The 57,671-nt window shown below is 28.5% G+C and carries 61 protein-coding genes and 1 pseudogene (1 of these 62 only partly in view); 47 read left to right on the top strand and 15 right to left on the bottom strand.

The genetic code is table 11. The features are described 5' to 3' along the window. A protein-coding gene (locus EIH23_RS05560) for an N-acetylmuramoyl-L-alanine amidase family protein (RefSeq protein ID WP_122639236.1) crosses the window boundary here: on the top strand, positions 1-604 show its 3' portion. The gene continues 233 nt to the left of window position 1, outside the view; the window shows 604 of its 837 coding nt (coding positions 234-837); the start codon falls outside the window, past its left edge; it ends in the stop codon at positions 602-604. Between the two features lie 15 nt (positions 605-619). Further along, positions 620-1,333: a zinc dependent phospholipase C family protein gene (locus EIH23_RS05555; RefSeq protein WP_122639235.1), complete on the top strand. Its 714-nt coding sequence runs from the start codon at positions 620-622 to the stop codon at positions 1,331-1,333. Between the two features lie 101 nt (positions 1,334-1,434). Here the strand turns inward: EIH23_RS05555 and EIH23_RS05550 are convergent, their stop codons facing one another. Next, positions 1,435-2,763 (bottom strand): FAD-dependent oxidoreductase, encoded by a 1,329-nt coding sequence (locus EIH23_RS05550; RefSeq protein WP_122639234.1) that lies wholly within the window; start codon positions 2,761-2,763, stop codon positions 1,435-1,437. A 282-nt stretch (positions 2,764-3,045) separates the two neighbouring features. Between EIH23_RS05550 and EIH23_RS05545 the strand changes: the two genes are divergently transcribed. Both EIH23_RS05545 and EIH23_RS05540 read left to right on the top strand, forming a co-directional pair. Continuing rightward, positions 3,046-4,596, top strand: a complete 1,551-nt coding sequence (locus EIH23_RS05545; protein ID WP_122639233.1) for an ABC-F family ATP-binding cassette domain-containing protein — start codon at positions 3,046-3,048, stop codon at positions 4,594-4,596. A 451-nt stretch (positions 4,597-5,047) separates the two neighbouring features. Next, positions 5,048-5,629, top strand: a complete 582-nt coding sequence (locus EIH23_RS05540) for a manganese efflux pump MntP (RefSeq protein ID WP_122639232.1) — start codon at positions 5,048-5,050, stop codon at positions 5,627-5,629. Positions 5,630-5,828: 199 nt separating this feature from the next. Here EIH23_RS05540 and rpsD read toward each other — a convergent pair whose 3' ends face one another. Next, a complete protein-coding gene (gene rpsD, locus EIH23_RS05535) occupies positions 5,829-6,425 on the bottom strand; it encodes a 30S ribosomal protein S4 (RefSeq protein ID WP_122639231.1) in 597 nt (198 codons plus the stop codon). A 506-nt stretch (positions 6,426-6,931) separates the two neighbouring features. Here rpsD and EIH23_RS05530 point away from each other — a divergent pair. Then, positions 6,932-7,570, top strand: a complete 639-nt coding sequence (locus EIH23_RS05530) for a TIGR01906 family membrane protein (RefSeq protein ID WP_122639230.1) — start codon at positions 6,932-6,934, stop codon at positions 7,568-7,570. Positions 7,571-7,677: 107 nt separating this feature from the next. On the opposite strand, the gene EIH23_RS05525 is transcribed toward EIH23_RS05530, so the two are convergent. Beyond that, positions 7,678-7,941 carry a cysteine-rich small domain-containing protein gene (locus tag EIH23_RS05525; RefSeq protein ID WP_122639229.1) on the bottom strand — a complete coding sequence of 88 codons (264 nt, stop codon included), beginning with the start codon at positions 7,939-7,941 and terminating at the stop codon, positions 7,678-7,680. 162 nt (positions 7,942-8,103) lie between these two features. On the opposite strand from EIH23_RS05525, the gene hflX reads away from it, so the two are divergent. The 12 genes from hflX (at position 8,104) to EIH23_RS05465 (ending at position 18,718) form a co-directional block, all read left to right on the top strand. Further along, positions 8,104-9,387 (top strand): GTPase HflX, encoded by a 1,284-nt coding sequence (gene hflX / locus EIH23_RS05520; RefSeq protein WP_122639228.1) that lies wholly within the window; start codon positions 8,104-8,106, stop codon positions 9,385-9,387. Between the two features lie 9 nt (positions 9,388-9,396). Beyond that, complete coding sequence (locus EIH23_RS05515; protein WP_122639227.1) at positions 9,397-10,056, top strand: HEAT repeat domain-containing protein; 660 nt, start codon at positions 9,397-9,399, stop codon at positions 10,054-10,056. Between the two features lie 60 nt (positions 10,057-10,116). Then, the gene (locus EIH23_RS05510; protein WP_122639226.1) at positions 10,117-10,566 is read left to right on the top strand and encodes an NUDIX hydrolase; all 450 of its coding nucleotides are present in this window, start codon (positions 10,117-10,119) and stop codon (positions 10,564-10,566) included. A 70-nt stretch (positions 10,567-10,636) separates the two neighbouring features. Further along, positions 10,637-11,281: a YigZ family protein gene (locus EIH23_RS05505; protein ID WP_122639225.1), complete on the top strand. Its 645-nt coding sequence runs from the start codon at positions 10,637-10,639 to the stop codon at positions 11,279-11,281. 206 nt (positions 11,282-11,487) lie between these two features. Next, a complete protein-coding gene (locus tag EIH23_RS05500) occupies positions 11,488-11,928 on the top strand; it encodes a LytTR family DNA-binding domain-containing protein (RefSeq protein WP_122639224.1) in 441 nt (146 codons plus the stop codon). An 11-nt stretch (positions 11,929-11,939) separates the two neighbouring features. Beyond that, a complete protein-coding gene (locus EIH23_RS05495) occupies positions 11,940-12,953 on the top strand; it encodes a DUF3021 domain-containing protein (protein ID WP_122639223.1) in 1,014 nt (337 codons plus the stop codon). 214 nt (positions 12,954-13,167) lie between these two features. Then, positions 13,168-13,878 (top strand): N-acetylmannosamine-6-phosphate 2-epimerase, encoded by a 711-nt coding sequence (locus EIH23_RS05490; protein WP_122639222.1) that lies wholly within the window; start codon positions 13,168-13,170, stop codon positions 13,876-13,878. Between the two features lie 47 nt (positions 13,879-13,925). Beyond that, entirely contained in the window at positions 13,926-14,831 is a 906-nt protein-coding gene (locus EIH23_RS05485; RefSeq protein WP_122639386.1) for an N-acetylneuraminate lyase, read from the top strand. A 99-nt stretch (positions 14,832-14,930) separates the two neighbouring features. Then, a complete protein-coding gene (locus tag EIH23_RS05480; RefSeq protein ID WP_122639221.1) occupies positions 14,931-16,427 on the top strand; it encodes a sodium:solute symporter in 1,497 nt (498 codons plus the stop codon). An 11-nt stretch (positions 16,428-16,438) separates the two neighbouring features. Next, positions 16,439-16,894: a YhcH/YjgK/YiaL family protein gene (locus EIH23_RS05475; RefSeq protein WP_122639220.1), complete on the top strand. Its 456-nt coding sequence runs from the start codon at positions 16,439-16,441 to the stop codon at positions 16,892-16,894. Between the two features lie 76 nt (positions 16,895-16,970). Continuing rightward, positions 16,971-17,885: an ROK family protein gene (locus EIH23_RS05470; RefSeq protein WP_122639219.1), complete on the top strand. Its 915-nt coding sequence runs from the start codon at positions 16,971-16,973 to the stop codon at positions 17,883-17,885. Positions 17,886-17,902: 17 nt separating this feature from the next. After that, on the top strand, positions 17,903-18,718 hold the full coding sequence (locus tag EIH23_RS05465; protein WP_122639218.1) for a MurR/RpiR family transcriptional regulator: 816 nt from the start codon (positions 17,903-17,905) through the stop codon (positions 18,716-18,718). Between the two features lie 575 nt (positions 18,719-19,293). On the opposite strand, the gene nagB is transcribed toward EIH23_RS05465, so the two are convergent. Genes nagB through EIH23_RS05450 form a run of 3 tightly spaced genes read right to left on the bottom strand, consistent with a single transcriptional unit; the run spans position 19,294 to position 21,998 of the window. Further along, positions 19,294-20,064, bottom strand: coding sequence for a glucosamine-6-phosphate deaminase (gene nagB, locus EIH23_RS05460; RefSeq protein ID WP_122639217.1), 771 nt, complete (start codon positions 20,062-20,064; stop codon positions 19,294-19,296). Between the two features lie 39 nt (positions 20,065-20,103). Continuing rightward, positions 20,104-21,243 carry an N-acetylglucosamine-6-phosphate deacetylase gene (gene nagA / locus EIH23_RS05455; RefSeq protein ID WP_122639216.1) on the bottom strand — a complete coding sequence of 380 codons (1,140 nt, stop codon included), beginning with the start codon at positions 21,241-21,243 and terminating at the stop codon, positions 20,104-20,106. A 17-nt stretch (positions 21,244-21,260) separates the two neighbouring features. Further along, positions 21,261-21,998 carry a GntR family transcriptional regulator gene (locus EIH23_RS05450; protein WP_122639215.1) on the bottom strand — a complete coding sequence of 246 codons (738 nt, stop codon included), beginning with the start codon at positions 21,996-21,998 and terminating at the stop codon, positions 21,261-21,263. Positions 21,999-22,241: 243 nt separating this feature from the next. Here EIH23_RS05450 and EIH23_RS05445 point away from each other — a divergent pair, with 243 nt between their 5' ends. From EIH23_RS05445 to EIH23_RS05435, 3 genes are read left to right on the top strand one after another with little or no spacing between them, the layout of a single operon-like run. After that, a complete protein-coding gene (locus tag EIH23_RS05445; protein WP_122639214.1) occupies positions 22,242-23,303 on the top strand; it encodes a helix-turn-helix domain-containing protein in 1,062 nt (353 codons plus the stop codon). A gap of 12 nt (positions 23,304-23,315) precedes the next feature. After that, positions 23,316-23,987, top strand: a complete 672-nt coding sequence (locus EIH23_RS05440; protein WP_122639213.1) for a hypothetical protein — start codon at positions 23,316-23,318, stop codon at positions 23,985-23,987. Beyond that, positions 23,984-24,994 (top strand): MutS-related protein, encoded by a 1,011-nt coding sequence (locus EIH23_RS05435; RefSeq protein ID WP_243113329.1) that lies wholly within the window; start codon positions 23,984-23,986, stop codon positions 24,992-24,994. Before EIH23_RS05440 ends, EIH23_RS05435 begins: the two co-directional genes overlap by 4 nt. Before the next feature lie 65 nt (positions 24,995-25,059). On the opposite strand, the gene EIH23_RS05430 is transcribed toward EIH23_RS05435, so the two are convergent. Beyond that, on the bottom strand, positions 25,060-25,434 hold the full coding sequence (locus EIH23_RS05430) for a sulfite exporter TauE/SafE family protein (protein ID WP_122639212.1): 375 nt from the start codon (positions 25,432-25,434) through the stop codon (positions 25,060-25,062). 1 nt (position 25,435) lies between these two features. Beyond that, positions 25,436-25,813, bottom strand: coding sequence for a sulfite exporter TauE/SafE family protein (locus EIH23_RS05425; protein ID WP_330566181.1), 378 nt, complete (start codon positions 25,811-25,813; stop codon positions 25,436-25,438). 170 nt (positions 25,814-25,983) lie between these two features. Between EIH23_RS05425 and nadE the strand changes: the two genes are divergently transcribed. Both nadE and EIH23_RS05415 read left to right on the top strand, forming a co-directional pair. After that, positions 25,984-26,754, top strand: coding sequence for an NAD(+) synthase (gene nadE, locus EIH23_RS05420; RefSeq protein ID WP_122639210.1), 771 nt, complete (start codon positions 25,984-25,986; stop codon positions 26,752-26,754). Between the two features lie 117 nt (positions 26,755-26,871). Continuing rightward, positions 26,872-27,594 carry a YebC/PmpR family DNA-binding transcriptional regulator gene (locus EIH23_RS05415; protein WP_122639209.1) on the top strand — a complete coding sequence of 241 codons (723 nt, stop codon included), beginning with the start codon at positions 26,872-26,874 and terminating at the stop codon, positions 27,592-27,594. Positions 27,595-28,028: 434 nt separating this feature from the next. On the opposite strand, the gene EIH23_RS05410 is transcribed toward EIH23_RS05415, so the two are convergent. After that, positions 28,029-28,265 (bottom strand): 4Fe-4S dicluster domain-containing protein, encoded by a 237-nt coding sequence (locus tag EIH23_RS05410; RefSeq protein WP_122639208.1) that lies wholly within the window; start codon positions 28,263-28,265, stop codon positions 28,029-28,031. A 420-nt stretch (positions 28,266-28,685) separates the two neighbouring features. Between EIH23_RS05410 and EIH23_RS16235 the strand changes: the two genes are divergently transcribed. Next, complete coding sequence (locus EIH23_RS16235) at positions 28,686-28,937, top strand: MarR family winged helix-turn-helix transcriptional regulator (RefSeq protein ID WP_164488995.1); 252 nt, start codon at positions 28,686-28,688, stop codon at positions 28,935-28,937. Here the strand turns inward: EIH23_RS16235 and EIH23_RS17085 are convergent. Together EIH23_RS17085 and EIH23_RS05400 are read right to left on the bottom strand one after the other, a co-directional pair. Next, positions 28,916-29,273, bottom strand: a pseudogene (locus EIH23_RS17085) (VOC family protein); the annotation flags it as partial. The gene EIH23_RS16235 and the pseudogene EIH23_RS17085 sit on opposite strands and share 22 nt — an antisense overlap. A gap of 87 nt (positions 29,274-29,360) precedes the next feature. Continuing rightward, positions 29,361-30,035, bottom strand: coding sequence for a transmembrane-type terpene cyclase (locus EIH23_RS05400; RefSeq protein ID WP_122639207.1), 675 nt, complete (start codon positions 30,033-30,035; stop codon positions 29,361-29,363). 125 nt (positions 30,036-30,160) lie between these two features. On the opposite strand from EIH23_RS05400, the gene EIH23_RS05395 reads away from it, so the two are divergent. Beyond that, positions 30,161-30,706, top strand: coding sequence for a TetR/AcrR family transcriptional regulator (locus EIH23_RS05395; protein ID WP_164488996.1), 546 nt, complete (start codon positions 30,161-30,163; stop codon positions 30,704-30,706). A gap of 311 nt (positions 30,707-31,017) precedes the next feature. Further along, positions 31,018-31,218, top strand: a complete 201-nt coding sequence (locus EIH23_RS05390) for a cold-shock protein (RefSeq protein WP_122639205.1) — start codon at positions 31,018-31,020, stop codon at positions 31,216-31,218. A 296-nt stretch (positions 31,219-31,514) separates the two neighbouring features. Here EIH23_RS05390 and EIH23_RS05385 read toward each other — a convergent pair whose 3' ends face one another. Together EIH23_RS05385 and EIH23_RS05380 are read right to left on the bottom strand one after the other, a co-directional pair. Further along, the gene (locus tag EIH23_RS05385) at positions 31,515-32,453 is read right to left on the bottom strand and encodes a polysaccharide deacetylase family protein (RefSeq protein WP_122639204.1); all 939 of its coding nucleotides are present in this window, start codon (positions 32,451-32,453) and stop codon (positions 31,515-31,517) included. 190 nt (positions 32,454-32,643) lie between these two features. After that, positions 32,644-33,300 (bottom strand): YczE/YyaS/YitT family protein, encoded by a 657-nt coding sequence (locus tag EIH23_RS05380; protein ID WP_122639203.1) that lies wholly within the window; start codon positions 33,298-33,300, stop codon positions 32,644-32,646. A 182-nt stretch (positions 33,301-33,482) separates the two neighbouring features. Between EIH23_RS05380 and EIH23_RS05375 the strand changes: the two genes are divergently transcribed. Next, positions 33,483-33,935, top strand: coding sequence for a hypothetical protein (locus EIH23_RS05375; protein ID WP_122639202.1), 453 nt, complete (start codon positions 33,483-33,485; stop codon positions 33,933-33,935). Positions 33,936-34,004: 69 nt separating this feature from the next. Here the strand turns inward: EIH23_RS05375 and EIH23_RS05370 are convergent, their stop codons facing one another. Continuing rightward, positions 34,005-34,328 carry a DUF1540 domain-containing protein gene (locus tag EIH23_RS05370; RefSeq protein WP_122639201.1) on the bottom strand — a complete coding sequence of 108 codons (324 nt, stop codon included), beginning with the start codon at positions 34,326-34,328 and terminating at the stop codon, positions 34,005-34,007. 160 nt (positions 34,329-34,488) lie between these two features. After that, a complete protein-coding gene (locus EIH23_RS05365; protein WP_122639200.1) occupies positions 34,489-34,812 on the bottom strand; it encodes a hypothetical protein in 324 nt (107 codons plus the stop codon). Positions 34,813-34,972: 160 nt separating this feature from the next. Between EIH23_RS05365 and EIH23_RS05360 the strand changes: the two genes are divergently transcribed. The 21 genes from EIH23_RS05360 to aspS all read left to right on the top strand — a co-directional run bounded on the left by EIH23_RS05360 (position 34,973) and on the right by aspS (position 57,586). Continuing rightward, positions 34,973-35,578, top strand: coding sequence for a BofC C-terminal domain-containing protein (locus EIH23_RS05360; RefSeq protein ID WP_122639199.1), 606 nt, complete (start codon positions 34,973-34,975; stop codon positions 35,576-35,578). A 123-nt stretch (positions 35,579-35,701) separates the two neighbouring features. Then, complete coding sequence (ruvC, locus tag EIH23_RS05355) at positions 35,702-36,211, top strand: crossover junction endodeoxyribonuclease RuvC (protein ID WP_122639198.1); 510 nt, start codon at positions 35,702-35,704, stop codon at positions 36,209-36,211. Beyond that, a complete protein-coding gene (ruvA, locus tag EIH23_RS05350) occupies positions 36,204-36,806 on the top strand; it encodes a Holliday junction branch migration protein RuvA (protein ID WP_122639197.1) in 603 nt (200 codons plus the stop codon). Before ruvC ends, ruvA begins: the two co-directional genes overlap by 8 nt. Before the next feature lie 386 nt (positions 36,807-37,192). Further along, positions 37,193-38,203, top strand: coding sequence for a Holliday junction branch migration DNA helicase RuvB (ruvB, locus tag EIH23_RS05345; RefSeq protein WP_122639196.1), 1,011 nt, complete (start codon positions 37,193-37,195; stop codon positions 38,201-38,203). A gap of 88 nt (positions 38,204-38,291) precedes the next feature. Further along, complete coding sequence (gene queA, locus EIH23_RS05340) at positions 38,292-39,317, top strand: tRNA preQ1(34) S-adenosylmethionine ribosyltransferase-isomerase QueA (RefSeq protein WP_122639195.1); 1,026 nt, start codon at positions 38,292-38,294, stop codon at positions 39,315-39,317. 9 nt (positions 39,318-39,326) lie between these two features. Then, the gene (locus EIH23_RS05335) at positions 39,327-39,785 is read left to right on the top strand and encodes a phosphate-starvation-inducible PsiE family protein (protein ID WP_122639194.1); all 459 of its coding nucleotides are present in this window, start codon (positions 39,327-39,329) and stop codon (positions 39,783-39,785) included. A 42-nt stretch (positions 39,786-39,827) separates the two neighbouring features. After that, positions 39,828-40,949 (top strand): tRNA guanosine(34) transglycosylase Tgt, encoded by a 1,122-nt coding sequence (tgt, locus tag EIH23_RS05330; protein ID WP_122639193.1) that lies wholly within the window; start codon positions 39,828-39,830, stop codon positions 40,947-40,949. A gap of 56 nt (positions 40,950-41,005) precedes the next feature. Then, positions 41,006-41,284 carry a preprotein translocase subunit YajC gene (gene yajC, locus EIH23_RS05325; protein WP_122639192.1) on the top strand — a complete coding sequence of 93 codons (279 nt, stop codon included), beginning with the start codon at positions 41,006-41,008 and terminating at the stop codon, positions 41,282-41,284. Between the two features lie 58 nt (positions 41,285-41,342). After that, a complete protein-coding gene (locus tag EIH23_RS05320; protein ID WP_122639191.1) occupies positions 41,343-41,705 on the top strand; it encodes a TIGR04086 family membrane protein in 363 nt (120 codons plus the stop codon). 66 nt (positions 41,706-41,771) lie between these two features. Further along, a complete protein-coding gene (scfA, locus tag EIH23_RS05315) occupies positions 41,772-41,915 on the top strand; it encodes a six-cysteine ranthipeptide SCIFF (protein ID WP_094368636.1) in 144 nt (47 codons plus the stop codon). 367 nt (positions 41,916-42,282) lie between these two features. Further along, positions 42,283-43,656, top strand: coding sequence for a thioether cross-link-forming SCIFF peptide maturase (scfB, locus tag EIH23_RS05310; protein WP_122639190.1), 1,374 nt, complete (start codon positions 42,283-42,285; stop codon positions 43,654-43,656). A 6-nt stretch (positions 43,657-43,662) separates the two neighbouring features. Then, complete coding sequence (locus EIH23_RS05305) at positions 43,663-44,163, top strand: gamma carbonic anhydrase family protein (RefSeq protein WP_122639189.1); 501 nt, start codon at positions 43,663-43,665, stop codon at positions 44,161-44,163. A 342-nt stretch (positions 44,164-44,505) separates the two neighbouring features. Beyond that, positions 44,506-46,170: an ABC1 kinase family protein gene (locus tag EIH23_RS05300; protein ID WP_122639188.1), complete on the top strand. Its 1,665-nt coding sequence runs from the start codon at positions 44,506-44,508 to the stop codon at positions 46,168-46,170. Positions 46,171-46,181: 11 nt separating this feature from the next. Continuing rightward, on the top strand, positions 46,182-48,662 hold the full coding sequence (recJ, locus tag EIH23_RS05295; protein WP_122639187.1) for a single-stranded-DNA-specific exonuclease RecJ: 2,481 nt from the start codon (positions 46,182-46,184) through the stop codon (positions 48,660-48,662). Between the two features lie 13 nt (positions 48,663-48,675). Continuing rightward, positions 48,676-49,188: an adenine phosphoribosyltransferase gene (locus tag EIH23_RS05290; RefSeq protein WP_122639186.1), complete on the top strand. Its 513-nt coding sequence runs from the start codon at positions 48,676-48,678 to the stop codon at positions 49,186-49,188. Between the two features lie 74 nt (positions 49,189-49,262). Further along, on the top strand, positions 49,263-51,476 hold the full coding sequence (locus EIH23_RS05285) for a RelA/SpoT family protein (RefSeq protein WP_122639185.1): 2,214 nt from the start codon (positions 49,263-49,265) through the stop codon (positions 51,474-51,476). Positions 51,477-51,487: 11 nt separating this feature from the next. After that, positions 51,488-51,937: a D-aminoacyl-tRNA deacylase gene (gene dtd, locus EIH23_RS05280; protein WP_122639184.1), complete on the top strand. Its 450-nt coding sequence runs from the start codon at positions 51,488-51,490 to the stop codon at positions 51,935-51,937. Positions 51,938-51,951: 14 nt separating this feature from the next. Continuing rightward, on the top strand, positions 51,952-52,569 hold the full coding sequence (locus EIH23_RS05275; protein ID WP_122639183.1) for an MBL fold metallo-hydrolase: 618 nt from the start codon (positions 51,952-51,954) through the stop codon (positions 52,567-52,569). 159 nt (positions 52,570-52,728) lie between these two features. Next, positions 52,729-54,201 (top strand): coproporphyrinogen dehydrogenase HemZ, encoded by a 1,473-nt coding sequence (gene hemZ / locus EIH23_RS05270; RefSeq protein WP_122639182.1) that lies wholly within the window; start codon positions 52,729-52,731, stop codon positions 54,199-54,201. Further along, the gene (hisS, locus tag EIH23_RS05265; protein WP_122639181.1) at positions 54,191-55,453 is read left to right on the top strand and encodes a histidine--tRNA ligase; all 1,263 of its coding nucleotides are present in this window, start codon (positions 54,191-54,193) and stop codon (positions 55,451-55,453) included. Before hemZ ends, hisS begins: the two co-directional genes overlap by 11 nt. A 348-nt stretch (positions 55,454-55,801) precedes the next feature. Continuing rightward, the gene (aspS, locus tag EIH23_RS05260) at positions 55,802-57,586 is read left to right on the top strand and encodes an aspartate--tRNA ligase (RefSeq protein WP_122639180.1); all 1,785 of its coding nucleotides are present in this window, start codon (positions 55,802-55,804) and stop codon (positions 57,584-57,586) included. Positions 57,587-57,671: the final 85 nt, after the last annotated feature.

Here is a 57,671-nt window from a genome sequence, read left to right as displayed (position 1 = left end):
CGGACATCAAGAAAAAGGTGATCCAAACTTAGAACCAGTAGGGCCAGGTTCAGGATATCAAAAAGCAAGAGTTTCATCTGGTACAGAAGGCGTAGCAACTAAAAAGCCAGAATATGTTCTAAATTTAGAAGCATCTACAGTTTTAAAACATATATTAGAAGGTAAAGGCTATAATATCATAATGACTAGAGAAAGCCATGATGTAAATATTAGTAATAGTGAGAGAGCAATTTTTGCAAATGATAAAAATGCAAATTTGGTAGTTAGAATTCATGCTGATAGTATAGACAATTCATCTAAAACAGGAGCATCAATATTAATTCCAGAGGAAGGTGGAAGATACACATCCTCTATATATGAAGAGAGTAATAAGTGTGCGGAATTAATTAGGAGCAGTATGAAAAATTCAGGAATACAAATAAATGGAGTTTTTCAACGTGGTGACTTAACTGGATTTAATTGGTCTAAAGTACCAGCAGTATTAGTTGAAATGGGCTTTATGAGTAATTATAATGAAGACAAAATGATGTCTAATCCTGACTATCAAAGAAAATTAATGCAAAGTATTGCAGATGGAGTAGATGAATATTTTAAGACTAAATGACGTTAGGTGATATAAATGAAGGATACTTTAGAAAGTGTATATGCAACTGCATTAACTAATACTTTTAAAGTTGTGGCTCCTATAAAAAGGACTATAATTAAAACAGATTGTGAAGTGCATATATTTATACAAAAGAATGCATTAAATATATTAAAAGTAAACGGATATGAAGAAGAATACGAATTTTTTAAAAAATATGAGGCACAAATAAATCAAGGATTAGTATGGGCAGATCAGGATTTTAAATGTTATCATCATTTTTATAATCCTAAATTACAAAAAGGAAAGTTTGGATATGATGATAATGCAATGTCAGTAACTTTAAGTTATTACAATAGAGCGTTAAAATATATAAGTTTAGGGAACTATGAAAGAGCTATGTTCTATCTTGGAGCGGCATGTCATATAGTACAAGATTTAACTATACCACAACATGCCAAGGGAAAGTTATTGGATAATCATAGACAATTTGAAGTATATGTAAAAGCGAACTACAAAAAAATGAGAAGATTTAGAACTGAGGATAAACCTATATTATTAAACTCAATAGAAGAATATGTGGATCATAATTCAAACTTAGGACTAGACCTAGATTATATGTATAGAGATATAAATGATTTAACAACAAAGTTTTATCTAATAGCAACAAAGGCGATTACAGTATCGCAAAGAAGTACAGCGGGATGCCTACTAATGTTTTATGATGATGTATTTTACTACTTAAATTAATGTAAAATAAAAAATCCTGATATATGCAACATTCTTGCAGTTGCATATCAGGATTTTTTTATTTATATACTAGCTAATAACAGATACTAGCTAACGATTTTTTATAAAGCCATAAGAGCAGCAGTATTTAATAAACTCCATGGTTTATTAAAATGAGGCTGGAAGAAGAAGTCAGTCATAGCTAGCTCTTCAACAGTCATTTCGTTTTGAATAACAACAGATAAAGTATTCATAAATTGAGTTAAATCTATCTTAGAAATAATTTGACCACCAACTACTTTTCTAGTGTCTTTATCGTATACTAATTTTAATTTAGCTTCTTCAAATGTAGGCATAAATTCAGGTCTGTAATTATCAACTGCAGTAACTGAAGCAACATTTAAAGATGTAGTGCTTTTAGCAACTTCTTCAGTAAGTCCAGTTGAAGCAATACATAAGTCATAAATTTTTATTCCAGAAGTACCCTGAGTACCCATGTATTTTAAAGTTGGTTTAACTAGATTTTTAGCAACTAAAGTACCCATTCTAACTGCATTAGTAGCTAAAGGTATATATCTATTTTCATTAGCTGGATTGTATCTAACAACACAGCAATCTCCTGCAGCAAACACATCTTCTTTGCTAGTTCTCATATATTCATCTATTATTATAGCTCCATTAGATAGTGTATCTAGTTTTCCTTTTACTAATTTAGTATTAGGTGCAAAACCTATACATAATACAACTAAATCAGCTTCAAATTCACCTTTATCTGTTACAACTTTAGAAACTTTATCAGTACCTTCAAATTTTTGAACTTTTTGTCCAAGAACTAAATTAACGCCTCTTTTAGTGAATTCTTCTTGAGCTATATCTGTAAATTCTTTATCTAGATATTTGGCCATTATTCTGTTTTCAGCATCTATAAGAGTAACATTTTTATTTCTCATTTCGAAGGCTTCAGCAAGTTCAACTCCTATATAACCAGCACCTATAACTACAACATTTTTAGCATTTTTAGATTTTTCTATTATAGTTTTAGCATGATCATAGTTTTTACAAAGAAGTATATTTTCTAAATTGCCACCCTCAAATTTAGGCACTATAGGCCAAGAACCTAAAGTTAGAACTAATTTATCATAACTATCTTCTATGATTTCATTAGTAACTAAATTTTTAACTGATAGTTTTTTATTATCAAAATCTATATCTAAAACTTCATGTTTCATATTTGTAACTATACCTTGAGAAGCTAAGTTATCTGGAGAGTTATAAAATAATTTTTCCGGTTCAGTAACAACATTTCCAACACTTAAAGCTATACCACAAGATAAGAATGATATATTATCATTTTTTTCATAAATAGTTATTTGACTATCTGGATAAAGTTCTTTCATATTTACAACAGCAGCAGTTCCTGCATGAGTACATCCTACAACTACAATTTTCATAATTACTACCTCCATATGGGTTTTAAAATTTATAAATAATTTGTTTAAAATCTAATTGATAAAATATTAACATTATATTTATACCACATTCGTTAAATTTAAAACAAAAAAATAGAAATTTAATTAATTATATTTTATATGACTAGTTTTTGTTAATTAATATCTCTTGATTCATTAAATTTTTATAAAATTACATATGGATATTTCATACACTTGATTTAAGATAAAAAAGAATATATTATAATATAGAATGAAAAATAACTATTAATGAAGAGGTGGACAATGCTAGTAGTAGAAAACGTAAGTCATGGTTTCGGAGCTAGAACTATACTAGAGAATGTTTCTTTCAGATTAAAAAAAGGTGAACATATTGCTTTAGTTGGGGCAAATGGAGAAGGGAAATCAAGCTTTTTAAATATAATAACAAAAAAATTAATGCCTGATGCAGGTAATATAAAGTGGTCTTCTAGAGCAACTGTTGGTTACTTAGATCAACATTCAGTTCTTGAAAAAGGTAACTCTATAAGAGATATACTAAGAAATGCTTTTAAGCCTATGTTTGATTTAGAACAAGAAATGATAGGTATGTATGATAAAATGGGAGAAGCTGATGAAGATCAAATGACTAAGCTTCTTGAAGATACAGCTGAAATACAAACAATACTTGAAAATAGTGGTTTCTATATGATAGACGCAAAAATCCAAGAAGTTGCAAATGGTTTAGGTCTTGGAGATATAGGATTAGATAGAGACGTAACAGATCTAAGTGGAGGTCAAAGAACAAAAGTACTTTTAACTAAGTTACTACTTGAAAATCCTACTATATTAATCCTAGACGAGCCTACTAACTATTTAGATGAAGAGCATATAGTATGGTTAACTAGATATTTACAAGAATACGAAAATAGTTTTATATTAGTATCTCATGATATACCATTTATAAATGATACATGTAATGTAATTTACCACTTAGAAAATGGGGAGTTAAATAGATACAAAGGTAACTATGATGAATTCGTAAGATTAAATGAAATAAAGAAACGTCAAGAAGAAAGTGCATACGAAAGACAAGTTGAAGAAAGAAAGAAACTTGAAGATTTCGTTGCTAGAAATAAAGCAAGAGTTGCTACTCGTGGTATGGCAAACAGTAGACAAAAGATTCTTGACAAGATGGAAATATTAGAAAGACCAAAAGAAAAAATAAAGCCTACATTCCAATTTAGAGAAGCTAGAGCGGCTAGTAGATATATATTCAAAACTAAAGACTTAGTATTAGGATATAATGAACCATTAACTAAGCCTCTTAATTTTGAACTAGAAAGAAATAAAAAAGTTGCATTAAAAGGTATGAATGGTATAGGTAAGTCTACATTATTAAAGACTTTACTTGGAATAATAAAGCCTTTTGATGGAGAAGTTGAATTAGGAGATTACTTAGAAGTAGGATACTTTGAACAAGAAAGTTCTAAGGATAACTACAATACTCCAATGGATGATGTTTGGGCAGAATTCCCAGGTCTTACAAACTTTGAAGTTAGACAAGCACTTTCTAAGTGTGGTTTATCAAATGAACATATAACAAGTCAAGTTAGAGTTTTAAGTGGGGGAGAAGCTGCTAAAGTTAGGTTATGTAAGATAATGTTAAAAGACATAAACTTATTAGTACTAGATGAACCTACAAATCACTTAGATGTTGAAGCTAAGGATGAGTTAAAGAAAGCTATAAGAGAATTTAAAGGAACTGTAGTACTTGTATCACATGAACCTGAATTCTATATGGATATAGTTGATAATGTATGGAATATAGAGGATTTTACTACTAAGATTGTTTAGTTAAGTGGCTTCGGGGCGGTGAGTATTGCATTTATAATCTATGAAAGACAAAAGGTATCTTGCGAATAGATTATAAATTGCAATATCTCATCGACCCTTCGCTGAGTTTTACTAAATGTACTTTGTATTAAAACTCTTTGGGTGGAAGTTAGAAATAAATAAAAACTAGATATAAATATTTATTTGTATGTTGCATTAAATTGTGGTTTAATATAATATAATATAGATAGATAAGGGAGTAGTTGGCACACTTTTATTATTTAGTGTGTAGTAAGGTCAACATACTGATGGTTTTACCATCTGGCTTTATTTTGAATAATGAGACTTATCTACAGATATGGGTTATACTATATCTGTAGATAAGTCTTTTTTTATGCTAGATAGGTTGGCATATTATATAAATGAATTTTGTATTATTACAATAGATATTATTTTTTAAGGAGAAAGATTTATGAGTTTAATTGAACTTTTTGTATTAGCGGTTGGGCTGTCGATGGATGCTTTTGCAGTTTCTGTTTGTAAGGGGCTTTCAATGAGAAGAATTACTTTAAAAAATTCGGGTATAGTAGGGCTTTATTTTGGAGGATTCCAGGCAGGAATGCCTTTAATAGGGTATTTCTTAGGATTACAATTTAAAGATTATATAATGAGCGTGGATCATTGGATTGCATTCATACTTTTAGGATACTTAGGTTTAAAAATGATACAAGAAGCTTTAAGTAAAGATGATGATGATATAGAAGCAGTTCAAAGTGAAAAAGAAATGTTAAGCTTTAAAAATATGAGTGTATTAGCAATAGCTACTAGTATAGATGCATTAGCAGTCGGTATAACACTTGCATTTTTACAAGTAGACATAGTACCAGCAGTAACATTTATAGGAATAGTAACATTTATACTATCAATGATAGGTGTAAAAATAGGAAATGTATTCGGAATAAAATATAAATCAAAAGCAGAATTAGCAGGTGGAATAATATTAATAGGTATGGGGGTGAAAATACTATTAGAACACATAGGAATAATAGGATAATCTTATATTTATTTTATTCTCAACCAAAAAAGTAGTGTGGTATTTTATAGTATACGAGTAAACCAGCGAGTATGTGGTAAATATAAATTTCATTCCATTTGCAAGACGTACTTTATCTTGCATGGAATGAAATTTATATTCCCACAATACTCGCCAGTTACACGAACATACTAAATTACCACACTTTTTTTAACTTTTTTTATAATTTTGAGTAGTATTCAACAACTAATATGTCATTGATCTCAATTGGTACTTCATTTCTTTCAGGTATTTTAACTAAAGTACCTGAGAATGAATCTACATCTTTACTTAAATAAGCATATTGGCTAAGGGCATTACTTAAGAAACTTTCCTTAAACATAACATTATTTTGAGACTTAGCTCTAAGTGATATAACTTGTCCTACAGAAACACCATAAGAAGGTATATCAACCTTTTTACCATCAACTAAAATATGTCCATGAACAACCATTTGACGAGCTTGTCTTATAGAACTAGCTAATCCTAATCTATAAACTAAGTTATCTAATCTACACTCAAGCATTTGAATAAGTGCTGTACCAGTAGATTCATTAGATTTAGTAGCTTTTTTTACATAGTTTGAAAATTGCTTTTCTAATACACCGTAATAAGCTTTTAATCTTTGTTTTTCTAATAACTGAGTTCCGTAAGGTGAAAGCTTTTTATCAGCTCTAGAAGTTCCTTTTGTAGCTCTATCCATTGCTTTTGGATGACCACATACATTTAGTCCTAATCTCCTACATTGTTTAAATCTAGGTCCCATCATTTTTGCCATAATTATCTCTCCTTAAAAATTAAAATTGCCGCGATAATTTTTAAAGCCAAGGTTATTATAACATAAATAAATATTTAATGCAAATGAAATTCATTATCAAAAAAGAGACCACGTAGTTAACATGGTCTCTTAAGAAGAAGTTAGTGTAATTTACACATAATAAATTAGTGTAAAGATTTTTATGGCTATATAAACAATTAATAACTTTAACAAAATAGAATATTAAAATTTGTGTAAGGGGATATGCTATATAAAATATAACAGAGAATATATTGGTTAAAATATATTATCGAACGTACACGTGTTAAAGATTATTTAATTGTTATTATCTCTCCAAATCCCTTGGTGATATATTGAGCCTGTAATTAATATAACATAAAAAAAGATATAATGCAAATGAAATTCATTATCAAAAATAAAAAAATTAAATTAATATAAAAAAGTAAAAATATGTATAAAAATCCATTACAATATAAATTAAGACTGATAATAAGGTAGGGTTAGTTATGAAAAAAGCAATGAATATAATATTTTGTATATTTTTTAGTTTATTGATAATAGGGTGTAGTATAAGAATAGTTGTTGCGTTTAAAGAATTATATTACTTTGATATAAACTATTTAAATATAGATGAAATGAATAATTTAACAAAAGAAGAGATAAAACTTAATTATGATTATATGATAGATTATAATTTAAATAAAATATCAGGTGATTTTGAGTTACCTACAATAAAATCTTCAAGGGAAGGAAAAATACACTTTGAAGAAGTGAAAGAAATATTTTTAAATGTAAATAAGTTATTAATACTTTCATTTATAATAACTTTAATAGGAATAGTTTATAATTTAAAAAATAAGAAAATAGACTTTTTAAATATAACATCCAAGTTAGTAATAATATTACCTATATTGGTTTCAATACCTATGTTAATAAATTTTGATAAAACATTTGTAATTTTTCATGAAATAATGTTTGATAATGATTACTGGATATTTGATCCTTTAAAAGATCCTGTTATAAACATTTTGCCACAAGAATTTTTTTATCATGCAGGATTAATGATAGTTGTATTTGTTATATTAAGTAGTATTGTATTACATCTTATATATAAGGCACTAAAGTCAAATATTAAGTATACATAATCAATAGAAACATATTACAAAAATAAAAGGAATATAAATAATTAATATAATATAATCAAAATGAAGTAGTTATGTGTTTTGAAATTAATTTCAAAACACATAATTTACTAATCTTTCTTAGCTGCAATTTTCATTATATCCTTATATCGACTCATTATATAGTCGTAGTTTTTAGGATTATGTGGCAATAAGCACTTAGAACAATCTTTAAATCCTTTTTCGTTATACCTAAAATTACCACCACAATCCTCACCTAAAGCATATAATGGGCAATAACAGAATAGGCAGTTAAACTCTTCTGGTTTATTTGTCTTATGACAAGGGAAAAACTCACAAGTGTTATGGTTAAAAAATTTATAATTTTCGTTCATAATATACCTCCAGATTTTAAATGTCTATATTCATACATAAATCATAAAATTTAATCGCAACATAATTATACTAAAGTTTTAGAATAATATACTAAAAAATAGCAACAATGGTATAATAATAAAGAAATTTAATTCATAATCACATATTAAAGAGGTGTTTACATGCAAGAAAAAAAAGAAAGAGCTTTACTTGTAGGACTTAATATAACGTCGACTGCAAGAAGAATAGATGATATAGACATAAACGAATCAATGGAAGAGTTAAAAGAGCTTACAAAAGCAGCTGGAGCTGAGGTTGTAGGAAGTATAACTCAAAATAGGCAATCAAGAGATGCAGCATACTATATAGGAAAAGGTAAAGTTGAAGAACTAAGAGCATATTGTGAATCTTTAGGAGCGACAATGGTAATTTTTAATGATGAATTATCAGGAGCTCATATAAGAAATATAGAAGAAATAGTTGGAATAAAGGTTATAGATAGAACAACATTAATATTAGATATATTTGCACAAAGAGCTTTAAGTAAAGAAGGTAAACTTCAAGTTGAGCTTGCTCAGTTAAAATATAGATTACCTAGACTTTATGGTATGGGTGGAGAAATGAGTAGAACTGGTGCAGGAATTGGAACTAGAGGACCAGGTGAACAAAAGCTAGAAGTTGATAAAAGACATATATTAAATAAGGCAGCAGATATAAGAAGAGAACTTAGAGAAGTTAAGAAAAATAGAGAAACTCAAAGAGTCCAACGTCTTAAGTCAAATATACCAATTGTTGCACTTGTTGGATATACCAACGCAGGTAAGTCAACTCTACTAAATGAATTAATAAAAACACATAAAGACTATGACATTGAAAAAGAAGTTATGGCAAAAGATATGCTATTCGCAACACTAGATGTTACATTAAGAAAAGCATTACTACCTAATAAAAAAGAGTTTTTAGTTGTAGATACTGTTGGATTTGTTAGTAAGCTTCCTCATGACTTAGTAGAGGCATTTAAAGCTACTTTAGAAGAAGTTCAATATGCAGATTTAATTTTACATGTAATAGATGCTACAAATAGTAGTTATGAACTTCAAAAGAAAACTACTGAATCAGTACTTAAAGAACTAGGGGCTGATGATAAGCATACTATACTTGTTTATAATAAAATAGATAGATTAGATTTAGATATTTATCCTAAAAACACAGATGATGTAATATATATATCTGCTAAAAAAGGAATAAATATGGAAAAATTATTATATATGATAGAAGATGCATTAATGAAAAATACTTATCCTGTAAGTCTTCTATTACCATATGATAAAGGACATATATTTAGTAAGATAAAGGATAAATATAATGTAGAAAACTTTGAATATGGGGAAACTGGGATAACACTTGATGTAAATTTAGAAGAAGAAGATTATAATATATATAAAGACTATATATTAGAGAAGTAGGTAATAATAATGAATATAAGTTGGGATAATATAGACCAATTGGAAGATTATTTTATAACCTATCTTCTTTATAAAGAATCTAAAACAGTATCTCAAATTAGTAAAATTAGAAGTATCTCAACAACTGAAGTCAATGATCATCTAATAAAGGCAAAGCTAGAAATTAAAGCTATGCTTAAAGATGAGCTAGAATCATCTAAAGATATTTTAGATAAGTTTCTAGAGTATAACAAAGAGAAAAGGCTTAGTTTTATGGAAAGCTTAAATGCAGAAAAGATGATAGACTTTAAGAGAAGACTTTATAAGAGGATACTTATAGAAAGAAATGCTGAAGATTTAATGATTCTTATTTGGGCAACAGGTGAATTAAAGGATGATAGATTTTTAAAATTACTACATCCATTAACAAGCCATAGGCATTCAGATGTAAGAAGAATAACTTATTCAGCACTTAGAAAAATTGAATCACCTAAAAGTAGAGAAGTTTTACAAAGAGGATTATATGATACAAATGCGCAGACTAGACAATATTGTGCAAAGGCACTATCAAAAATAGGAAATGAAACAAGTTTAAAAATGCTAAGACAGTTAAAAAACAAAAAACAATTTGAAAAAGACTATGTACTTAGGGCCTATGATGAAGCAATTGATACATTAGAAAATAGATAGTAATTTAATGTATCAAATTAGAACCAAAAAATAGTTAAAATAACTAGGAGGGGTTTAAAAATGATAGTAAGACGTTGTGCAGGTGGAGTTGTATTTTACGCTAATAAAGTCCTTTTATTAAAAAACGATAGAGATGAGTGGACATTACCAAAAGGTAAAATTCATGATGAAGAGCTAGCTTGGGAAAGTGCAGTTAATAGAGTAAAAGAAGAAACAGGAGTTGAAGCTACAACACTACAAGTTGCAGGTGATACTATGTATGAATTTTTCTCAAGAAGTAGACAAAAAGAAGTAACAAATGCAGTAACTTGGTATGTAATGGAAGCCCAAAATACTGATTATAAAATTGATGGTGAATTCAAGGATGGTGGATTTTATAAAGTAAAAGAAGCCTTAAATATGTTAACTCATAGCAAAGAAAGATCTTTAGTTGATATATCATACAAAAAATATAAAGAAATAAAGAAAAACAGTTGTGACGGAACTAATGTTGCCTTAAACTATAAATAAATATAAATAAAAAAGAAAGGGTTAATGCCCTTTCTTTTTTCAATAATTTAAATACACACAGGAGGATTTAATGAGTAGCTATAAGACATTACATGACTTTGGTAGTGATGAAATTATAATAGAAAAATCAACTTTTATAGGATATGCAAAGCCTGTAAAGACTGAAGAAGAAGCTATTGAATTTATAAATGAAATAAAGAAAAAACATAAAGATGCAAGACACAATGTATGGGCATATACAGTAGGTCCTACTATGAATATACAAAGATATAGTGATGATGGAGAACCACAAGGAACAGCTGGAATACCTACACTAGAAGTTATAAAAAAAGAAGATTTAAGAGATGTTGCAGTTGTTGTAACTAGATATTTTGGCGGTATAAAACTAGGTGCAGGCGGTCTTGTTAGAGCTTATACTAAAGGAGCTAAAATAGGTCTTGATGCAGCAAAGATAATAGAAAAGGTAATGTATAAAGAAGTTAAGATAAAGATTGATTATAATCAATTAGGTAAAATTCAAAATGAATTAATGAATCTTGGTTATTTTGTAAAAGATACTCTTTATACTGATGACGTTGAAATTATAGTTTATTCTAAGTTAGAAGCTGTTGAAAACTTAACTTCTAGAATTACAGATATAACTAGTGCCACAGCTAAAATAGAGTTAGGTGAAGAATTTTATTTATCTGAACAAGATGGTCAAATAATATTATAAATTTTTATATAATTGTATGTTAAAAAATGCTTAGTATTTTAGTACTGAGCATTTTTTATTTATTGAACATAAATTAGAGTTTAAGTACAAGAAATGATTTTATAATATGATTTATGCCACTTAAAAGCTAGAATTGACCACATATATAATAATTGTTGAAGCATAACTTAAATGAAGTTATATTATGGGAGGAGGTAAATAGTAAAATGAAAGTATATGTAGAAATAGATGAAAAATATGAAGAAACAGAAGTAATTATTAAGTCAAATCAAATGACAGATGAAATTAGTAGATTAATTCATAAACTATCGGGTGAGGAAGATACTTTAATTACTGGAATACAAAGTGAACGTGCAGTTCTTTTAGAACCAAAAGATATTGTTAGATTTTATAGTAGTAATCAGCGCGTTTATGCACAGACAGTAGATAGTGAGTATATTGTAAAGTTTAGATTATATGAATTGGAGGAGCTTTTAGAATCAAATTCATTTGTTAGAATTTCCAACACAGATATTATTAACTTAAAGAAAGTAATAGATATAGATTTAAGTTTTAAAGGGAGTATTTGTATAAAACTTAAAGGCAATATTGAAAGTTTTGTTTCTAGAAGATATCTTTCAGGAATAAAAAAATTTTTGGGATTGTAGGAGATAAGTATATGAAAAAAAGGTTATATATTAAAGGTATTTTAGGATTTGTATTTGGAGTATTTTTATCTTATACAATTTCAATTATAGTATCCATATGTTTAAATACAGGTAAATTTTATCCAGCTGATACTGCACTTGTTTATAAAACTGGAAGTGTCTTAAAGGCAATTGTTATTCAATATTTTGGAATAGGTATAATTGGAAGTATTATGGGTATTAGCTCAATAATATTTGAAAAGGATGAATGGAGTATATTATTTCAAACTATATTGCATTTTATAATTTCTTCTATTTGTATAGCTATTTATTTATTACTTGCTCATACAAATATGGTAGGTATATCACATGTAGTACTGTATATAGGTATATTATTAGTAGTATATATTGTGATATGGATATATCGTATTATTAGTTGCTATACAAAAATAAGAAAGATAAAGAAAAAATTATTAATTAAAAATGATAAAATATCAAAAGTTGATAAGAAAAATTTATTTATAATAAGAGGATTTGTTGTATTAATTTTAGGGATTTTAGTATTTATTACTTTTAACTTATGTATTGAAAAACTGAGAATGAATTCAGTAAAAACAAGTAATTTATCAAAAATTACAGTTGATGGAATTTCAATAGGAGAGGATGTATCTTTAGTAGATTTTGAAAACTATACGCAAACTAATGAGAATAATTCAGACTATAAGTATAATTTTGATGAATTAAATTTAGATGTTGATAATCAAAATAAAGTTTCTTACATATTTACTAGGTTTGATGAAAATAAAACAAATATTAAGATAAATGACATAAATAAAGTTAAGTCAATTGATGATATAACACAAATATTAGGCAGCAACTATTATGAGAAATATTATGATAAAGAACAACAATTAAAGAAACATATTTATTATGATAGGATAAATAATGTAACTGCCGAATTTACTTATATAGATTTTGGAGATGATAATTCTGATAATAATAAAAAACTATGTTGGATTGAAATATTCAAACCGTATTACAAATAAGTGATACGGTTTATTTTTATTTAAAATTAATTTTAACTGGAATAATATACTTCAAAACATGTTTTTTATTTCAAAAAAAATATATAAATTAAACTAAAATCAGTAAAAAATCAAAAAAAGTGAAAGTACTTTCTAAAAATTAAAAAATATTGAAAATGATTTCCTGAGGATATATAATGAACTCATAAGAAATAATTAATGAAGGAGAGAGAGTATGAGTGATAATCTAGAACAATTAAAAAATAATTTAATTGTATCTTGTCAAGCATTACCACATGAACCTCTACATTCTTCTTTTATAATGGGGCGAATGGCTAGAGCAGCTAAGGAAGGTGGAGCAGTTGGGATTCGTGCTAACACAAAAGAGGATATAGAAGAGATACAAAAAAATGTGGACCTTCCTATAATAGGGATAGTAAAAAGAGATTATGAAAATTGTGACGTATATATAACTCCTACAATGAAAGAGATTGATGAACTTATGGAAGTTAAACCTGAGATAATTGCACTTGATGCAACTAGCAGTTTAAGACCAAATGGAGTTACACTTGATGAATTTTATAAAGAGATAAGAAAGAAATATCCAAATCAAAAACTAATGGCAGATTGCTCTACTGTTGAAGAAGCAATACATGCTGATAAACTAGGATTTGATTTTATAGGTACAACATTAGTTGGATATACAAAACAAAGTAAAGATAGTAAAATAGAGGAAAACGATTTTGAAATACTTAGAGAAATAATATCTAAGGTTTCAAATAAGGTAATTGCAGAAGGAAATATAGATACACCAGAGAAAGCTAAAAGAGTTTTAGAACTTGGAAGCTATAGTGTAGTGGTAGGTTCTATAATTACAAGACCTCAAAATATTACTAAAAGATTTTCAGATGCAATTGGTGAATTAATAATTAGTATAGGTAATTAATTTTAAATTAATATAAAAATTAAACAAAAGGGAGAATTGATAATATGATGAATAACGCAGATATGAGAGGAATATTTAGTGCACTTTTAGTTTCTTATAATGAAGATGGAAGTATAAATGAAAAAGGACTTCGTGAAATAATAAGACACAACATAGATAATATGAAAGTTGATGGATTATATGTAGGTGGAAGTACTGGTGAAAACTTTATGCTTGGTACTGAAGAAAAGAAAAGAGTATTTGAGATAGCAAAAGATGAAGCTAAAGACCAAATAAAGTTAATAGCTCAAGTTGGTTCTATAAATGTATATGAATCAATAGAATTAGCAAAATTTGCTACAGATTTAGGATATGATGCTATATCAGCAGTTACACCTTTCTACTATAAATTCTCATTTAATGAAATAAAAGATTATTACAACACAATAATAGATAGCGTAGATAATAGATTAATAATATACTCTATACCATTCTTAACAGGAGTAGATATGAGTGTAGAACAATTTGGTGAGTTATTTGAAAATGAAAAAATAATAGGTGTTAAGTTTACAGCAGCTGACTTCTATTTATTAGAAAGATTAAGAAAGGCTTATCCAAATCATTTAATTTATGCAGGATTTGATGAAATGATGTTACCAGCTACAGTACTTGGAGTAGATGGTGCTATAGGTTCTACTTTCAATGTAAATGGTATAAGAGCTAGACAAATATTTGATTTAGCAAGAGAAGGTAAAATTTCAGAAGCTAGAGAAATACAACATGTAACTAATGATTTAATAACTGCAATACTTTCAAATGGATTGTATGCAACACTAAAAGAATTATTAAAATTAAGTGGTGTAGATGCTGGATATTGCCGTAAGCCAATGGCTTTAACTACAGAAGCACAAGTAAAAGAAGCTAAAAATATATTTGATAAATATGTAAAAGAAGTAGATATAGTTAACGCTTAATCTGATTTAAAGAGAAAAGTATTAACTTAAAACTTAATAATACTTTTCTCTTAAAATATATTAAAGAATCTAAAATAAATTTGTAGGGGGAAGTAAAATATGGGATTCACTACAATAGACTTTATTATACTAGTGGCGTATTTAGCGGCGGTATTATTTGCAGGATTACATTTTTCTAAGAAAGACATGGAAGGGAAAGAGTTCTTTAAAGGTGATGGAACTATTCCTTGGTGGGTAACAAGTGTATCGATATTTGCGACATTATTAAGTCCTATATCATTTTTATCATTAGCAGGAAACTCTTATGGTGGAACATGGATATTATGGTTTGCTCAATTAGGTATGTTAATAGCAATACCTTTAACTATAAAATTCTTCTTACCAATATACAGTAAATTAAATATAGATACAGCTTATCATTATTTAGAATTAAGATTCGGAAGTAAAGCACTTAGAGTACTTGGAGCATTAATGTTTATAGTATATCAAATAGGTAGAATGTCTATAATAATGTATTTACCATCAATGGTACTTGCTAATTTAACAGGAATAAATGTAAACTTATTAATAATAGTAATGGGTGTTATAGCAATAATATATTCATATACAGGTGGATTAAAGTCAGTTTTATGGACAGACTTTATTCAAGGAAGTGTACTTTTAGTTGGTGTTACATTTGCTCTTATTTATCTATTAGCTAATATAGATGGTGGAGCAGGAGCAGTGCTTGAAACATTAAGACAAGGTAAGTTTATAGGAGCAGAAGAGGTTATATTCGATGCTAACATATTAAAAACAAGTGTATTTTTAATAGTAGTAGGTGCAGGATTTAATACTTGTTCTTCTTATATATCAAGTCAAGATATAGTTCAACGTTTCACTACAACTACAGATACAAAACAATTAAATAAAATGATGTTAACTAATGGTGCTTTATCAATATTCATAGCAACAGTGTTCTATCTTATAGGAACTGGATTATACGTGTTCTATGGACAAAACCCAGTTTTAGCTCAAACAGCTCAACAGGATCAAATATTTGCATCATATATAGCATATCAGTTACCAGTTGGTGTAACAGGTATATTACTTGCTGCAATTTATGCTGCATCTCAATCTACTTTATCAACTGGACTTAACTCAGTAGCTACAAGTTGGACATTAGATATACAAGAACGTTTAAGTAAAAAACAAATGAGCTTTAAACAACAAACAAGAATCGCTCAATACGTTTCACTTTTAGTAGGTGTAGTTGCAATAGTTGTATCTATGGTACTTGCAAATGGGGAAATAAAATCGGCATATGAATGGTTCAATGGATTTATGGGATTAGTACTAGGAGTGCTAGCTGGAACATTCGTATTAGGGGTATTTACAAAGGTTGCAAACTCAACAGGAGCATTTGCTGCATTTATAGTATCATCAATAGCTATGATAGTTATAAAATATACTATGCCAGAAGTTTCTATATGGTCTTACTCAATAATATCAATAGGAATATCTTTAATAGTAGGAATTCCTGTAAGTTATGCATCTAGAAAAATAAAAAATGATGTTAGTGTACCTGATAAAGATACAGTAATTTATGAATCATAGGAGGTATATGTATGATATTTGGTAATATAAAAAATTTACATGAATATGATTATTTACAATCTGATATAAAAAGATGTTTTGAATATGCAAATTCTAATGATTTATTAAATTACGATAAAGGAAGTCATGAAATAGATGGAGAAAACCTTTTTGTAAACATAGTAGAATATGAAACTACAGATTTTGAAAATAGATTTTGGGAAGCTCATAAAAATTATTTAGATTTACATCTTATGTTAGACGGAGAAGAACAAATAGATGTAAACTTTATAGATAATATGGAGCAAAAAGAATTCGTTGAAAAGGATGATTTTTTACCACTAGAAGGTGAAAAGAATGGTCATGTAGTACTTAATAAAGATGATTTCTTAATTTGCTATCCAAATGATGCTCATAGAACGGCGGTAAAGGTTAAAGAGCCTAAAAAAATAAAAAAAGCTATATTCAAGATAATTATTTCTAAATAAATAAAATGAGTATAAAAAGGGAGTGCATAAAGTTTTGATGCACTCCCTAAAATCATATATGAAAAAGGAGTATCTTATGAAAAAGTATATATGCATAGATGTAGGTGGCACTTCAATAAAATATGGATTATTAAATGAAGATTTAAATTTTGTAACTACAGATGAAATGAATACAGAAGCTCAAAAGGGAGGGCAAAATATACTAAATAAAATTATAGAAATTGTAAATAAATACAATAGTTTTTATGATGATATAGATGGAGTTTGTATATCTACAGCAGGAATGGTTGATTGTGAAAAAGGAGAAATTATTTATGCTTCACCTATAATTCCTAACTATACAGGAATGAAGATTAAAGAAACTATAGAGAATAAGTTTAATATAAAATGTGAGGTAGAAAATGATGTAAACTGTGCAGCTCTTGCAGAACATTTTGCAGGAGGAGCAAAGGGAAGTAAAATAAGTGTATGCTTAACCATTGGAACTGGAATAGGTGGAGCAATTATAATTAATAATGAAGTTTATCATGGAGCATTTGGTAGTGGTGGAGAAGTAGGATATATGAATATGATGGGATCTACATTCCAAGAACTAGGTGCAAGTAGTGTTTTAGTGAAAAAAGTAGCTGAATTAAAAAATGTAAGTCATGAAACTATTAATGGCAAGTATATTTTTGAAAAAGCAAAAGAAGGAGATTTAGACTGTATAAACGCTATAGATGAGATGATTGAAGTATTAGGACAAGGAATAGCTAATATTTGTTATATAATAAATCCAGAAGTAGTAGTACTTGGTGGAGGAATAATGGGGCAAAAAGAATATTTATATGATAAAATAAGAGATAGTATAGATAGAAATTTAATTCCTTTTATAGCAAAGAAAACGAAATTAGAGTTTGCTGTAAATCAAAATAAAGCGGGTATGTTAGGTGCTTATTTTAATTTTATAAATATGCAAAAAAGAAAAGTTAAAGATGTAGTATCTTACTAAAGGAGAGGAAATCATTTATGAAGGAGTATCAAAAAAGCATAATACCTCATGTAGAATCATTATATGATAGCTTTACGCCATCTGAAAAGACTATTGCAGATTTTTTTATACGAAATACTGAAGAGGTTGATGTTTCATCAAAAAATTTATCCAAGAAGTTGTTTGTATCAGAAGCATCTATATCTAGGTTTGCAAAAAAGTGTGGATTTGATGGATATAGAGAATTTATTTTTGTATATAAGCAAAGTTTTGAGAAAAGTACTCCTAATATAACTACTAGTTACACTAAACAAGTTTTAAATACTTATGAAGAGCTTTTAAATAAAAGTTACACGTTAATAGATGAAAAACAGATGCAAAGAATTGTAGATATGATTTCTAATAAGAAAAGGATATATATTTATGGTCGAGGTAGTTCGGGTCTTGTTGCACAAGAGATGAAGTTAAGACTTATGAGATTAGGGGTAAATGTAGAAGCCATATCAGATAGTCATATAATGAAGATGAATTCTGTTTTAATGGATAATGAGTGTTTAGTAATAGGAATTAGTATTAGTGGTAATACGAAAGAGGTTATTAACTCTTTAAAAGAAGCACATAGAAGAGGTTCTAGTATAGTTTTAATAACTTCAAAGCAAGATGAAGAAATGGATAAATATTGTGATGAAATATTATATGTTGCAGTTAAGGAACATTTAGAGAATGGAAAGGCTATTTCACCTCAGTTTCCAGTTTTAGTTATAGTTGATATTTTTTATGCTCACTTCCTTCAAAGTGATAGGCTTAGAAAAGAGGAGCTTCATAGTAACACTCTTCATGCTCTTTATGAATAATTTAGTATAAATATAGATTTATAAGTATATATATTAAAATTTGAATTATAATTTTAATATATCAAATTAAAGGTGGTGAATTTTTATGGACATTGCATTAGATACATTTGTAATTATTGCAGATTTTGTTTTAACTTTATTTGCAGGTGATGATGTTCAAAAAGTTTCAAGATTTTTTAAGAGACAATGTTAATTTGATATAATAATTTAAAATTAGATTTTAATAAATAACTATATTTTAGAATTTAAAATATAATAAATTCTAAGGTATAGTTATTTTTATGCTATAAAGTTAAGTAAAGGATGTTAGAATATAATGATTTAATTTATTTAGTTAATAAGTCAAAAATAGAAAGTAAATATATAATTCATTTTGGAATATAGTGATAATATATTGGATGGTCTTAATAAGAAGTGCCTAGTTTATATTCTGTGATCATATGAAGTATAAGTATAGTTAACGTGAAATATAAATATACTTAAATAATGAATTAAAAATAACTATACTTAGAATTAAGATAGTTTAAATTCTTAGGTACAGTTATTTCTTATATGATAAAATTATTTAATTTTTATTATTTTACTTTTTCATAATCATTAACAGACTCATAGTCATCTTCATTTAAAAGACTAGAAGCTTCTTTATCAAGTATCATTATAACATCATGATGAAGTAGTAATATAGAAGAAGGAACTTGTGGAGTTACTTGACCATGAACAGTATCATATATAGCCTTTGCTTTATTTTTTCCACTAGCTAAAAGTAATATCTTTTTACTTTTAAATATAGAACCTATTCCCATAGTAACAGCTTTTGTAGGAACTTCGTCTAAGCTATTAAAAAATCTAGCATTAGCTTCTCTTGTAGACTCATCTAAAGTTACAACATGAGTACCTTTATTAAAGTTTATAGTAGGCTCATTAAATCCTATATGAGCATTGTTTCCTATACCTAAAACTTGTATATCAATACCACCACTATTATTTATACTTTCATCATAAGAGATACATTCATTTTCAATATCACTTGCAAGTCCATCTGGTATATGAATATTTTCTCTAGGTATATTTACATGGTTAAAAAAGTTTTCATCCATAAAATAATGGTAGCTTTGAATATTATCAACCGGAAGTTTATAATATTCATCTAAGTTGAAAGTTTTTACTTTTGCAAAATCTATTAAACCTTCTTCGTACATTTTTATTAAGTTTTTATACATACCCACAGGAGTACTACCTGTAGCAAGACCTAGTATAGAATTAGGTTTTAATATAATTTGACTCCCTACTATTTGTGCTGCTTTTTTGCTTAATGATTCATAATTTTCACAAACTATTATTCTCATATTAAAATACCTCCCAATTTTGATAATTTATAAATATATTTATTGATTTAAATTATTAAAAATTATTTCCCCTTGTGAAATGCTCATATAGCAATTCATTTCTTCATCAAATAGAGCTATATCAGCATCTTTATTTATTTCTAAGCTTCCTTTTTTATCATCAATATTTATTGATTTAGCAGGATTAAGAGAAGCTAGATTAATTGCTTCATATATAGATATATCTGTATTCTTCATAAAGTTATAAACACCTTTATTCAAAGTTAAGACACTTCCTGCTAAATTACCAGAAGCAAGTCTTGCTGCATTATCTTTTACAAAAACATCTTGGCCACCTAAATCATACTTACCATCTGCCATACATCCAGCTCTCATAGAATCTGTAACTAAAACTAATTTATCTTTTCCTTTATTATCAATAACAAATTGATATAAATCAGGATTAACATGTATATTGTCACAAATCATCTCACAGTAAACATCAGTCGTAAGAGCTGCTCCAACTACACCCATCTCTCTATGATTTAAAGGAGTCATAGCATTAAATAAATGAGTTATATTAGAGGCACCATGAGATATAGAAGATTTAGCTTCATTATAAGTTGCATTAGTGTGAGCTAGAGATAAAACAATATCCGTTTTCTCTTTAACTTCTTTTGTAAAATTAAAATCTAAATCTATTTCAGGTGAATAAGAAATTACCTTAATAACATCTGTATAATTTTCTATAAAAGAGAAACTTGGAGATTGAATATATTTATTATTTTGAGCGCCTTTATATTTATTATTTATAAAAGGTCCTTCAAGATGGGCACCAACTACCTGAGCACCATTATATTTTCTATTCATAAGTTTTCTTATGTTATCTAAAGCACTATAAATATCATCTTTATCCATAGTCATGGTAGTTGGTAAAAATGAAGTAACTCCTGTTTTCTTTATACTTTCTCCTATAATTTGAACAGCCCTATCATCTTTATCCATAGTATCGAAATTATTGCTACCATGAATATGAATATCTATAAGACCAGGAGAAACATAAAGACCATTTGCATCTATAATTTCTATATCTTTATCAACTTCATCACAAAAATCTACTATTTTTTCATCAAATAAAAGTATTTTGTCTTCTATAACTTTATCTTTTGTTATTATTTTTCCATTAATGATTGCTTTCATAATATTCCCCCTAATTTTTAATATTCATTAAGTATAATTTCGTATTGATGCTTACTTGTTATAAATAAAGAACTAGTATATTCTAGAACCTCATCTTTATCAGTAAAAACAACCCTGTCAATTTTTAATCCAAGAGTGGATAAGTCTACATTTAAAAGCTTTGATTCAGATTTATTTAACATAATAGGATTTATTACCTGTCTAGCTTGTTGAGTTTTATGCATGTACTTTTCTCTATATAGTTTATATAAAGAATTTTCCTCTACAAGAGACTTACTTAAGCCTGGACACATATACTTTGGAATATATATTTTTTCAAGTATAGTAGGCTCATCATCAACAAATCTGATTCTCTCTATTTGAAAAACTAAAAGGTTATCATCTTTTAGCTTTAAGTATTCATTAACTTTATTGCTAGGTTTTGATAATTCAAATTTTAAAATTTCATTTCTTACATTAAGATTATTATACTTTGCTATTTCTGTAAAACCTTGCATTCTTTCATAAGTAAGCTTTTGCTTCTTATAAGAAACAAAGGTGCCTTTGCCTTGGCGTCTTTCTAAAATTCCTTCGTTTACTAAATGCATAATTGCTTTATTAACAGTCATTCTGCTTATATCTTGAATTTTGCAAATATCCCTTTCAGACATTAAGTAATGTCCTTCTTGCAGTTCTTTATTATTAATCATTTCCTTTATTATTTCTGATAACTGAATATATAGAGGTATTTGTGCGTTTTTATCTACTAATTTCATATTTACCACCTTTATGGTATATACCAAATGGTATATACCAATTTTATAATTTAATTATATGATTAAAGTACTTAAAAATCAAGTTTATAAAAGAATATTTACATAAATTTATCTAAGCTTGAATAAGAGTTAACAAAAATAAACTATTTATTAACTTAGCCTCCATTGTTAGAGGAATTTTATAAATGTATAATTTAAATACAAGCAAAGAAATATATTTAAGATATTAAAAAGGAGAAATTTATGGAATTATCTATTGGTGAGGTTATATATAAATTAAGAAAAGAAAGAGGAGTCACACAAGAAGTATTAGCAAAAGCTGTAGGTGTTTCAGTTGCGGCAGTTTCTAAATGGGAAAGTAAAAATTCCTATCCAGATATAACTATACTTCCTTCTATTGCTAGATACTTTAATACTACAATAGATAAACTTTTAAGTTATGAAATTGAAATCTCTAATGAAGAAGTTATGAATATAATGAAAGAATGTGCAAGTTTATTTGAAAAAAATAGTCCTGAGAATGCAATGAAAGTTTGTGAATCTTATATAAGACAATATCCAAACAGTATGTTTTTAAAATTTAGAGCAGGTTCTTTATATATGATGTCTATACCTAGTGCATCTAGTGAAGATGAAGCTGAAAATATGTTAAATAGAGCGATAGAATTGTTAGAAGTATCATCTCAAAGTGAAGAATTAGAAATTATCGAAACATCTAAATATATTTTAAGTTCACTATATACAATGAAAAATGAATTTGAAAAAGCTGAAGAAGTAATATTAAGTTTACCTAAAGTAAGTATGGATAGAGATGATATGCTAATTGGACTATACATTAATCAAGATAGAGTAGATGATGCAAAAGAAATTTTAAAGAATTTAACGTATAAAAGAGTAAATAGTGTATTAACTTGTTTAAATTATTACACAACTATATACTTAAAAGAAGATATATCTAAAGCAAAAGAAATTTTAGACATACAAGATAAAGTTATAAAAGTTTTTGGTTTAGATGATATATGTGGAATAGGTAATAATATGACAGCTTCTCATATACATGCTAAAGATAAGAACATGGAAAAGACATTAGAAGCTATTGAAAACATAATAGAAAGTGCAGGAGGGGATTATAATTTAGATAATCATATTTTATTTGATGGAGTAAAATTATTTGAGGGAGTACATTCAAAAGAGTATATAGTTTTAAATCTAAAAAAACTTTTAGATGAAAGTATATATGATTTTATAAGAAATGAAGATAAGTACAAAGAAATACTAAGTAAGATAGACGAATTTGGTAAATAAAAGGGGAAATAAATGAAAGAAATTATAGAAGTCTTAATTGGCTTAACATGTGTGTTCTTTATTGGATTTTTAATATCACTATATAATAGCGTAAGGAAAAATAAAAAAATAAAAAAGAAAATAATTGAAAATTACGGTAAAAAAATAGATATAGATGAAGTTGATTTGAAATTTGAAAGTGTATCAAGTTATCACAAGAATAAAGTTAATGATAATATAGAAAGTAAAGATTATAACACAATTGATGATATAACATGGAATGATCTTAATATGAATGATGTATTTAAAAAAATAAATAATACACAAAGTACTGCTGGAGAAGAAGTTCTTTATGACATATTAAGAAGTTCAATTCATAATGAAGAAATTTTAAATAAGAGAGAAATATTAATATCATACTTTGTAAATAATCCAGATAATAGATTTAATATTCAATATACATTATCAAAATTAGGATACAGTAAAGAGTTATACACTTCTAATTGTTTATTCAATAATGGATATGATAACAAGAATAAATTATTAAGATATCAATTATTAGGAAAGTTACCCTTTGCTAGTTTGATTTTAATAATTATTAATCCTTATTTTATCTTCTTAACAATAGGATTTATTTGTTTAAATATTTATATTTCAATTAATGAAGGTAGAAAAAATTATAATACAGAAGGTTTACATATTTGATAAAGGTTTCTAATATTGCTAGAAAAATTAAAAATCTAAATATAAAATTTGTAGATGAAAATTTAAATAATATAAACGAAGATTTAAAGAAGATTAAAAGAATAAGAAGAAAAAATATTGGAACAGATCCAAATTCTTTAGTTTCAGAATTAAATGTTTTTAGTGAATATACTAAGATGTTATTTTTATCAGAGCTTATAACTTATGAAAAAGTTAAGAAAAATATTGGTAAGAATAGAGAGTATCTTAAAAATATATTTGAATATGTAGGTACAATAGATGCATTAATTGGGGTTGCATCTTTTAGAGAAAGTTTAGATTATTTTACAATACCAAACTTGACTAAAAGAAAAAACTATATAGAATTTAAAGAAATGTATCATCCATTAATTCAAAACCCTGTAACTAATAGTGGAAGTTTTGAAAAAAGTGCATTGATAACTGGGTCAAATGCATCTGGAAAATCAACATTTATAAAATCAGTAGCCATAAATGCAATTCTTGCTCAAAGTATAAATACTTGTTGTGCAAAAGAATATAATGGTTCTTATTTTAAGGTATATACATCAATGGCACTTAAGGATGATGTATTAAGTAAGGAGAGTTACTATATAGTAGAAATAAAATCATTAAAAAGAATCTTAGATTCAATAGATGATAATATACCTACCTTATGTTTTGTTGATGAGATTTTAAGAGGAACTAATACAATAGAGCGTATAGCATCTTCAAGTGAGGTCCTTAGTAGTTTAAGTGAAAATAACTGTACATGTTTTGCGGCAACTCATGATATAGAGCTTACCTATTTATTAGAGGATAAGTTTGATAATTATCATTTTGAAGAAAATATAACTGATAATGATATTAAATTTGATTCTAAGTTATATAGTGGAAGAGCTCAAAGTAGGAATGCTATAAAGTTATTAGGATTTATGGGATATAGTGAGGATATAGTAAGTCGAGCTAAGGAAAGAGCAGAGATGTTTGTAGCAACAGGAAAATGGTAACTATATTATTTTTATAATAAAAGGTGTATAAACTTATATTTATACACCTTTTAGTTTTATTAAACTTATTTTTTACAACCTTTTTTAGGTTCTTTAATTCCTTTATAAACTTCATAAGCTCCTACTAAAAGCAAAAATCCACCAAATATTTTTCTTAGAATTTCAGAACTTAGATAATTAGCTAAAAAGGAACCAAATACAGCACCAATAACTCCAAAAACAGCTATAGGAGCCACCAAACTAAATTCAACTTTTTTATTTTTTATATGTATTATAAGAGCAAAAATAGTCATAGGAATAGATGATAGTAAATTAACACTTTGTGCAATCTTGGGATTTATAGATGCAAATAAAACTAAAGCAGGTATTAAAATAGTTCCACCGCCCATACCCATACCACCTATAATTCCAGCGAAAAATCCGATTATACCAATTAACATACTAGAACACCATCCTTAAGGCTGCGATTATCATAACAATTCCAAAAGAAATTCGAAGAAATTTACCCGTAACCTTACATAATAATTTTGCACCAATAATACCACCTATAATACTTCCTATAGCTGCTTGTATAGTTAATTTTATATCGTAAGTACCTTTTGAAATATAAATTATAGAACTTGTAGTTGATAAAAATATTATTATAGCAAGAGCTGTTGCATGAGATTTATGTTCTTCAACTTTTAAGAAGTTATTTAAAATAGGAACTAAAAGAGTACCTCCTCCAGAACCAAAAACACCATTTATAAAACCAGTAAATAAACCGATTACTGTATTTTTTATATTAAAGTTAAAATATTTACTCTTTATAATTATCACCTTCCTTAAAATCTAGTTTGTACATAATTATTGAATTATATTTATATTGAAGTGGTAAAACTTAATATATAAATCTTTTTATAAAATAAATTGGAATACTAGATTATGGAAATCATTAAAAATTATGTGCTATAATTATTTCAGATGAAAAATAGGGAGGAATAATAACAATGGACGCAAGTTTAAAAACAGATATAGAGTTAAAAATAGAAAAAACTGTACAATGGCTTAGAGATAAAGTTGAAGAAGCTAATTGTAAAGGTTTAGCTGTAGGGGTTTCTGGAGGAATAGATTCTGCAGTTGTTTCTTATCTTATAAAAAAGGCTTTTCCAGATAATTCAATAGGGGTAATAATGGAGATAAAAAGTAATCCTCAAGATAAAAAAGATGCTTTAAAAGTTATAAATGGATGCGGGATAAAACATATTGAGCTTGATTTAACTGATGAGCAAGAATGTATATTAAACAAAGTAATGGGTCAACTAAAAGAAGTTGGGGTATACAATGAAAATAATCAAACAATATCAGATGCAAACTTAAGAGCTAGAGTTAGAATGAGTACTCTTTATACTGTAGCAAATAATTTAAACTATTTAGTTGTAGGAACTGATAATGCAGCTGAAGTTTATACAGGATACTTCACAAAATACGGAGATGGTGGAGTTGATTTAGTACCTATAGCAAATATAACTAAAGCAGAAGTTTATGAATGGGCAAAAGTATTAGGTGTTCATGAAGATATAATAAACAAAGCGCCATCAGCAGGACTTTGGGATGGACAAACTGATGAAAAAGAAATGGGAACTACATATAAAATGATAGATGCAGTTGTAGAAGGAAGATTAGATGAAGTTCCACAAAAAGACTTAGAGGTAATAGAAAGATTACATAGAATAAGTGCACATAAGAGAGCGGTTGCACCTGCACCACCTAAGTTCTAATTTACTAAAATAATTATTTGTGATAAAATTTATAGGTAAATTACAATTAAACTATTAAATTATACGGAATACATTAAGCTATATTTAATATATTCTATAAAATAAAGGAGTGGCATTATGGGACGTATAGGAAACATAATCAACAGAAAAGGTAAACAAGACGCTAAAAGAGCGAAAATATTCACTAAGCATGCTAGAGCAATAGCTGTTGCAGCTAAAGAAGGTGGACCAGATCCAGAATACAATGCAGCACTTAAAACTGCTATAGAAAAAGCTAAAGCTGATAACATGCCTAATGATAACTTAGAAAGAGCTATAGCAAAAGGAGCAGGCGGTGGAGCTAACGAAAACTTCGAAACTATAGTTTATGAAGGATATGGACCAGGAGGAGTTGCAGTTATAGTTGAAACTTTAACTGATAACAAAAACAGAACAGCTGGTAACGTAAGATACTACTTCGATAAGAACGGTGGTAACTTAGGAACAAGTGGATGTGTATCATTCATGTTCGATAACAAAGGACAAATATTAATAGAAGCTAACGATGATGTTACTGAAGATGAATTAATGGAAATAGCTTTAGAAGCTGGAGCGGAAGATTTCATAGCTGAAGAAGATGGATATGAAGTTGTAACTGCACCAGAAGATTTTGCAGCAGTTAGAGATGAATTAGCAGCTAAAGGATATGAATTCATATCTGCACAAGTTAAGTTAATACCTCAAACTACTACAGAATTAACTGATGAAACTCAATTAAAGAACATGAACAAGTTAGTTGATATGTTAGAAGATGATGACGATGTTCAAAATGTTTACCATAACTGGGAAATAGCTGAGTAATTTATAAAGATCAGTCATACCAATGGTTTGAAGGCGATATAATTGATGAATGATTGTGAAAATTACAATTGTTATGACAAATATTTGATATTTCGTATGAAAATATAATGAAATACATTTAGAGTGTTAAGATAAACCAAAACACCTCTAATTATGATGTATAGAGAAATCTATATTAAATAATTAGAGGTGTTTTTGCGTATAGATAATGTTTATAAAGAATATATTTACGAAATTAAAATTAGAAATTATACGAATAGAACAATTAAGGGATATAAAAATAACCTAAATAAATTTTTTACTTATTGCTATAAAGAAGAATATTGATTAAATATTGCTAAAAAAGTTGAGTTTTTAAGGTAAAAAACTATAATAAGATATGTTATCGTGTACATAATAAGCTTCTTTATTTTTTTGTATTTATAAATCGTTTTTTAAAAAAAGAGCTTTTTGGGGCATTTAGCAACACAATGTGTGCAACGAACACAAATATTATGATCAATACTCCAATTTTTATCTTTTCTAGAAACAGTTATTGCGTTAACCGGACATGTTTTTTCGCATAAAGTACAATGAGTACATTTATTGCGGTTATATGATATTTGTCCTCTAGATTCAAATAATTTTCTTAATACCTTAAGTTGTGCTATTTTTCTTTTGAAATTTGCCATATTTACGTTCTCCTATATTAAATGATATATATAATTAAGTTTTACTAGAAATAATTCTGTGTTATAATTATTATGTTTCCTTGGAAACAATACGATACTACTACAATAATGTTTCCTTGTCATCATTATTCGATGAATTATCTAAATTGTATTTACTAAAAATAATAAAGTTATTCAAATAGCTATAAATATTAGGAGGATGTAAATTTGAATATAAATAGATAAAGAAATCATATCTGAAATGGATGTTTTATTTGCAAAAGCTGAAGAAAGAAAAAATTTAGTTAACGAGAAAATTTTGAATCAAATAATTAAGAGAAATTGTGCTTTAAAGGATATTTCAATTACAGAATTTCATGTAATCTCATGTATTGGAAATGAAAAAGAAGTTAATGGAATTAAAATTTCTGAGAAATAGGAATGACTAGAAGTGGTGTTTCTAAAGTTGTATCAAGTTTAATAAAAAAAGAACTTATTACATCCTATAAAGATGATGTAAATAAAAAGAAAATTTTCTATAAATTAACACCTTTAGGTGAAACGATTAATGAAATACACAATGATAAGCATGAAGAAAGAGATAGAGAACTTATCAATAGAGTTAATAAATATACTAAACAAGAGAAAGATATAATACTAAAGTTTATAATCGGAATTATTTCTATCCAATAATTATATGGGTTTGATATAAAGTATATTCCAATTTCTTTATTTTCATAGCATATACAATCCATATCTTTACGTAGATTATATGCCCTTCAAAAACTTCTACTCATAATGCTATATGGAATTCATTATCTCCTAAGTTATACGGTCTGTCCCAATCTCTAAGCCATATCAATTCTAATTCATGAGTGGTTTCACCATCTCCTAAATATACTAATATAAAACTTCCACCTTCGGCTACTTTTTTATTAGTTTCTTTTAATCCTAATGCTTTTTCATAAAATTCAAGACTCTTTCAAGATTTAACACATTAAAATTGTTATGACAAAATTTAAATTTCATTTGTATATCATCCAAATTTCTTCTTATTTTTAGATTATATATATCAATTAGTCAATGAAAATAAACATATTATATCTATAGGGACATTTATCCATTCTTATTCATTGCTAAAATAGGTATAAATTTATCTGATAATTTTTTAGATTTACTTAAAAGAGAAATGTAGATGATATCAAATACGGAACAAAAAATACCACAAACTAAAACAAGTGTATTATACTCTAATATTCCAAATAAAATAGTCGGAGCTAATGTTCCAATCCACTTAGCATAAGCTAGTACTAAAGATTGTCCATTCATATTTCCCCTTTTTATATACATATCTATAAACATTACTGACATAAGTAAATTTTGTAAAAAGGCAGAGTATTTTGCTCCCATTATAAATCCAAATTCTTTTATGAATACGTACTGTAAAGCAAAGCAACATATTATAACTAACATAGTCCATGCAGGGAAATACTTTTGATTTATTGATTTAGGAAACTCATTTTTACCATATTTAAAATAAGTAAATAATATAATTATATCTAGAATTACCCATGATGCATTAAAATATGCCTGAATTAAATTTAGACCCTCTAAAGGACCATGAGCAGCTAGAAATATATCCGAAAAACTATAAATAGCTTCCCATGCAAGGTTTAGCCCTAATGCGAATAAAGGCATTGCATATGTCTTTTCTTTAAAGCCTAATCTAATACATTCCTCATAAACAATAATCCAACCTATACAACTCAAAACAGTTAAAAATGTTTCCATTAAGTTCTACCTCCATAAATAACCAAAATATTGACATGTGTCTAAGTTATGCTATGATTATAAAAACAACATTTACACATGTCAATATTATTGAGATAAGTTAGACATTTAAGGAGGTTATGTCTATGTATAAAGGGAAGAATCCAACAGCATTGCAATCACAGGAAATGATTATTAAAGGGATGCTTTCTATAATGGAAACTAAATCATTTGAATCAATAACGATAAAAAGTATATGTGAATATGCGCTTGTATCACGACAAACATTTTATTCACTTTTTGATTCTAAAGAGGAGGTACTGGAACTTCATTTTGATAAAATGTTTAAATTATTTATAGAAAGATTCACTAGTAAAAATATTAATACGATAAGTGATATATGTTTTGAATTTATGACATATATCGAGGGCGATAAAGATTTTATTGAATTACTTGTCAATAATAATTTAACATATATAATGACAGTGAAATTTGAGCAATATCTTATTAAAATAGGACGGATATTAAATGATGATAATAAATATATGCATGAATATGCAATGGCATTTATGGCTGGTGCTTTAGTTGAAATTATAGCTAGATATATAAGAAATGGAGAGAATATAGAACCAGAGAATCTTGCATTTCTTATAGAAAAGATATTAAAGGGTGAATATTTTATAATTCGCTAGGATTATTTATTACTATTAACTCCTCCTTAAAATACATTTAAAATATTATAGTAAAAGTTATGATTTTTGAACAATATAAAAAGTGTCACTACTGTACCGTATAGATACTCTAGTAAGTGTTCAAAAAACGTAGGTATATTACAATACCGTCAAAACAAATTGCCAAATATAAAACTGAACAAAAATAAATAAAAATATAAAAATGTAAAAAACACTATCTATTATTTTTTAACTATGCTATAATAATATTTGTAGAGATACACAAATAATTTAAAAGAGACCTAGAAATAGGTTCACAGGAGTAATTTTTAATGAATAATGGAATAGTAAAATGGTTTAACAATGAAAAAGGATTTGGTTTCATATCAGTAGAAGGTGGAGATGATGTATTCGTACATTTTTCAGCTATACAAACTGATGGGTTTAAATCATTAGAAGAAGGTCAACAAGTAAACTTTAATATAGTTAAAGGTGCTAGAGGTCCTCAAGCAGAGAATGTAACTATATTATAATATATATATGTTCGTGAAAAAGACACATTGCGTGTCTTTTTTTATGTTTAAATTTACAAAGGAGTTATAACTTAATTAAATATTATAACTTTTCAATTTATTTATTCTAGCTAGTCTAGGTAGGTCTATTAAAAATATAGGTTATTATGATAAAAATTTGTATGAAGAATTAAAGTGTAGAATATAAAAATAAAAAATTTAAATATGAAAAAAATAGATAATGACTTATATTTGAATGTTCATCGTTGTGCAAAAGTCATTATCTATTTCTTATTTTAAATACGATATTGTAAAAATTAAACTAATGTTTTGAATTCATATCCGTTATCTTTAAAGTATTTTATTATTTGTGGTAAAGCTTTTGCAGTTTCTTCTTTTCCGTAAGTATCATGCATTAATAAAACTACCATTTCTTTACCTTCAGAAGTTTTTATAGCTTCTTGAGTTAATTCATCAGCATTTTTTCTTCTACCTTCAGCATCTTTATTTAGAGCGTTCCAATCAATAGAAGCCATATTGTTTTCATCTAAATAAGCATCTAATGGATCCATACCTCTCCAAGACATATGTCCACCTGGGCATCTTATAACTCTTGTTGAGAAGTACTTACCAAGAGTATCTTTTAATAATTCGTCCGTTTTAGCAAAATCAGCTTTAAAAGCGTCTAAATCTAATGTTTTATTTGGATAAAGAGTTTTATAATCATGGCTGTATGAATGATTAGCTATAGCATGTCCATTAGCAAGCTCTTCTTTTAATAATTCTTTAGCTTTATCTCCACCACGTTCAATATTTTGACCAGTAACAAAGAAAGTAGCATGAACATCATTTTCTTTTAATATTCTTAAAACTTCAGGCGTAACAGTTGTAGATGTTCCATCATCAAATGTTAAAAATACAACTTTTTCTCCGTTATTAGAGTAGTCATATGAATTTAACTTTTCTTCAACCTTTTTAGCATCATATGAATACTTCTTAGCATCATTGTTACAGCCAACTATATATTTTTTCTTTTCTTCTTCTTCCTTACGTTTCTTTTCAGCTAAGGCCTTAGCTTCTTCTTCTTTACGTTTTTCCTCTAGTTTTATAGCTTGTTGTTCTTGGATGAATTTTGTAGCTGCAGAAACGACTTTAACTCCTCCAAACACAATGGTAAGTGCAACTAATAAAGTCAGAATACGATTAGGCCTTATAGATCTTTTCTTTTTTTGAGAAAAAATATTTTTATTCTTCATAATAATTACCCCCTCAATATTAATTTGTCGAATATTTATACTTATATTATATATCTTGTAGATGGGATGGTCTATTGTAGAAATACTTACAATTTTGTAACTAACTTCTATATAAAGAAATACTATATTAAATGAAAATAAAAAATGAGTATCAAAAATTTAGATACCCATTTCTTTTATTTCAATTTATTTAATTATTTGCGAAGATTACATTTGATTTACTTAATTTATTAAAGTATTTTTTAGTATAAGTAAATAGAAATTGCATCATAGGTCCTATTGTAAATATGATTATGATACTTCCAACACCAACAGGTCCTCCTAAAAGTAAAGCTATAATAAGACCACTAGTTTCAGATACTATTTTTCCAGTCATTAAAGATAATTTAAATTTAGACTTAATCGCCAGCATAAAATAATCTAAAGGGGTATTAGGTAACTCAGAAACTAGGTATATAGAAATACCTAAAGATATAATCGGTAATGAAATTAAGAATAATATAAACTCCATTGAAGATGTGCTTACATTAATTCCGTTAAATACCACAAATCCTAAATCTACAAACACACCTAAAACTAAAGACGTTATTAGTGGAGTTATTTTAGGGAATTCTTTATTTAAAATACCGCCAATAATTAAGTTTAGTACAGCAACTATATTCATACAAGTTCCAACTGATAAATTCAGATGATAGCTTACTCCTATATTAACAGCATCCCAAGGTCCTGCACCAAAGTTAGATATAGCATTTAGTGCTATACCAAGTCCCATTATACAAAGACCAACTACATAAAATAAAACTCTAAATATATTTTCTTTCTTTTTAAAGTTAAATTTATTAATCATAATATGATTCCTTTCTATTTATAATATAGATTTAATAATTTATATCCTAACATTGGATATAAATATAATCAAGTGTTTGGGTGTCTAAGCATTTGCTTAGAAAGTCATTTGATGTTGTTTAAGAAAATTTGTTGATATACAATTATATTGATATAAATATGAATATAAAGGGGGGAGTAGAGATGTATCTTTGCATTGATGATGATTTGCCGGGATGGTTAAAATTTGATTTAAAAAGAGAAGAAGGGATATGTAAATGTAAGAAAAATTTTAATATAATTCATGAAGAAATGTTAAAAACAAAGCTTAAAAGAGATGAGGAATATGAGAAATTAAATACATTTATATTTGAAGATGCTACTTATTATGTAAAATGTAGTGAGTGTGGGAAATTGTATAAGATACATATAAAATATGAAGGAAGTAAAAAAGATGATATAACGTCTATAGAAAGTATAAAAGAGATAACTCCAGAGTACATAAATCTTAATGTTAAAAGTAAAGAAAAAGAAGATGCAATTTATAATATGGGATATAAGGATTTGATAGTTGAAGTATTTAAAAGTATAGATAATGATGATAGAAAAGAAGTTCAATATAATGTAACTAATAATCAATTTATGATGCAAGTTTAAATAATTCTAAATACTAAAAGAGCAACCTTAAATTATTAAATTTAAAGTTGCTTTTTTATATATTTAGAATTATTTACATTTAAAGCTTGAACAATATGTTTCAGAGTATAAATTAGCTCTACCAACATTTGAAGTTACTGCTATATCATTTAAAGCACATATATTTCCTGCATTATAAGCACAAGTTTTAACATTACATCCAATTATGTTGCAAGGTCCATCGTTATTAGTGTTATTAGTTAATGTACTATATGTAGATTGATCTAAAAATGAGCTACAGCAAGTATGATTACTTGTACGAGCTTTCTTTCCATTTACAGAAATTTTATTTGCATAACATATACCACTGTCGTTATGAGAACAGTTAATTACATTACATCCAATTCTAGCCATTATATTACCTCCTAACAATTATTACTCATTAAGAAGTATTGCCAAATTAATAAAAAATATATCATTAAAAAGTAAAATAGCTATCCTATATTTTGTCTAAGTAAAAATTTGTAAACAAAATTATAGGTAGCTAATATAAAATAAGTTTAAATAGAATTAGTTAATTATCGTACTGAAATAGCTTATTGAAGATATCTTCGTCCATTAAAGCTTTTGCGACTAACTTAGATGAAGATGGATATGATTTTAGAAGTGGTAAAATTTCAAATAATTCATCTTCGTAACTTGAAAAAGTCAATATTTCATTATTTAAAACCTTTTTAGAAAAACTATCCGTAAAATCTTTTATTTTTAAGAAATCTTCAAGTGTAAGCTCACAAAAAACAGATGCTTTATGTTGAGGTTGTTTTAAAAATAATATATTTTGTTTAAACTCTAAAAACTCAATTTTATTATAAATTGTTTTTATATATGGTGAGTCCAAGAAACCACCTCCTTAAAAATTAAACTCTAGATGATACCTTATAATATGCATAATTAATTTAAATGGAAACAAAAATATTTATATAGTATTACTAATTTTTCCTTTTATGTATAAAAAAGTATCATGTGGACAAAATTCTTAATAAAAGGAGGTATGATAAATGTTCGAAGAAAAAAAATCGTTTCCTTGGAAAATACCAGCTTTAGTTTTAGTCTGCGTATTGGTATTAAGCAGTGGAATTTATATAGGTGTAAAATCAAGAAAAGCTAACACATCACCAACTAGCCAATTAACAACTAAAGAATCAAATGGTACAGAGAAAACAACTGAAGCTTTTGGATTAAATAAAAACTGTGAAATATGGGTACAGACAGTTTCTAATGATAGTGATTCAAAGTCATCACCTGTTATGATTGGAACAGTTCCAGATGAATTACTAGACAAATCTGAATCTGAAATAATATCATACTTTGAAGATAAGTATCCAAATAGAGAGGTTGAAAGTATAAGCAAATATGAAATAGTCTTAAAAGAAGGACAAGATGTATCATATGATGTAACTAAAGCCAATAAATATTCAGTTGAAAGTAATAGTGGATATGTAGGAATTTATAAGTATGATAAAGATGGTAAGAAATCTTTAGTAGAAGAAACTGAGATAGATGTAGATGCATTACCAAGAACAGTACAAGATGAATTACAACAAGGTATAGTAGTTAACTCACAAGATGAAGCATATACAAAACTAGAGGATATGAGCAGTTAAATATAAATAGATATTCTTATAGGAGGAGATTTTTGATATCCAAACTAAAGAATATCTATTTTTTTATGATATAATATAAGAACATCAGTTTTAATGAGAGAGATTAGGAGATAATATTTAATCATGATAATACTAGGAATAGATCCAGGTATAGCAATAGTAGGTTATGGAATAATAGAATATAAAAATAATAAGTTCAGAGTTATAGACTATGGTGCTGTAACAACTCCTGCTGGCATGGATATGCTAAAAAGGTTAGAACTTGTTTATAAAGGAATTGATATTCTTATAAAGAAGTACAATATAGATGAAGTTGGAATAGAAGAACTATTTTTCAATAAAAACGTAAAAACAGCAATTACAGTAGCTCAGGCAAGAGGAGTCACTATGCTTGCTTGTGCACATAATGGAAAGCCAGTATACGAATATACACCTCTTCAAGTAAAACAAGGGGTTGTAGGTTATGGTAGAGCTCAAAAGGCTCAGGTACAACAAATGGTAACATCATTTTTAAATTTAAAAGCAGTACCTAAGCCAGATGACGTAGCAGATGCATTAGCAGTTGCAATATGTCATGCTCATGCAAATAGACTAGAAAAAACGCTAAAAAACATAGGGGGCAAGTATGTATAGTTATATAAAAGGAACAATAGAAGAACTTTACTTAGATCATATAGTAATAGATAATAATAATATTGGATATAGAATAAACGTATCATCAAACACATTAAAGGATTTACAATTAGGAAATATGGCTAAAATATATACTAAGTTAATTGTAAGAGAAGATGATATGAGCTTATGTGGTTTTTCTACAAAAGAAGAGCTAGAAATGTTTGAACTATTAACATCTGTATCAAAAATAGGACCTAAAGTAGGTCTTGGAATATTATCCTTCGCATCTCCACGACAACTAGGTGCTTATATAGTAAGTGAGGACATAGCAAAAATGTCAAAAGCACCAGGTGTTGGGAAAAAAACAGCGGAAAGAATAATCTTAGAATTAAAAGATAAAATAGATAAACAAAACATAGAGTTTGAACCAACATTATTATCTCAAGCGCCAATAGCAGTATCACAAGATGAAGCAGTAGATGCTTTAGTAGCACTTGGATACTCATCTCAAGAAGCAAAAGAAGCAGTAGAAAAATGCAAAAAAAGTGGTCTAAATACGGAAGATATAATAAAGAAATCTTTATCATATCTAATGAGTCAAAGCTTAAGATAATAGATTAAAATTATCAAAGGTAAAAAAGCACCTTCGGTAAAACCATAAAATAAATAATTGAATAGTATAAATATAATTATTTGTATATACTTTGAAAATAAAAATTTGAGGTCAAAACAGAGGCCTAACGGCCAGAATAAAAAGCAAAAACAAAGAAAAAACCCACACAAAACAAAAATTGATAATTAATCAGTAAATTAATAACTAATACAATTATTATAAATTTGTAGTAAGGGGACCTCAAAATTTATCTCGGTACTTATGGGGTAGATAGGGGAAAGAGAAAAATGTAAGTCATTTGCAAGACGCTTTTTGTCTTGCATGCCTTATATTTTACTCGTCCCCTATCTACCCCAGGTTACCCGAAAAAAAGAAAGGGGAAAACAATGTTTGAAGATGAAGATAGGATAATAACATCATCGATGCAACACGAAGATGTTGATATAGAAAATAGTTTAAGACCAAAATCATTATCAGATTATCTAGGTCAAGAAAAAGCAAAAGAACAGCTATCTATATTCATAGAAGCAGCAAAAAGTAGAAACGAACCCTTAGACCACGTATTATTATACGGACCACCAGGGCTTGGAAAAACTACTTTATCAAGCATAATTGCTAACGAAATGGGTGTTAGCTTAAGAATAACTTCAGGACCAGCCATTGAAAGAGCAGGAGACCTAGCAGCAATACTTACAAACTTAAATGAAAATGACGTACTATTTATAGATGAAATACACCGTATAAATAGAAGTGTAGAAGAAGTTTTATATCCAGCTATGGAAGATTATTGTTTGGATATAATTATAGGTAAAGGTCCTTCAGCAAGAAGTATAAGACTTGATTTACCTAAATTTACACTAATCGGTGCTACAACAAGAGCTGGTATGCTTACAAATCCACTAAGAGATAGATTTGGAGTAATATGCAAGCTTGACTACTATACTGTAGACGAATTAGCTCAAATTGTTATGAGATCAGCTGAAATATTAGGTGCTGAGATACAAATTGGTGGAGCTACAGAAATAGCAAGGCGTTCAAGAGGAACACCAAGAATTGCAAATAGATTGTTAAAAAGAGTTAGAGACTATGCTCAAGTAAGAGCAGATGGAAATATAACTGATGAGGTTGCTCACAAAGCTTTAGAACTTTTAGGAGTAGATAGTTTAGGTCTAGATTATGTGGATGAAAAGCTACTTAGAACGATAATTGAAAAGTTTAGAGGAGGACCAGTTGGTTTAGATACACTAGCTGCATCTATTGGTGAAGATAGAAATACAATAGAAGATGTTTATGAGCCGTACTTACTTCAATTAGGATTTATAAATAGAGGTCCTAGAGGAAGAATAGCTATGCCTTTAGCTTATGAGCATCTTAATATAGAAATGCCTAAGAAGTAATTTTATCAAAGAATGCAAATATCATAGAAAAAAGTTAAATTCTTTGATATTATAAATAGTATAATTTTTGAAAGGAAGTTTATTAACATTGAAGACAAGCGACTTTTATTTTGATTTACCAGACGAGTTAATTGCTCAAGTTCCAATATTAGATAGATCAAGTTCTAAGCTAATGGTACTAGATAAAGAAACTGGTAAAATAGAGCATAAGATATTTAAAAATGTAATAGACTATTTAAATCCAGGAGATTGTTTAGTATTAAATGATACTAGAGTTATACCTGCAAGATTAATAGGCGAAAAGGTTGATACTGGAGGAAAAATAGAATTTTTATTACTAAAGAGACATGAAGATGATACATGGGAATCTTTAGTTAAACCAGGAAAGAGAGCTAAAGTAGGAACTAAGTTTTCTTTTGGAAATGGAAAATTAATAGGAGAAGTTGTTGGTTTAGGTCCAGAAGGTTCTAGAATAGTAAAATTCCATTATGAAGGAATTTTCGAAGAAGTTTTAGATGAATTAGGAAATATGCCTCTTCCACCATATATAACAGAAAGATTAGAAGAAAGAGAAAGATACCAAACTGTTTATTCTAAACATAATGGATCTGCAGCTGCACCAACAGCAGGACTTCACTTTACAGAAGAGTTATTACAAAAGATAAAAGATAAGGGTGTTGATATTGCCTTTGTAACATTACATGTAGGATTAGGTACATTTAGACCAGTTAAGGTTGATGATGTATTAGAACATGAAATGCATTCGGAATATTATGTGGTAACTAAAGAAGCAGCTGACAAAATAAATAAAGCTAAAGAAAATGGTAATAACGTTATTTGTGTAGGAACTACAAGTTCAAGAACTGTAGAATCAGTTGCAACTGATGATAACAGGGTTAAAGAAGGTAGTGGATGGACTAGTATATTTATATACCCAGGTTATAAATTTAAAGTAGTTGATAAGCTTATAACTAATTTCCATTTACCTGAGTCTACACTTATAATGTTAGTCAGTGCATTAGCTGGAAAAGAAAACGTACTTAATGCATATAATGTAGCAGTACAAGAAAAGTATAGATTTTTCAGTTTTGGAGATGCAATGATAATTAAATAGGGGGACAAAATGAAAAATAGTATAGATAAAAGCAATTTATCTCTTAGAATAGCATATGTATTTGAATCTATTCTTGCCATGGTTTGTTTGCTTGCAATATTTTTAGGAACAATTGACGTATTAAGAATGATTTGGGATGCTTATATAGTTAACTTCCAAACGCCAGTTGATTACACTGAACTAAACAGTTTATTGGGGCAAATATTACTTCTAGTCATAGGAGTAGAGTTAGTAGTAATGCTATCTCTTCACTTACCAGGTGCATTATTAGAAGTTCTTTTATATGCTATAGCAAGAAAATTACTTTTATTACCAAAAACTGCAGGTATGGGAGATTTACTATTAGGTATAATTTCTATAGCAGGACTATTTGCTATTAGAAAATACTTATTAACAAATGATAATAGCACAATGAATGTGACAAGTATACATTACGATGAAGAAGAGGAACATGACGTAAAAGAATAATAAAGTACCTCTTATTCAAAGACTGAAATAAGGAGAGACAAAATGAGCGCAATAAGATACGAACTTATAAAAACTTGTAAGCAAAGTGGAGCAAGACTTGGTAGACTTCATACTCCACACGGTGTAATAGAAACACCAATATTTATGCCTGTTGGAACTCAAGCAACAGTAAAATCAATGACACCAGAAGAATTAAAAGAAATAGGATCTCAAATAATATTAAGTAATACTTATCACTTATATATGAGACCAGGACATGAGTTAATAAAAGAAGCAGGAGGACTTCATAAGTTTATGAACTGGGATAAGCCAATACTTACAGATAGTGGTGGATTCCAAGTATTTAGTTTAGGGCCACTTAGAAAAATAACTGAAGAAGGTGTTCACTTTAGATCTCATTTAGATGGTTCAAAACATTTTATAAGTCCAGAAAAAGCTATGGAAATACAAAATGCTTTAGGATCAGATATAATGATGGCATTTGATGAATGTGCACCATATCCAGCTGATAGAGATTACGTAAAGAAATCTTTAGAAAGAACTACTAGATGGCTACACAGATGTAAAGAAGCTCATAAAAATACAGAAAACCAAGCATTATTTGGTATAATCCAAGGTGGTATGTATAAAGACCTAAGAGAGCAATCAGCTAAAGAAGTATTAGCTGTTGACTTACCTGGGTATGCAATAGGAGGTCTTTCAGTTGGAGAACCTAAGCATTTAATGTATGAAGTATTAGAATATACTACACCTTTAATGCCAGTTGATAAACCAAGATACCTAATGGGTGTTGGTTCACCTGATGACTTAATTGAAGGAGTTATAAGAGGAGTAGATATGTTTGACTGCGTACTTCCAACTCGTATAGCAAGAAATGGTACTGCTATGACTAGTCAAGGTAAGGTTGTTGTTAGAAATGCAAAATATGCAAAAGACTTCACTCCACTTGATCCAGAGTGTGATTGTTACTGCTGTAAAAACTATACTAGAGCTTATATAAGACACTTAGTTAAGGCTAATGAAATACTAGCATCTAGACTTATAACTACACATAACTTACACTTCTTATTAAAATTAATGGAACAAGTAAGACAGGCAATAAGAGAAGACAGATTATTAGATTTCAGAGCGGAATTTTTCGAAAAATACGGGTATGAATTATAATCATTTTAATATATAATATTTATTATATTAGAATTTAATAAAGGAGATGAACTAATATGCAACAATGGATAACTGTGATAATAATGTACATAGCAATATTTGCTGTATTCTATTTCCTATTTATAAGACCTCAAAAGAAGAAAGAAAACAAATTAAAAGAAATGAGAAATAACTTAGCAGTAGGAGATAAAGTTACTACTATAGGTGGTATAATAGCAAATGTTGCTAAAGTTGAAGAAGATTCAGTAATACTAGAGATAGGACCAAATAGAACTAAAGTACCATTTGAAAAATGGGCTATAGGAACTGTTGAGCCAAAAAAAGAGCAAGCTTAATAATTTGTAATTTTTAAACCTTTCCTTGAATATATATTTTCCGAGGGGAGGTTTTTTTATGGAAAAAACAAATCATGTTTTAAAAGGTTTAGGATATTCTTACATATTAACTCTAATAGTACTTTTACTATATAATTTAGTTCTAACATTTACAACTGTATCAGGGAATACAATTGCAATGGTAACTGCATTTATAACAACTGCATCAGCTGCATTTGGAGGCTTTTATACTTCTCAACATATAAAGGAAAAAGGACTTATATATGGGTTAATAGTAGGTTTAATGTACATAGTGTGTCTTATAATGATAGTTTATCTAGCTCAAGAGAATTTTACTTTTGATATTGACATGCTATATAAGACAGTATTTACTACACTAGCTGGTGGAATAGGTGGCGTTTTAGGTGTTAACTTCAAATAAATTCCACAAAAGGAATAAATTGTGATATAATCTAAAAAGATTTATAACAATAGGAGGTAATTTAAGATGGAAAAGAAACATGTAAAAACTTTATCTCAAGCTACATTAAAAAACAGTGCTGCTAAAGGTGGATGTGGAGAATGTCAAACATCTTGTCAATCAGCTTGTAAAACTTCTTGTACAGTAGCTAACCAAGAGTGCGAAAGATAGTAGAGTAATTATTATTGGACGTAGGCCGCGGGGATGCCATGAACGTGAATTTACCACTCAATCAAGCCAAAGTGCGGCTTGAAAATGAGTTGTAAATTTCACATTTCATGTCACCCCGCTAGGGCGTTCGACCAATTATAAATTTTACTTTTATGAATAAGAAGAGAAGAGTGGAGTTATCAATATTTGATAACTCTTTTTCATTATTGATTAGCTTTTGTAGAAGATATATAATAGGTATTGGTGTTTAGTAACATTAGAGGGAAAATGTGTTGATATATAGATTGAAATGGTTTTGATAATTGAGTGTTGATATTTTACATATAAATTAAAAAGACTAGTATTATTTTTTAGGAGGAGTTTGTGTATGAGTATGATACATAAGTTTTCAATGAACGGATATAATATCGTTCTTGATGTAAATGGTGGAGCAGTTCATGTTTTAGATGATGTTGCTTACAGAGTGTTAGATTTTTATAAAGATAAGTCTAGAGAAGAGATAGTTGAAGCTTTAAAGGATGAATATAGTGCTGAGCAAGTTTTAGAGTCTTGCGATGAAATTGCTAACTTAGAAGAAGAAGGTCTTTTATATACTGAGGAAGTATACAGTACTCATCCTAGCTTTGTTGATAGAAAGAAAGTTGTTAAAGCTATGTGCTTACATGTTGCTCATGATTGTAACTTAAAGTGTAAATACTGCTTTGCAGCTCAAGGTGATTTCGGTGGAGCTAAGGAAATGATGAGCTTTGAGGTTGGTAAAAAGGCAATAGATTACTTAATAGCTAACTCAGGTAATAGAAGAAACTTAGAGATAGATTTCTTCGGTGGAGAGCCTTTAATGAACTTTGATGTAGTTAAGCAATTAGTTGATTACGGAAGAAGCGTTGAAAAGGAACATGGAAAAAATATAAGATTTACTATAACTACTAATGGTATTTTATTAGATGATGAAAAAATAAAATATATAAATGAAAACATGCATAATGCAGTTTTAAGTTTAGATGGTAGAAAATCTGTAAATGATAATATGAGACCTACTTTAAACGATAAAGGAAGTCATGATGTAATATTACCTAAATTTAAAAAGCTTGTAGATGAAAGACCAAAGGATAAGTACTACTATATAAGAGGTACTTTCACTAGAGAAAACTTAGATTTTTCTGAGGATGTTATGTACTTTGCAGAACAAGGATTCAAGTTAACTTCAATAGAACCTGTTGTTGGTGATGAATCTAATCCATATGCTTTAAGAGAAGAAGATTTACCAAAGGTATTTGAAGAGTATGAAAAGTTAGCTGTTGAGTACGCTGATATGCAAGTTAAAGGTGATGATTTTAAATTCTTCCACTTTATAGTTGATTTAAATCAAGGTCCTTGTGTAATAAAGAGAATAACAGGATGTGGAGCAGGTAATGAGTACTTAGCTATAACTCCAAACGGAGATATATTCCCATGTCACCAATTTGTTGGAAATGATGAGTATAAATTAGCTAATATAATGGATGAAGAAGTAGTTCTTCCACTAGATATAACTAATAAGTTTAGAAATGCTCATGTTTACAGCAAAGAAGAATGTATGAATTGCTGGAATAAGTTCTATTGTTCTGGTGGATGTCATGCAAATGCTATGAACTTCAATGGTGATGTTATGAAGCCATATGAACTTGGATGTGAAATGCAAAAGAAACGTACTGAGTGTTCTATAATGATACAAGCAAAGAAAATGTTAGAAGGGAAGTAATAACCCATGATAAAAGCATTCAATGGAATTGAACCTAATATTGATGAGTCTGTTTTTGTAGCAGGAAGTGCTGATATAATAGGAGATGTTACAATAAGTAAAAATGCGAGTATATGGTACAATGCTGTTATTAGAGGTGATGAACAACCGATAACTATTGGAGAAAATACAAATATCCAAGATGGTTCAGTTGTTCATACTGGATATAATGAACCTACACGAATTGGAAACAATGTTACAGTAGGCCACAAAGCATTAGTTCATGGATGTAAAATTGGAGATAATACTTTAATTGGTATGGGAGCTATAGTTTTAGATGGTGCTGAAGTTGGTGAATTTACTTTACTTGGTGCAGGAAGTTTAGTTCCTCCAGGTAAGAAAATTCCATCTGGTGTACTTGCTATGGGTTCTCCTGCTAAAGTTATTAGAGAACTTTCTGATGAAGAAAAAGAAAATTTAATACAATCATCAAAAAATTATGTAGAAACTGCTAAAAAGCATAAATAAAATTACATGGCTATCTAGAGTTGGGATATGTTCGTACCAAGTCGGGCTGGCGGAATATATATTTTTTAGTCATGCAGCTGGAGTAATGCTGCGAATGACTAAAAAATATACATTTCCATCTTGCCCTGGGTATGAACATATTAACTCATAGATAGCTTTTTTAATTTTATTTTAATTTTTTTATCATTTTTATTGTGGGGGAAATGAGGTAAAAATATATAAAATGTGGGAATAATAGAAATTATTGATTAAAATAAATTGTGTATTTCTTTATAGTAGTATATAAATAATGTATAGAGGTTAGAGATTTGCAAAGAACGGGTAATCTTAGGAGTGATGGTCATGAAGGTGAGTTATAAGAATATAAAACGATATAAGGAAATTTTACATATACTTATAAAATATGGGTTTAGTTTTGCTGTTGAGAAGCTTAATATGGAGCAGGTTGCTTATAGGATTCCTATGACTAAGCCAAGTGAAGAAATAATTAATATGACTACAGGGGAGCGAATACGAAAGGCTTTTGAAGAATTAGGTCCTACTTATGTTAAGCTTGGTCAAATTTTAAGTACGAGAAGTGATATATTTGACCAAGATGTTATAGATGAGTTGAGTAAACTTAGAGATAATGTTGAAGTGTTTAGTACTGATATAGCTAAGGAGATTTTTATATCAGATACAGGTCTTAAGATAGAGGATGTATTTAAGGATTTTAATTATACTCCTATAGCAGCGGCATCTATAGGACAGGCTTATGAAGGAAAATTATACTCTGGTGAAGAGGTAATTGTAAAAATACAAAGACCTAATATAGAACAAACTATAAAATCTGATTTAGAAATACTTCAAAGTGGAGCTAGTATATTAAATGATATAGTAAAAGATAATGAAACAAACTTTGAAAAAATATTAGAAGAGTTTAAAATTCAATTACTCAGAGAGCTGGATTATAATTTTGAAGCTATAAATGCTATAAAGTTTTATGATATATTCAAAAATAGCGATGAGGTTTATATACCTAAGATATATAGTGAGTATACAACTAAAAGAGTTTTAGTTATGGAAAAAATTATAGGTATAAAATTAAGTGATATAAGTACAATAAAAAGTTTTGGATGGGATACTAAGAAAATAAGCGATATAGGCGTTAGGTCATTGTTTAAGCAAGTTTTTGAATATGGATTTTTCCATGCAGACCCACATCCAGGTAATATATTTGTATTAGGTAATAACTGCATATCTTATATTGATTTTGGTATGATTGGTCTTATTGATAAAAAAACATTAAATTCTTTAAATGGAATAGTTTTAGCAGTTGTAAATAGGAATGTTGATAAGATTTTATTTTTATTTGAAGAAATGGGAATTATAAAGTCCACGGTAGATAAGGATTCAATTCGATTAGACTTACTTTATTTACTTCATTATTATTATGATATACCTTTAGAGAAGATAAGTTTATCTGAAATACTTAATGAAGTATTTAGATTCTTTAGAAAATATAATATAAGTATGCCATCAGAGTTTTCTATATTGGCAAAAACAGTTATAACTTTAGAAGGTACAGCAAGAGAGCTTAATCCTAATTTTACAGTTGAGGTAATTGGAAAAGAATTTATAAGTTATTATTATAAACATATATTAAATCCTAAAGAAATTTTAAGTAGCTCAAAAAATATTATGGAAGAAGCTTATATGGATTTAAAGCATATTCCAAAACAATTAAGAGTTATACTTAAAAACATAGAAAGAAATAATACTAAAATTCACATAGATGATATAAAAGCTCCAAAGTTAGAAGAACAGTTAAATGATTTGACTACTAATATTTCATTAAGCTTAGTACTGGCATCATTAGTAGTTGGATCCTCACTTATAATAGCATCTCCTAATATAGAGCAAAACATATGGGTTAGATATCTTGCAATAGCAGGTTTTATTGTTTCATTTATAGTAGGGTTAACTTTAGTAATAACTTTATTTAAGACAAAGTACAAGCGAAAGTAGAGGTGAGAAATTTGATATTTAATAAAAAATGGACGTTAAAACATAAAGGGAAAGTAGAAAAAGATGAATTAAGTGAAAAAATAAAAATTTCTCCGGAAATTAGTCAGATATTAAAGAATAGAGGTATAGAAGACGAAAAAGATTCAGAAATATTTATGAATCCTTCTTTAGATTACTTAAGAGATCCTTTTTTAATGAAAGATATGAAAAAATCTGTAGAAAGAATTCAAAAAGCTATAGAAAATAAAGAAAATATATTTATTTATGGAGATTATGATGTAGATGGAGTTTCATCAACTTCTATTCTTTATTTATACTTTGATTCTATAAATTATCCAGTAAGCTATTACATACCAAATAGACTAGAAGAAGGATATGGAATAAATGAGGAAGCTATAAGAAAAATTCATGAACAAGGTTGTAACTTAATAATAAGTGTAGACTGTGGTATAACATCAGTTAAAGAAGTTGATATTGCAAATGAACTTGGAATTGATGTGATAATAACTGACCATCATGAATGTCAAAGTGAAATACCAAATGCCTTTGCAGTTATAAATCCAAAGCAAGAAGATTGTCATTATCCATTTGACATGCTTTGTGGTTGTGGGGTTGCATTTAAATTAATACAAGCTTTAACACCTCCAGACGTATTTAAAGAAAGTATGTATGACTATCTAGAGATAACAACTTTAGCAACTATTTGTGATATAGTTCCTTTAGTAGATGAAAATAGAATAATAGTAAAAAATGGTTTAAAACTAATGAAAGAGGGGAAAAATCTAGGATTAAGAGAACTTATAAAAATATGTGGAGTTGATACTGAAAAAATAGGATCATCACATATAGGATTCTCTATAGGTCCAAGAATAAATGCCTCTGGAAGATTAGGATACTCATATTTAGGAGTTCAATTATTTACAACAAAAAGTGAATATGAAGCTAATGAAATAGCTAGAACATTAGAAGAAAAGAATAATGAAAGACAAATGATAGAAGCTAAAATGTATCATGAAGCTGAAGAAATAATAAAATCTAATGAAAGATATGAAAATGATAAGGTTTTAGTAATTGCAAATGAACACTGGCAGCATGGAATCATAGGAATAGTAGCATCTAAGCTTACGGAAAAATATTACAAGCCAACTATACTTTTAACTATTGAAGATGGTAGGGCTTCAGGATCAGCAAGATCTATAAAAGGATTTAGTATATTTGATGCACTTATGAGCTGTAAAGATTTATTAGAAAAGTTTGGTGGTCATGAACAAGCAGCAGGTCTTTCTTTAGATGCTAGTAATGTAGATACATTAAGAGATGAAGTTAATAAAATTGCAGATTATAACTTAACTTTTGAAGATATGATTGAAAATATAAAAGTTGAATTTGAATTAGAAGAAGATAAAGTGAGTTTAGATTTAGTAGACGAATTACATAAATTAGAACCATTTGGTTTAAGTAATCCAAGTCCTAGATTTATAATGAGAAATTTAGTTTTAGATGATATATTTACTTTAGGTAAGAACAAGCAACATTTAAAATTAAATGTATATAATGAAAATACATATGAGTGTATAGGATTTAATAGGGCTCATTTAAAAGCGAACTTTAACCCTGGAGATAAAGTAGATTTACTATTCCAATTAGATGAAAATAACTATATGGGTAACAGAACTGTTCAGCTTTTACTTAAAGATATGAGGCTTAGTCACCCTAAAAATGCTATGAAAGATAAACTTTCTTTAAAATTATTTTCAAAAATAGTTCCAAATAGTCAAAATAACTTGTATACTATTAATTCTGGTGATGAAAACTTAATAATCACAAATATAAATGGGCAACATATAATGGATGGTAGCGAAGATATAAATATATTTGATTACTTAGTAGAAGATACATTAGTTATAGCAAATACTGTAAATGGTTTTTACAGGGCTATATCAGATATGTCTCTTTTAGAAGAAGAATTTGACATCAATTATCGTGAAAATACTATAAATACAGCCAAATTACAACTTATATTTTCACCAAATATTGATAAAATAGATGTAAAAAGATATAATAATATTGTTCTTTATGATTATTTATATGACAGTAAGGAATATTCGTATCTAAATGAAAATAAAAATGAATGTTGTCATGTAATTAAATATTACAATGAAACAGACCAATTATATTTAAAAAATATTATAAATAACATCATTCCAGAAAGAGAAGAGTTTATAGTAGTATATAAGTTAGCTCTAGTAAATAAGTCTTTCGAATTAGACATGTTAGACATTAGAAAAACATTTAATATAATGCCAATTAAGTTATTTACAATTTTAAATGTTTTTAAAGAATTATCATTATTAGATTTTAGTTTAGACTATGACAGCAATATAATGTCTATAAACTTATTAGAAAAGCCAAACAAAAAATTAAATCTAGATGAAAGTATTATACTTAAAAATCTTAAAGATTTAAGAGCAGAATATTTAAAGAGCTATTAGGAGGTATTCCAAAATGGATTTAAAAAAAGTAGTAAGAGAAATTGAAGATTTTCCAATCCCAGGTATAAGTTTCAAAGATATAACAACGTTATTACAAGATGGAAGGGCGTTTAAGTATTCAATAGACGCTATAATAGAAGATTTAAAAGATAAAAATGTAGATGTAATAGTTGGACCGGAAGCAAGAGGATTTTTAATGGGAACACCAGTTGCATACGGATTAGGAATAGGGTTTGTTCCAGTTAGAAAACCAGGAAAGTTACCAGCTGAAGTTGAAAGCTATGATTATGGTTTAGAATACGGAAAAGATACTTTAGAAATACATAAAGATGCTATAAAGCCAGGTCAAAGAGTAGCAATAGTTGATGATTTATTAGCTACAGGAGGTACTATGGAAGCTGCAGCTAAACTTATAGAACGTTTAGGTGGAGAAGTAGTATCAATGCAATTTTTAATCGAATTAGAAGATTTAAATGGTAAAGAATTACTATCTAAATACCATATAAATTCTTTAATAAAATACTAAGACTTTTACAATAGTTGGTACATCACCAACTATTTTAATATATATTAAATTTCGTACTTAAAATAGGTGGTATTATGCATGACAAAGAACTACAAGAATTAGTGGAACAAATAAAAAGTTATGCTCCAAGTGCAAATGTGGAGCTAGTAGAAAAAGCGTATTACTTTGGGAAAAAAGCTCACGAAGGGCAATTTAGAAAATCTGGGGAACCTTACTTTATACATCCAATAGCAGTAGCAAATATTTTGGCTTCAATGGAATTAGATATAGAAACAATAGCAGCGGGACTTTTACATGATGTAGTAGAAGATACTGAATATACTTATGAAGATATTGAAAGAGAATTTAGTAAAGAAGTTGCAGATTTAGTTGATGGAGTAACAAAATTAGGACAAATAAAATATCAATCTAAAGAAGAAACACAAGCAGAAAACTTAAGAAAAATGTTTCTAGCTATGGCAAAAGATATAAGAGTAATTCTTATAAAACTTGCTGATAGATTACATAACATGAGAACACTAAAATTTATGTCTCCAGAAAAAGCAAAATCTAAGGCTAAGGAAACATTAGAAATTTACGGTGGAATAGCTCATAGATTAGGGATATCTAAAATAAAGTGGGAGTTAGAAGACTTAGCTTTAAGATATATAGATCCAGATGGATACTATGATTTAGTTGAAAAAGTAGCAACAAAAAGAAGTCAAAGAGAAGCTTATATAGAGCAAATAGTTGAATTATTAGACAAAAAGTTTGCAGAAGTACATATACATTGTGATGTGTATGGAAGACCAAAACATTTCTATAGTATTTATAGAAAGATGAGCAATAAACATAAGAGCTTTGAAGAAATATTTGATTTAACAGCAGTTAGAATAATAGTTGATACTGTAAAGGATTGTTATGCTGTTCTTGGAATGGTGCATACATTATGGAAGCCAATGCCAGGGCGTTTTAAAGATTATATAGCAATGCCTAAGCCTAATATGTATCAATCTCTTCATACAACTGTTATAGGACCTAATGGAGAACCTGTAGAAATACAAATAAGAACTATGGAAATGCATAGAATAGCAGAGTATGGTATTGCAGCTCACTGGAAATATAAAGAGGGTAAAACTAACTTAAAAGAAAGTAACGTAGAAGAAAAGCTTCAATGGTTAAGACAAATGATGGAGTGGGAAAAAGATTTAAAAGACCCACACGAATTTTTGGATGCATTAAAAGAAGATGTATTTAATAGCCAAGTTTATGTATTTACTCCAAAAGGAGATGTAGTAGAAATGCCTGCAGGAGCTACTCCAATTGACTTTGCATACAGGGTTCACACAAATGTAGGTAATAAGTGTGTAGGGGCTAAAATAGATGGAAGAATAGTACCGATAGACTATCAACTTCAAAATGGTAATATAGTAGAAATATTAACTTCTTCAAATTCAAATGGACCAAGTAGAGACTGGTTAAGCATTGTCAAAACTCCAAATGCGAAAAGTAGAATTAGACAATGGTTTAAGAAAGAAAGAAGAGAAGAGAATATTGAAAGAGGTTCTGAACTTTTAGAGAAGGAATTTAAAAAGTACAGTTTACCATTAAAAGATCCAGCACTTGAGAAATATATGATTCAAATAGCAAAAAAATTAAATCAACCAAGCGTAGAAGATTTAATAGCTACTATTGGATATGGTGGAATAATGGTATCTCAAGTTGTTCCTAAAATAAGAGATTATTATATAAAAGAAATTAAGAAACAACAAAAAGATGCTAGTAAGCTAAAAGAAGAAGAATTCGAAAAGCATAATTTAAGTGATGCAGAATATAAAAAGAAAAGAAAGAAAAATAATTGCCAAGGCGTAATAGTTGAAGGCTTAGATAATATATTAATTAGATTTGCTAAGTGTTGTAATCCACTTCCAGGAGATGAAATCATAGGATATATAACTAAAGGAAGAGGTGTTGCAATTCACAGAAAAGACTGTTTAAATGCTCAACAAGAAAGCGAATTATTTAAAAATAGATTAATAAATGTATCATGGGCTAATGCTGAAAGTGGAAAATTTGAAGGTGAAGTTCAAATTAAAGCAGCTGACAGAAGAGGTATTATAAATGATATAACTCATACTGTAGCAGTAGAAAAAATAGGGCTAAATGGTATAAATGCTAGAAAAAGTAAAGATGAAGTTGTTAATATAAACTTATTAATAGAAGTTAATAATATAAAAGACTTAGATGCATTAATGAAGAAGATAAAAGCAATTCCAGGTGTTGAGGAAGTATATAGAGTGCATAATTAGGAGGAAGTTAAATGAGAGCAGTAGTACAAAAAGTAACTTCGTCTAAAGTAACTGTAGATGGAGAAATAACTGGTGAAATAGGTCAAGGATTATTAGTATTATTAGGTGTAACTCATGAAGATACATCTAAAGATGTAGACTATATGATAGACAAAACTTTAAACTTAAGAATTTTTGAAGATGAAGAAGGTAAAATGAACTTATCTTTAAAAGATATAGGTGGAGAATTACTAGTAGTTTCTCAATTTACTTTATATGGCGATTGTAGAAAAGGAAGAAGACCAAGTTTCTCAACAGCTGCGAAACCAGAAGCTGCTAATGAGCTATATGAAGAATATGTAGCTAAAGCAAGAGCTGAAGGTATAAAAGTGGGAACTGGAAAGTTCAGATCACATATGATGGTTGACCTAACTAATGATGGACCAGTAACTATGTTATTAGATTCAACTAAAACTTTCTAGGGGGCGATTTGAATATGATAATAGAAACAATTGAAGATAGATTTATGGGTGAAAACACATACTTATTAGGTGATGAAAAAACTAAAAAATGTGTAATAATAGACCCAGGAGCAAGTCTTGTAGATATATTAGCAGCAGTAAAGTTAAGAAATCTTACTGTTGAATATATAGTATTAACTCATGGACATGCAGACCATATAGGAAATGTTAAAAAGTTAAAAGCAGAAACAAATGCAAAAATAGTAGCTCATGAAAATGAAAGAGAGCTTTTAATAGACAGAAAGAAAAATCTAAGCGTTAGATTCCCATGTGGACCACAAGAATTTGATGCGGATATATATGTTAAGGACAAGGAAAGATTAGAAGTAGGTGAACTTAGACTTACATTTATTCATACACCAGGACATACACCAGGTGGGATGTGTATAAAAGTAGGAAATCATATGTTTACAGGAGACACACTATTCGCAGGAAGCATCGGAAGAACTGATTTTTATGGTGGAGACTTTAAACAAATGACTAAGTCACTAAATAAACTAGCTAATCAAGACGGAAATATTACTATATATCCAGGTCATGGGCCTACATCAACTATTGAAAGAGAAAAACTTACTAATCCTTACATGAATTAGTTTATCTAACCGGTGGGGGCTAGGGGAATATAAGTTTTGACCCATACAAGACAAAAACCGTCTTGCTAATGGGTGCAAAACTTACATTTCCCCTGCCCCTCACCTAGATATAAGGATGAATAGTTTTGGGGAAGAGGCGTAGATAAGGAGACGGTATTTATGTTAAATGTGATTTTAAAAGGTCATGATTTTAAATATGAAGTTGCTGAATTAATAAAGTTATTTACTACTCAGTTTAATTTTGTTGATAATAAGCAAGTAGGTATGACTTTAGAAAATAGTGTTGTTTATTATAATGATAAAGTATTTTCTAAAACTGTATATCTTGAAAATTATCAAGTTATTTATGACTCTTTAGACCATAGAAGTATAGAAGGTTTATCAGAACAAGAAGTTAAAAAAGTGACTAAAGAAACTATAAAAAGAAGCATGTATAATGTTTTAATGAAGAAGTTTAAGTCTTATGTTCCTTGGGGAATACTTACAGGTATAAGACCTGTTAAGATAGTTCACACTCTTCTTGATAAAAACTTAAGTGATGAAGAAATAAGAGAAAATTTAAAAACTAATTATTTAATTAGTGATGAAAAAATAGATTTAGCCTTAAGTATTGCTAAAAGAGAAAGAAAGTTTATTTACCCTATAGATAAAAATAAGATTTCTTTATACGTAAGTATTCCATTTTGTCCAACAAGATGTTACTACTGTTCATTCCCTGCAAATCCTTTAAAGCAATTTGGACATTTAAAGAAAAATTACCTTGAAAAGTTAATAATAGAGATAAAGGGACTTGCTAAACTTTTAGAAGAAACAAATAAGGAAATAGAAACTTTATATATAGGTGGAGGTACTCCTACAACTCTAGATGCCGAGGAAATGGATATCTTAATTAAGGCTTTATATAAAGAATTAGATTTAAGTAAAATAAAAGAATTTACAGTAGAAGCTGGTAGACCGGATACTATAAATAGAGAAATTTTAGAATGCTTAAAGAAAAACAATGTTACTAGAATCAGTATAAACCCTCAAACTATGAATCAAGAAACTTTAGATAAAATAGGTCGTGGTCATAGTGTTGAAGAAATAAAAGAAGCATTTAATTTAGCTAGAAAAATAGGATTTGATAACATAAATATGGATTTAATCCTAGGTCTTGAAGGCGAAAATGTTGAGATGGTAAGAAATACTTTAGAAGAAATCAAAAAACTATCTCCAGAAAGTTTAACTGTTCATACTTTAGCAATAAAAAGAGCCTCTAAGTTAAAAGAAAAAATGGACGAGTATGTACTTACTCAATATGAAGAAATGGTTAAGATGATTGATTTATCAATGGAATATGCAAAAGAAATGAATCTTAATCCATACTATATGTACCGTCAAAAGCAAATGCTTGGTAACTTAGAAAACATAGGATATGCTAAAGAAGGATATGAATGCATATACAATATGCAAATAATGGAAGAAAAACAAAGTAACTATGCATTAGGCGCTGGTTCTATTTCAAAGTTTGTATATGTTGATGAAGATAGAATTGAAAGAGTAGAAAACGTGAAAAACGTTGAACAATACATAGATAGAGTAGAAGAAATGATACATAGAAAGAAAGAGGAGGTCTACAAGAATGCTAACTAAAGCACCTAGAGGGACTAAGGACATAACTCCAAAAGAATCATACAAGTGGAATTATGTAGAAAATAAATTTAGAGAAATATGTGGATTATACGGATATGAAGAAATGAGAACTCCTATATTCGAGCATACAGAATTATTCAAAAGAAGTGTTGGAGACACTACTGACATAGTTCAAAAAGAGATGTACTCATTTACAGATAAAGGTGAAAGAGACATAACTTTAAAGCCAGAAGGAACAGCAGGTGTTATAAGAGCATTTATAGAAAATAAATTATACTCAGATGCTCAACCAACAAAGTTATTCTATATAACACCATGTTTTAGATATGAAAGACCACAAGCTGGTAGACAAAGACAATTCCACCAATTCGGAGTTGAAGCAATAGGAAGTGACAATCCATCTTTAGATGCAGAAGTAATAGCACTTGCTATACAGTTCTTCAATGAAGTTGGACTTAAGGACTTAGCAGTAAGTATAAATTCTGTTGGATGTCCAACATGTAGAGCAAAATACAATGAATTATTAAAATCATACTTAGATGCAAAATCAGATGTATTATGTGCTACTTGTTTAGAAAGAAAAGACAAAAACCCAATGAGAGTTATAGATTGTAAGAACCCAACTTGTAAAGAAAACTTACAAGATGTACCTTTCATGGTTGATCATTTATGTGAAGATTGTAAAGATCACTTTGGAAAATTACAAACTTACTTAACAGAAATGGATGTAAACTTTGTACTTGATAAAACTATAGTTAGAGGACTTGATTACTACAAGAAAACTGCATTTGAAATAATATCTAACGATATCGGATCTCAAAGTACAGTTTGCGGTGGAGGAAGATACGACGGACTAGTAGAGCAAATAGGTGGACCAAAAGGAACAAGTGGAATAGGATTTGGATTAGGGGTTGAAAGACTACTACTTACTATGGAAAACAACAACATAGAAATAGAAAACCCACAATCTACAGACATATACATAGTAACAATAGGAGACGAAGCAAAAACTAAAAGTTTCAGGTTACTAAAAGAATTAAGATACAACCACATAAGTGCAGATAGTGACCACTTAGACAGAAGTGTAAAAGCACAATTTAAATACTCAGACAAAATAAACTCAAGATTCACAATAGTAATAGGTGACGATGAACTAGCAAACGATAGTGCAACACTTAAAAACATGCAAACATCAGAACAAACAACAGTAAAACTAAGTGAATTAGTAGAAGAATTAAAAAATAGATTATAATTGAATAAATTGAAAATAAACCGTATACTAAATAAAGTAAACAAATAACAACCATAACAACAAAAACAAAACATAACATAACAAAAAAAGTATAAAAACGAAAGTAGTACAACAAAGACTAGCTAAACCCTAGCTACCCCAAAAATACTACCGACGCAAAATACGAAAATATAACTTAGGGTTTTGTAATCTAGTTCAGTACCTGGCGAAGGGGGTGTGAAGTCGTAAACGTAGTACCCATTCGCAAGGCGCTTTTCCCTTGCATGGGTCAAGTTACGACTCACGCCCCCAAGCCTTCGGCTGAATAAGATTAAAAAACCATTTATATCAAGAATTAAAGGAGGCCTCATGGAGACTTTAAACGGATTAAAGAGAACTCACTATTGTGGAGATTTAAGAGCCACAAACATAGGTGAAGAAGTTGTACTTATGGGATGGGTACAAAAGAAAAGAAACTTAGGTGGACTAGTATTCGTAGACCTAAGAGACAGAAGTGGATTATGCCAAATAATATTCGATACAGATGTTAACGCTGAGGCATTTTCAAAAGCAGAAAAACTAGGATCAGAATATGTAATAGCAGTAACAGGAAAAGTAAGTGAAAGATCTTCAAAGAACCCTAACTTACCAACTGGAGATATAGAAATAGTTGCAACAAGCTTAAAAGTACTTAACAAATCAGAAACTCCTCCAATCTACATAAAAGATGACGACAATGTTTCTGAAGAATTAAGATTAAAATATAGATACTTAGACTTAAGAAAGCCATCTATGCAACAAAAGTTAATGACTAGAAGTAAAATAGCTAACATAGTTAGAAATTACTTAAGTTCAAATAACTTCTTTGAAATAGAAACTCCTTTCTTAATAAAGCCAACTCCAGAAGGAGCTAGAGACTACTTAGTACCAAGTAGAGTTAACCCAGGTAAATTCTACGCATTACCACAATCACCACAATTATTCAAACAATTATTAATGGTAAGTGGTATGGATAGATACTTCCAAATAGTTAAGTGTTTCAGAGATGAAGACTTAAGAGCTGATAGACAACCTGAATTCACTCAAATAGACTGTGAAATGAGTTTTGTTGAGCAAGAAGATGTTATGGCTATAATGGAAAAAATGGTACAAGTATTATTCAAAGAAATAGTAAATGTAGATGTACAGTTACCACTTCCAGTAATGACTTATGCAGAAGCTATGGAAAGATACGGATCTGACAAGCCAGATACTAGATTTGGATATGAATTAACTAATATATCTGACTTAGTTGAAAACTGTGGATTTGGGGTATTTGCTAACGCTACAAAGCCAGGATTCAGTGTTAGAGGTATAAATGTTGAAGGTAAGGCAGAAGAGTTCTCTAAGAAGCAAATAGGTAAATTAGAAGACCATGCTAAGACTTACAAAGCAAAAGGACTTGCTTGGATGAAAGTTGGAGCTAACAGAGAAGTTACTTCTCCAATAGCTAAATTCTTCTCAGAAGAAGAATTAACTTCAATACTTGATAGAATGAATGCTAAAGAAGGCGACTTATTATTATTCGTTGCTGATAAAAATAGCGTAGTATTCGATGCTCTAGGTCAAGTTAGACTAGAAGTAGCTAGAAGATTAGATTTATTAAATAATGATGAATACAAAATGTTATGGGTAACTGAATTCCCATTATTCGAACAAGATGAAGAAACTGGAAGATTCATAGCAATGCATCACCCATTTACATCACCAATGGGCGAAGATTTAGATAAATTAGACTCTGATGATAAAGCATCTTTAAGAGCTAAAGCTTACGATATAGTAATCAATGGTTACGAAGTAGGTGGAGGAAGTGTAAGAATATTCAACCCAGATGTTCAAAGAAAGATGTTTGCTGCACTTGGAATGGATGAAGAAGAATCTGGGGAGAAGTTTGGATTCTTATTAGATGCATTCAAGTATGGAACTCCTCCTCATGCAGGTATAGCATTTGGTCTTGATAGACTTACAATGATACTTACTGGAACTACTAACATAAAAGATGTTATAGCATTCCCTAAGAATCAAAGTGCTGTTTGTCCTATGACTAATGCTCCATCTCCAGCAGAAAAAGAGCAATTACATGAACTTAACATAGAAGTTAACATAGAAGAGTAAAAAAAGAGCCTACCAAAAGCGTAGCTTTGAAGTTTGCCGGCAGGTGAGTAGCTAATGTATAATTTTATATCCATGCAACAAAAAG

Source organism: Romboutsia sp. Marseille-P6047 (assembly GCF_900604535.1).
GTDB lineage: Bacteria > Bacillota > Clostridia > Peptostreptococcales > Peptostreptococcaceae > Romboutsia_E.
This window is presented reverse-complemented; position numbering and strand designations above follow the sequence as displayed.

What these genes read in the sequence shown, in the direction of transcription:
- EIH23_RS05555 (WP_122639235.1), top strand. Translation starts at nt 620, where the DNA reads ATGAAGGATACTTTAGAAAGTGTATATGCAACTGCATTAACTAATACT.
- EIH23_RS05550 (WP_122639234.1), bottom strand. Translation starts at nt 2,763, where the DNA reads ATGAAAATTGTAGTTGTAGGATGTACTCATGCAGGAACTGCTGCTGTT.
- EIH23_RS05545 (WP_122639233.1), top strand. Translation starts at nt 3,046, where the DNA reads ATGCTAGTAGTAGAAAACGTAAGTCATGGTTTCGGAGCTAGAACTATA.
- EIH23_RS05540 (WP_122639232.1), top strand. Translation starts at nt 5,048, where the DNA reads ATGAGTTTAATTGAACTTTTTGTATTAGCGGTTGGGCTGTCGATGGAT.
- rpsD (WP_122639231.1), bottom strand. Translation starts at nt 6,425, where the DNA reads ATGGCAAAAATGATGGGACCTAGATTTAAACAATGTAGGAGATTAGGA.
- EIH23_RS05530 (WP_122639230.1), top strand. Translation starts at nt 6,932, where the DNA reads ATGAAAAAAGCAATGAATATAATATTTTGTATATTTTTTAGTTTATTG.
- EIH23_RS05525 (WP_122639229.1), bottom strand. Translation starts at nt 7,941, where the DNA reads ATGAACGAAAATTATAAATTTTTTAACCATAACACTTGTGAGTTTTTC.
- hflX (WP_122639228.1), top strand. Translation starts at nt 8,104, where the DNA reads ATGCAAGAAAAAAAAGAAAGAGCTTTACTTGTAGGACTTAATATAACG.
- EIH23_RS05515 (WP_122639227.1), top strand. Translation starts at nt 9,397, where the DNA reads ATGAATATAAGTTGGGATAATATAGACCAATTGGAAGATTATTTTATA.
- EIH23_RS05510 (WP_122639226.1), top strand. Translation starts at nt 10,117, where the DNA reads ATGATAGTAAGACGTTGTGCAGGTGGAGTTGTATTTTACGCTAATAAA.
- EIH23_RS05505 (WP_122639225.1), top strand. Translation starts at nt 10,637, where the DNA reads ATGAGTAGCTATAAGACATTACATGACTTTGGTAGTGATGAAATTATA.
- EIH23_RS05500 (WP_122639224.1), top strand. Translation starts at nt 11,488, where the DNA reads ATGAAAGTATATGTAGAAATAGATGAAAAATATGAAGAAACAGAAGTA.
- EIH23_RS05495 (WP_122639223.1), top strand. Translation starts at nt 11,940, where the DNA reads ATGAAAAAAAGGTTATATATTAAAGGTATTTTAGGATTTGTATTTGGA.
- EIH23_RS05490 (WP_122639222.1), top strand. Translation starts at nt 13,168, where the DNA reads ATGAGTGATAATCTAGAACAATTAAAAAATAATTTAATTGTATCTTGT.
- EIH23_RS05485 (WP_122639386.1), top strand. Translation starts at nt 13,926, where the DNA reads ATGAATAACGCAGATATGAGAGGAATATTTAGTGCACTTTTAGTTTCT.
- EIH23_RS05480 (WP_122639221.1), top strand. Translation starts at nt 14,931, where the DNA reads ATGGGATTCACTACAATAGACTTTATTATACTAGTGGCGTATTTAGCG.
- EIH23_RS05475 (WP_122639220.1), top strand. Translation starts at nt 16,439, where the DNA reads ATGATATTTGGTAATATAAAAAATTTACATGAATATGATTATTTACAA.
- EIH23_RS05470 (WP_122639219.1), top strand. Translation starts at nt 16,971, where the DNA reads ATGAAAAAGTATATATGCATAGATGTAGGTGGCACTTCAATAAAATAT.
- EIH23_RS05465 (WP_122639218.1), top strand. Translation starts at nt 17,903, where the DNA reads ATGAAGGAGTATCAAAAAAGCATAATACCTCATGTAGAATCATTATAT.
- nagB (WP_122639217.1), bottom strand. Translation starts at nt 20,064, where the DNA reads ATGAGAATAATAGTTTGTGAAAATTATGAATCATTAAGCAAAAAAGCA.
- nagA (WP_122639216.1), bottom strand. Translation starts at nt 21,243, where the DNA reads ATGAAAGCAATCATTAATGGAAAAATAATAACAAAAGATAAAGTTATA.
- EIH23_RS05450 (WP_122639215.1), bottom strand. Translation starts at nt 21,998, where the DNA reads ATGAAATTAGTAGATAAAAACGCACAAATACCTCTATATATTCAGTTA.
- EIH23_RS05445 (WP_122639214.1), top strand. Translation starts at nt 22,242, where the DNA reads ATGGAATTATCTATTGGTGAGGTTATATATAAATTAAGAAAAGAAAGA.
- EIH23_RS05440 (WP_122639213.1), top strand. Translation starts at nt 23,316, where the DNA reads ATGAAAGAAATTATAGAAGTCTTAATTGGCTTAACATGTGTGTTCTTT.
- EIH23_RS05430 (WP_122639212.1), bottom strand. Translation starts at nt 25,434, where the DNA reads ATGTTAATTGGTATAATCGGATTTTTCGCTGGAATTATAGGTGGTATG.
- nadE (WP_122639210.1), top strand. Translation starts at nt 25,984, where the DNA reads ATGGACGCAAGTTTAAAAACAGATATAGAGTTAAAAATAGAAAAAACT.
- EIH23_RS05415 (WP_122639209.1), top strand. Translation starts at nt 26,872, where the DNA reads ATGGGACGTATAGGAAACATAATCAACAGAAAAGGTAAACAAGACGCT.
- EIH23_RS05410 (WP_122639208.1), bottom strand. Translation starts at nt 28,265, where the DNA reads ATGGCAAATTTCAAAAGAAAAATAGCACAACTTAAGGTATTAAGAAAA.
- EIH23_RS16235 (WP_164488995.1), top strand. Translation starts at nt 28,686, where the DNA reads ATGACTAGAAGTGGTGTTTCTAAAGTTGTATCAAGTTTAATAAAAAAA.
- EIH23_RS05400 (WP_122639207.1), bottom strand. Translation starts at nt 30,035, where the DNA reads ATGGAAACATTTTTAACTGTTTTGAGTTGTATAGGTTGGATTATTGTT.
- EIH23_RS05395 (WP_164488996.1), top strand. Translation starts at nt 30,161, where the DNA reads ATGTATAAAGGGAAGAATCCAACAGCATTGCAATCACAGGAAATGATT.
- EIH23_RS05390 (WP_122639205.1), top strand. Translation starts at nt 31,018, where the DNA reads ATGAATAATGGAATAGTAAAATGGTTTAACAATGAAAAAGGATTTGGT.
- EIH23_RS05385 (WP_122639204.1), bottom strand. Translation starts at nt 32,453, where the DNA reads ATGAAGAATAAAAATATTTTTTCTCAAAAAAAGAAAAGATCTATAAGG.
- EIH23_RS05380 (WP_122639203.1), bottom strand. Translation starts at nt 33,300, where the DNA reads ATGATTAATAAATTTAACTTTAAAAAGAAAGAAAATATATTTAGAGTT.
- EIH23_RS05375 (WP_122639202.1), top strand. Translation starts at nt 33,483, where the DNA reads ATGTATCTTTGCATTGATGATGATTTGCCGGGATGGTTAAAATTTGAT.
- EIH23_RS05370 (WP_122639201.1), bottom strand. Translation starts at nt 34,328, where the DNA reads ATGGCTAGAATTGGATGTAATGTAATTAACTGTTCTCATAACGACAGT.
- EIH23_RS05360 (WP_122639199.1), top strand. Translation starts at nt 34,973, where the DNA reads ATGTTCGAAGAAAAAAAATCGTTTCCTTGGAAAATACCAGCTTTAGTT.
- ruvC (WP_122639198.1), top strand. Translation starts at nt 35,702, where the DNA reads ATGATAATACTAGGAATAGATCCAGGTATAGCAATAGTAGGTTATGGA.
- ruvA (WP_122639197.1), top strand. Translation starts at nt 36,204, where the DNA reads ATGTATAGTTATATAAAAGGAACAATAGAAGAACTTTACTTAGATCAT.
- ruvB (WP_122639196.1), top strand. Translation starts at nt 37,193, where the DNA reads ATGTTTGAAGATGAAGATAGGATAATAACATCATCGATGCAACACGAA.
- EIH23_RS05335 (WP_122639194.1), top strand. Translation starts at nt 39,327, where the DNA reads ATGAAAAATAGTATAGATAAAAGCAATTTATCTCTTAGAATAGCATAT.
- tgt (WP_122639193.1), top strand. Translation starts at nt 39,828, where the DNA reads ATGAGCGCAATAAGATACGAACTTATAAAAACTTGTAAGCAAAGTGGA.
- yajC (WP_122639192.1), top strand. Translation starts at nt 41,006, where the DNA reads ATGCAACAATGGATAACTGTGATAATAATGTACATAGCAATATTTGCT.
- EIH23_RS05320 (WP_122639191.1), top strand. Translation starts at nt 41,343, where the DNA reads ATGGAAAAAACAAATCATGTTTTAAAAGGTTTAGGATATTCTTACATA.
- scfA (WP_094368636.1), top strand. Translation starts at nt 41,772, where the DNA reads ATGGAAAAGAAACATGTAAAAACTTTATCTCAAGCTACATTAAAAAAC.
- scfB (WP_122639190.1), top strand. Translation starts at nt 42,283, where the DNA reads ATGAGTATGATACATAAGTTTTCAATGAACGGATATAATATCGTTCTT.
- EIH23_RS05305 (WP_122639189.1), top strand. Translation starts at nt 43,663, where the DNA reads ATGATAAAAGCATTCAATGGAATTGAACCTAATATTGATGAGTCTGTT.
- EIH23_RS05300 (WP_122639188.1), top strand. Translation starts at nt 44,506, where the DNA reads ATGAAGGTGAGTTATAAGAATATAAAACGATATAAGGAAATTTTACAT.
- EIH23_RS05290 (WP_122639186.1), top strand. Translation starts at nt 48,676, where the DNA reads ATGGATTTAAAAAAAGTAGTAAGAGAAATTGAAGATTTTCCAATCCCA.
- EIH23_RS05285 (WP_122639185.1), top strand. Translation starts at nt 49,263, where the DNA reads ATGCATGACAAAGAACTACAAGAATTAGTGGAACAAATAAAAAGTTAT.
- dtd (WP_122639184.1), top strand. Translation starts at nt 51,488, where the DNA reads ATGAGAGCAGTAGTACAAAAAGTAACTTCGTCTAAAGTAACTGTAGAT.
- EIH23_RS05275 (WP_122639183.1), top strand. Translation starts at nt 51,952, where the DNA reads ATGATAATAGAAACAATTGAAGATAGATTTATGGGTGAAAACACATAC.
- hemZ (WP_122639182.1), top strand. Translation starts at nt 52,729, where the DNA reads ATGTTAAATGTGATTTTAAAAGGTCATGATTTTAAATATGAAGTTGCT.
- hisS (WP_122639181.1), top strand. Translation starts at nt 54,191, where the DNA reads ATGCTAACTAAAGCACCTAGAGGGACTAAGGACATAACTCCAAAAGAA.
- aspS (WP_122639180.1), top strand. Translation starts at nt 55,802, where the DNA reads ATGGAGACTTTAAACGGATTAAAGAGAACTCACTATTGTGGAGATTTA.